Annotated in this window: 51 protein-coding genes; 36 read left to right on the forward strand and 15 right to left on the reverse strand. The window is 71.4% G+C overall.

Annotation, left to right across the window (positions count from 1 at the left end; all coding sequences use genetic code 11):
- Positions 1-203 precede the first annotated feature (203 nt).
- The 3 genes from ACIPW5_RS31300 (at position 204) to ACIPW5_RS31310 (ending at position 3004) form a co-directional block, all read left to right on the forward strand.
- Positions 204-1529, forward strand: a complete 1326-nt coding sequence (locus ACIPW5_RS31300) for a M20/M25/M40 family metallo-hydrolase (protein ID WP_401252110.1) — start codon at positions 204-206, stop codon at positions 1527-1529.
- Positions 1530-1687: 158 nt separating this feature from the next.
- Entirely contained in the window at positions 1688-1921 is a 234-nt protein-coding gene (gene chpH / locus ACIPW5_RS31305) for a chaplin ChpH (protein ID WP_383341402.1), read from the forward strand.
- Between the two features lie 150 nt (positions 1922-2071).
- The gene (locus ACIPW5_RS31310) at positions 2072-3004 is read left to right on the forward strand and encodes a chaplin (protein WP_401252113.1); all 933 of its coding nucleotides are present in this window, start codon (positions 2072-2074) and stop codon (positions 3002-3004) included.
- 39 nt (positions 3005-3043) lie between these two features.
- On the opposite strand, the gene ACIPW5_RS31315 is transcribed toward ACIPW5_RS31310, so the two are convergent.
- A complete protein-coding gene (locus ACIPW5_RS31315) occupies positions 3044-3232 on the reverse strand; it encodes a DUF5703 family protein (RefSeq protein WP_388943548.1) in 189 nt (62 codons plus the stop codon).
- 47 nt (positions 3233-3279) lie between these two features.
- Between ACIPW5_RS31315 and ACIPW5_RS31320 the strand changes: the two genes are divergently transcribed.
- Positions 3280-3942 carry a hypothetical protein gene (locus ACIPW5_RS31320; protein ID WP_401252116.1) on the forward strand — a complete coding sequence of 221 codons (663 nt, stop codon included), beginning with the start codon at positions 3280-3282 and terminating at the stop codon, positions 3940-3942.
- Between the two features lie 80 nt (positions 3943-4022).
- Here ACIPW5_RS31320 and ACIPW5_RS31325 read toward each other — a convergent pair whose 3' ends face one another.
- On the reverse strand, positions 4023-6668 hold the full coding sequence (locus ACIPW5_RS31325; protein WP_401252119.1) for a helix-hairpin-helix domain-containing protein: 2646 nt from the start codon (positions 6666-6668) through the stop codon (positions 4023-4025).
- Positions 6665-7648, reverse strand: coding sequence for an aldo/keto reductase (locus ACIPW5_RS31330; protein WP_401252122.1), 984 nt, complete (start codon positions 7646-7648; stop codon positions 6665-6667). Before ACIPW5_RS31330 ends, ACIPW5_RS31325 begins: the two co-directional genes overlap by 4 nt.
- A gap of 108 nt (positions 7649-7756) precedes the next feature.
- On the opposite strand from ACIPW5_RS31330, the gene ACIPW5_RS31335 reads away from it, so the two are divergent.
- Both ACIPW5_RS31335 and ACIPW5_RS31340 read left to right on the forward strand, forming a co-directional pair.
- The gene (locus tag ACIPW5_RS31335) at positions 7757-8806 is read left to right on the forward strand and encodes an LLM class F420-dependent oxidoreductase (RefSeq protein ID WP_401252124.1); all 1050 of its coding nucleotides are present in this window, start codon (positions 7757-7759) and stop codon (positions 8804-8806) included.
- A 248-nt stretch (positions 8807-9054) separates the two neighbouring features.
- Positions 9055-9843, forward strand: coding sequence for a ferritin-like domain-containing protein (locus ACIPW5_RS31340; RefSeq protein WP_401252127.1), 789 nt, complete (start codon positions 9055-9057; stop codon positions 9841-9843).
- Positions 9844-9855: 12 nt separating this feature from the next.
- Here the strand turns inward: ACIPW5_RS31340 and corA are convergent, their stop codons facing one another.
- Positions 9856-10848, reverse strand: a complete 993-nt coding sequence (corA, locus tag ACIPW5_RS31345) for a magnesium/cobalt transporter CorA (protein ID WP_401252130.1) — start codon at positions 10846-10848, stop codon at positions 9856-9858.
- Between the two features lie 54 nt (positions 10849-10902).
- Here corA and ACIPW5_RS31350 point away from each other — a divergent pair, with 54 nt between their 5' ends.
- The 4 genes from ACIPW5_RS31350 (at position 10903) to mshC (ending at position 14427) form a co-directional block, all read left to right on the forward strand.
- Positions 10903-11610, forward strand: coding sequence for a histidine phosphatase family protein (locus ACIPW5_RS31350; RefSeq protein ID WP_401252133.1), 708 nt, complete (start codon positions 10903-10905; stop codon positions 11608-11610).
- A 76-nt stretch (positions 11611-11686) separates the two neighbouring features.
- Entirely contained in the window at positions 11687-12277 is a 591-nt protein-coding gene (locus ACIPW5_RS31355; protein WP_401252136.1) for a DUF3090 domain-containing protein, read from the forward strand.
- Entirely contained in the window at positions 12241-13077 is an 837-nt protein-coding gene (locus ACIPW5_RS31360; RefSeq protein WP_401252232.1) for an SCO1664 family protein, read from the forward strand. The genes ACIPW5_RS31355 and ACIPW5_RS31360 overlap by 37 nt, the downstream gene beginning before the upstream one ends.
- Positions 13078-13197: 120 nt before the next feature.
- Positions 13198-14427, forward strand: a complete 1230-nt coding sequence (gene mshC / locus ACIPW5_RS31365; RefSeq protein WP_401252139.1) for a cysteine--1-D-myo-inosityl 2-amino-2-deoxy-alpha-D-glucopyranoside ligase — start codon at positions 13198-13200, stop codon at positions 14425-14427.
- Positions 14428-14590: 163 nt separating this feature from the next.
- On the opposite strand, the gene ACIPW5_RS31370 is transcribed toward mshC, so the two are convergent.
- The 5 genes from ACIPW5_RS31370 to ACIPW5_RS31390 all read right to left on the reverse strand — a co-directional run bounded on the left by ACIPW5_RS31370 (position 14591) and on the right by ACIPW5_RS31390 (position 20848).
- Positions 14591-15592, reverse strand: coding sequence for a PAC2 family protein (locus ACIPW5_RS31370; protein WP_401252142.1), 1002 nt, complete (start codon positions 15590-15592; stop codon positions 14591-14593).
- A 126-nt stretch (positions 15593-15718) separates the two neighbouring features.
- Entirely contained in the window at positions 15719-17326 is a 1608-nt protein-coding gene (locus ACIPW5_RS31375; protein ID WP_401252145.1) for an FAD-dependent oxidoreductase, read from the reverse strand.
- Positions 17327-17366: 40 nt separating this feature from the next.
- The gene (glpK, locus tag ACIPW5_RS31380) at positions 17367-18893 is read right to left on the reverse strand and encodes a glycerol kinase GlpK (protein WP_401252148.1); all 1527 of its coding nucleotides are present in this window, start codon (positions 18891-18893) and stop codon (positions 17367-17369) included.
- A gap of 79 nt (positions 18894-18972) precedes the next feature.
- The gene (locus ACIPW5_RS31385) at positions 18973-19755 is read right to left on the reverse strand and encodes an MIP/aquaporin family protein (RefSeq protein WP_401252151.1); all 783 of its coding nucleotides are present in this window, start codon (positions 19753-19755) and stop codon (positions 18973-18975) included.
- Between the two features lie 325 nt (positions 19756-20080).
- Complete coding sequence (locus ACIPW5_RS31390) at positions 20081-20848, reverse strand: IclR family transcriptional regulator (RefSeq protein ID WP_401252153.1); 768 nt, start codon at positions 20846-20848, stop codon at positions 20081-20083.
- A 250-nt stretch (positions 20849-21098) separates the two neighbouring features.
- Here ACIPW5_RS31390 and metH point away from each other — a divergent pair, with 250 nt between their 5' ends.
- The 4 genes from metH to ACIPW5_RS31410 all read left to right on the forward strand — a co-directional run bounded on the left by metH (position 21099) and on the right by ACIPW5_RS31410 (position 29166).
- Positions 21099-24611 carry a methionine synthase gene (metH, locus tag ACIPW5_RS31395; protein ID WP_401252156.1) on the forward strand — a complete coding sequence of 1171 codons (3513 nt, stop codon included), beginning with the start codon at positions 21099-21101 and terminating at the stop codon, positions 24609-24611.
- A 113-nt stretch (positions 24612-24724) separates the two neighbouring features.
- A complete protein-coding gene (locus tag ACIPW5_RS31400) occupies positions 24725-25426 on the forward strand; it encodes an HAD family hydrolase (protein ID WP_401252159.1) in 702 nt (233 codons plus the stop codon).
- Between the two features lie 480 nt (positions 25427-25906).
- A complete protein-coding gene (locus tag ACIPW5_RS31405) occupies positions 25907-27511 on the forward strand; it encodes an ABC transporter substrate-binding protein (protein ID WP_401252162.1) in 1605 nt (534 codons plus the stop codon).
- A 71-nt stretch (positions 27512-27582) separates the two neighbouring features.
- Complete coding sequence (locus tag ACIPW5_RS31410; RefSeq protein ID WP_401252165.1) at positions 27583-29166, forward strand: ABC transporter substrate-binding protein; 1584 nt, start codon at positions 27583-27585, stop codon at positions 29164-29166.
- A gap of 65 nt (positions 29167-29231) precedes the next feature.
- Here the strand turns inward: ACIPW5_RS31410 and ACIPW5_RS31415 are convergent, their stop codons facing one another.
- Positions 29232-29903 carry a response regulator gene (locus ACIPW5_RS31415; RefSeq protein WP_401252168.1) on the reverse strand — a complete coding sequence of 224 codons (672 nt, stop codon included), beginning with the start codon at positions 29901-29903 and terminating at the stop codon, positions 29232-29234.
- Between the two features lie 63 nt (positions 29904-29966).
- A complete protein-coding gene (locus ACIPW5_RS31420) occupies positions 29967-30851 on the reverse strand; it encodes a RecB family exonuclease (protein WP_401252170.1) in 885 nt (294 codons plus the stop codon).
- Between the two features lie 223 nt (positions 30852-31074).
- On the opposite strand from ACIPW5_RS31420, the gene ACIPW5_RS31425 reads away from it, so the two are divergent.
- The 3 genes from ACIPW5_RS31425 (at position 31075) to ACIPW5_RS31435 (ending at position 33881) form a co-directional block, all read left to right on the forward strand.
- Complete coding sequence (locus ACIPW5_RS31425; RefSeq protein WP_401252235.1) at positions 31075-32208, forward strand: site-2 protease family protein; 1134 nt, start codon at positions 31075-31077, stop codon at positions 32206-32208.
- Between the two features lie 18 nt (positions 32209-32226).
- Complete coding sequence (locus tag ACIPW5_RS31430; RefSeq protein ID WP_007263187.1) at positions 32227-33123, forward strand: tRNA (adenine-N1)-methyltransferase; 897 nt, start codon at positions 32227-32229, stop codon at positions 33121-33123.
- A gap of 182 nt (positions 33124-33305) precedes the next feature.
- A complete protein-coding gene (locus ACIPW5_RS31435; RefSeq protein ID WP_401252173.1) occupies positions 33306-33881 on the forward strand; it encodes a hypothetical protein in 576 nt (191 codons plus the stop codon).
- 4 nt (positions 33882-33885) lie between these two features.
- Here ACIPW5_RS31435 and ACIPW5_RS31440 read toward each other — a convergent pair whose 3' ends face one another.
- A complete protein-coding gene (locus ACIPW5_RS31440; protein WP_401252176.1) occupies positions 33886-34206 on the reverse strand; it encodes a ferredoxin in 321 nt (106 codons plus the stop codon).
- Positions 34207-34470: 264 nt separating this feature from the next.
- Between ACIPW5_RS31440 and arc the strand changes: the two genes are divergently transcribed.
- The 6 genes from arc to prcA all read left to right on the forward strand — a co-directional run bounded on the left by arc (position 34471) and on the right by prcA (position 40655).
- Positions 34471-36237: a proteasome ATPase gene (gene arc / locus ACIPW5_RS31445; protein WP_401252179.1), complete on the forward strand. Its 1767-nt coding sequence runs from the start codon at positions 34471-34473 to the stop codon at positions 36235-36237.
- Positions 36238-36510: 273 nt separating this feature from the next.
- Positions 36511-38022: a depupylase/deamidase Dop gene (dop, locus tag ACIPW5_RS31450; protein ID WP_401252182.1), complete on the forward strand. Its 1512-nt coding sequence runs from the start codon at positions 36511-36513 to the stop codon at positions 38020-38022.
- Between the two features lie 184 nt (positions 38023-38206).
- Entirely contained in the window at positions 38207-38419 is a 213-nt protein-coding gene (locus ACIPW5_RS31455; RefSeq protein WP_045947082.1) for a ubiquitin-like protein Pup, read from the forward strand.
- A 37-nt stretch (positions 38420-38456) separates the two neighbouring features.
- Positions 38457-39056 carry an endonuclease VII domain-containing protein gene (locus tag ACIPW5_RS31460; RefSeq protein ID WP_401252184.1) on the forward strand — a complete coding sequence of 200 codons (600 nt, stop codon included), beginning with the start codon at positions 38457-38459 and terminating at the stop codon, positions 39054-39056.
- Entirely contained in the window at positions 39008-39847 is an 840-nt protein-coding gene (gene prcB, locus ACIPW5_RS31465; protein ID WP_401252187.1) for a proteasome subunit beta, read from the forward strand. The genes ACIPW5_RS31460 and prcB overlap by 49 nt, the downstream gene beginning before the upstream one ends.
- A gap of 43 nt (positions 39848-39890) precedes the next feature.
- On the forward strand, positions 39891-40655 hold the full coding sequence (prcA, locus tag ACIPW5_RS31470) for a proteasome subunit alpha (RefSeq protein ID WP_362472096.1): 765 nt from the start codon (positions 39891-39893) through the stop codon (positions 40653-40655).
- Between the two features lie 66 nt (positions 40656-40721).
- Here prcA and ACIPW5_RS31475 read toward each other — a convergent pair whose 3' ends face one another.
- Positions 40722-41720: a LacI family DNA-binding transcriptional regulator gene (locus ACIPW5_RS31475; protein ID WP_401252190.1), complete on the reverse strand. Its 999-nt coding sequence runs from the start codon at positions 41718-41720 to the stop codon at positions 40722-40724.
- Positions 41721-41853: 133 nt separating this feature from the next.
- Here ACIPW5_RS31475 and ACIPW5_RS31480 point away from each other — a divergent pair, with 133 nt between their 5' ends.
- The 13 genes from ACIPW5_RS31480 (at position 41854) to ACIPW5_RS31540 (ending at position 54818) form a co-directional block, all read left to right on the forward strand.
- Complete coding sequence (locus ACIPW5_RS31480; RefSeq protein WP_401252193.1) at positions 41854-43104, forward strand: MFS transporter; 1251 nt, start codon at positions 41854-41856, stop codon at positions 43102-43104.
- A gap of 58 nt (positions 43105-43162) precedes the next feature.
- Entirely contained in the window at positions 43163-44524 is a 1362-nt protein-coding gene (gene pafA, locus ACIPW5_RS31485) for a Pup--protein ligase (protein ID WP_007263177.1), read from the forward strand.
- A 140-nt stretch (positions 44525-44664) separates the two neighbouring features.
- Complete coding sequence (locus ACIPW5_RS31490; RefSeq protein ID WP_401252196.1) at positions 44665-45672, forward strand: FKBP-type peptidyl-prolyl cis-trans isomerase; 1008 nt, start codon at positions 44665-44667, stop codon at positions 45670-45672.
- A gap of 31 nt (positions 45673-45703) precedes the next feature.
- A complete protein-coding gene (locus ACIPW5_RS31495; RefSeq protein WP_401252199.1) occupies positions 45704-46093 on the forward strand; it encodes an FKBP-type peptidyl-prolyl cis-trans isomerase in 390 nt (129 codons plus the stop codon).
- 126 nt (positions 46094-46219) lie between these two features.
- The gene (locus tag ACIPW5_RS31500) at positions 46220-47176 is read left to right on the forward strand and encodes a helix-turn-helix transcriptional regulator (protein ID WP_401252200.1); all 957 of its coding nucleotides are present in this window, start codon (positions 46220-46222) and stop codon (positions 47174-47176) included.
- A 47-nt stretch (positions 47177-47223) separates the two neighbouring features.
- Positions 47224-48192, forward strand: coding sequence for a YafY family protein (locus ACIPW5_RS31505; RefSeq protein ID WP_007263173.1), 969 nt, complete (start codon positions 47224-47226; stop codon positions 48190-48192).
- A 14-nt stretch (positions 48193-48206) separates the two neighbouring features.
- The gene (locus ACIPW5_RS31510; protein ID WP_007263172.1) at positions 48207-48440 is read left to right on the forward strand and encodes a hypothetical protein; all 234 of its coding nucleotides are present in this window, start codon (positions 48207-48209) and stop codon (positions 48438-48440) included.
- 23 nt (positions 48441-48463) lie between these two features.
- Positions 48464-48664 carry a hypothetical protein gene (locus tag ACIPW5_RS31515; RefSeq protein ID WP_362472120.1) on the forward strand — a complete coding sequence of 67 codons (201 nt, stop codon included), beginning with the start codon at positions 48464-48466 and terminating at the stop codon, positions 48662-48664.
- 210 nt (positions 48665-48874) lie between these two features.
- Complete coding sequence (gene tatA / locus ACIPW5_RS31520; protein WP_401252204.1) at positions 48875-49168, forward strand: Sec-independent protein translocase subunit TatA; 294 nt, start codon at positions 48875-48877, stop codon at positions 49166-49168.
- A 54-nt stretch (positions 49169-49222) separates the two neighbouring features.
- Entirely contained in the window at positions 49223-50188 is a 966-nt protein-coding gene (tatC, locus tag ACIPW5_RS31525) for a twin-arginine translocase subunit TatC (protein ID WP_401252207.1), read from the forward strand.
- 56 nt (positions 50189-50244) lie between these two features.
- Positions 50245-51132, forward strand: a complete 888-nt coding sequence (locus tag ACIPW5_RS31530) for a diacylglycerol kinase (RefSeq protein ID WP_401252210.1) — start codon at positions 50245-50247, stop codon at positions 51130-51132.
- Between the two features lie 46 nt (positions 51133-51178).
- Complete coding sequence (locus tag ACIPW5_RS31535) at positions 51179-54031, forward strand: DEAD/DEAH box helicase (RefSeq protein WP_401252213.1); 2853 nt, start codon at positions 51179-51181, stop codon at positions 54029-54031.
- A 91-nt stretch (positions 54032-54122) separates the two neighbouring features.
- On the forward strand, positions 54123-54818 hold the full coding sequence (locus tag ACIPW5_RS31540; RefSeq protein WP_401252216.1) for a helix-turn-helix domain-containing protein: 696 nt from the start codon (positions 54123-54125) through the stop codon (positions 54816-54818).
- On the opposite strand, the gene ACIPW5_RS31545 is transcribed toward ACIPW5_RS31540, so the two are convergent.
- Positions 54763-55731 (reverse strand): pseudouridine synthase, encoded by a 969-nt coding sequence (locus ACIPW5_RS31545; protein WP_401252218.1) that lies wholly within the window; start codon positions 55729-55731, stop codon positions 54763-54765. The two genes, ACIPW5_RS31540 and ACIPW5_RS31545, sit on opposite strands and share 56 nt — an antisense overlap.
- An 18-nt stretch (positions 55732-55749) precedes the next feature.
- A complete protein-coding gene (locus tag ACIPW5_RS31550; RefSeq protein ID WP_401252221.1) occupies positions 55750-57348 on the reverse strand; it encodes a serine hydrolase in 1599 nt (532 codons plus the stop codon).
- Positions 57349-57431 lie beyond the last annotated feature (83 nt).

Below are 57431 nucleotides of genomic sequence, written 5' to 3' on the forward strand. Positions count from 1 at the left end.
TCAAGCTAGCGCGTCTGCCATTCCGCCACCCGGACAGGGTGTGCGCCTCGCGTTCCTTGCGGCCCGCTGCGACATGGAAAACATTACCAAACGGCGGAGGGTCCCGATCACACCCCCCGGCGGGCTCGGAACGCCCTTGGGCGGACGGGCCCGGGGGGCGAGGATGGTGGGGGTAGCCGGTACTGATCAGTGGGAGGAACAGCGTGAGCGCAACGGGCGCGGGCAAGGCGGTCTCCGGCGAGGACGAGGTCGTCGACCTCTGCCGGGACCTCATCCGCATCGACACCAGCAACTACGGGGACCACTCGGGCCCCGGCGAGCGGAAGGCGGCCGAGTGGGTCGCCGAGAAGCTGGCCGAGGTCGGGCTGGAGCCGCAGATCTTCGAGTCGCACAAGGGGCGCGCCTCGACCGTGGCCCGCATCGAGGGCGAGGACCCCTCGCGGCCGGCCCTGCTGATCCACGGGCACACCGACGTCGTCCCGGCCAACGCCGCCGACTGGACCTACGACCCCTTCTCGGGCGAGGTCGCCGACGGCTGCGTCTGGGGCCGGGGCGCGGTCGACATGAAGGACATGGACGCGATGACGCTGGCCGTCGTGCGCGACCGCATGCGCAGCGGGCGCAAGCCCCCGCGGGACATCGTGCTGGCCTTCCTCGCGGACGAGGAGGCGGGCGGCACGTACGGCGCCCGGCACCTCGTCGACAAGCACCCCGGGCTCTTCGAGGGCGTCACGGAGGCCATCGGCGAGGTCGGCGGCTTCTCCTTCACGGTGAACGAGAACCTGCGGCTCTACCTCGTGGAGACGGCCCAGAAGGGCATGCACTGGATGCGGCTCACGGTCGAGGGCACCGCGGGCCACGGGTCCATGACCAACAACGACAACGCGATCACCGAGCTGTGCGAGGCCGTGGGCCGCCTCGGCCGCCACCAGTGGCCGGTGCGCGTCACGAAGACCGTCCGGCACTTCCTCGACGAGCTCTCGGACGCCCTCGGAACCCCGCTCGACCCGGACGACATGGACGCCACGCTCGCCAAGCTCGGCGGGATCGCCAAGATGGTCGGCGCGACCCTGCGCAACTCGGCCGCCCCGACGATGCTCGGCGCCGGCTACAAGGTCAACGTCATCCCCGGCCAGGCCACGGCCCACGTGGACGGACGCTTCCTGCCGGGGTACGAGGAGGAGTTCTTCGCCGACCTCGACCGGATCCTGGGCCCGCGCGTGAAGCGCGAGGACGTCCACGCGGACAAGGCCCTGGAGACCGGCTTCGACGGGCGGCTCGTGGACGCCATGCAGGGCGCCCTGCGGGCCGAGGACCCGATCGCGCGCGCGGTCCCGTACATGCTCTCCGGCGGGACGGACGCCAAGTCCTTCGACGACCTCGGCATCCGCTGCTTCGGCTTCGCGCCGCTCCAGCTGCCGCCGGAGCTGGACTTCGCCGGCATGTTCCACGGAGTGGACGAGCGGGTGCCGGTGGACGGGCTCAAGTTCGGCGTCCGGGTCCTGGACCGGTTCCTCGACGAGGCCTGACGGACGAGTTGATTCCGCATAACGCGGGAGATTCGGGAAGGTGTGCGGATTCCACTGAGAAGAGTGAATGCGCTCATACGCTCGTAGCCCCGGTGATCCCTCCTCGTTACAGGTGGTGCGGTCCGCGGCTGGGACCGCATTGCCTACTAGGAGGAACAATGCTCAAGAAGGTTGTCGCCGCTGCGGCTGCCACCGGTGGTCTGGTTCTCGCGGGTGCGGGCATGGCTGCCGCCGACGCGGGTGCGCAGGGTGCGGCCATCGGCTCCCCCGGTGTCCTGTCCGGCAACGTCGTCCAGGTTCCGGTCCACGTGCCGGTCAACGTCTGCGGCAACACCATCAACGTCATCGGCCTGCTGAACCCGGCCTTCGGCAACACCTGCGTCAACGCCTGACGCTTCTGAAGTCCTGGCCCCGGAGCGCATCCAGCGCTCCGGGGCCACCGGGCTTTAGAGGCCCGGAAGCTCATTCTCCGGCGCGGCGGGCGGGGGAGCCCGTACGGTCCGCGCGCCGGACGGAACGTACACACCAGGGGACGAGTACAGATGCGACGACCGGTTCAGGTCACGAGGAAGACGCTGATCACGATGGCGGCCGCGGGGGGTGTCCTCGCGTTCGCCGGCGGCCAGGCCCAGGCGGCCTCGGGGGCGTCCGGGCACGCCTCGAACTCTCCGGGCCTGCTGTCCGGGAACAACGTGCAGGCGCCGGTGGACGCGCCGGTGAACGCGTGCGGCAACACGGTGACGGTGGTGGGGGGCCTGAACCCGGCCTTCGGCAACCGCTGCGCCAACCAGTCGGGCAAGCCGCAGCACCCGGGCCACCCCGGCCACCCGGGACATCCGGGTCACCCCGGCCACCCGGGCGGGGGCCACGAGGAGCCGTGCGACGACGATCACCCGGGCCACCCCGGGAACCCCGGCACCCCGGGCGGGCACACCCCCGGCAACCCCGGCGGCCAGAACCCCGGGAACCCGGGCACTCCGGGCGGTCACACACCGGGGAACCCGGGCGGCCAGAACCCCGGGAACCCGGGCACTCCGGGCGGGCACACCCCGGGGAACCCGGGCGGTCACACCCCGGGGAACCCGGGCGGTCACACGCCGGGCACTCCGGGCGGTCAGACGCCGGGCACTCCGGGCGGTCAGACGCCGGGCACTCCGGGCGGTCAGACGCCGGGCAACCCGGGCGGTCAGACGCCGGGGAACCCGGGCGGTCAGACGCCGGGCAACCCGGGCGGTCAGACGCCCGGCAACCCCGGTGGTCAGACGCCCGGCACTCCCGGTGGCCAGACCCCGGGCAACCCGGGCGGCCAGACCCCGGGCAACCCCGGTGGTCAGACCCCGGGCACGCCCGGCGGCCAGACGCCCGGCCTCGCCGCCACGGGCGCGGGTGACGCCCTGACGGCAGGCGTACCGCTCGCCGGCGGGCTGCTGCTGGCCGGGGCCGTGCTCTACCGGCGCGCCCGCAACGCCGCCTGACGGGCACTCACGGCGCGGGCCCCGGCAGCGGGGCCCGCGTCACCAGGTCGCGCGGACCTGACGGATGATCCGGCGGCGCAGCCGTGCGCGGCGGCTGCCGTCCCGGTACAGGGTCAGGCGGTCCAGCTCCCAGTTCCCGTATTCCGCATGGTCGGTCAGCAGTCGGGTCGCCTCCTTGCGGGGGGTCCCGCGGGGCACGTACACGTCGACGAATTCGTATTCCGGCATCGCATCTATTGTGCGGGCACCGGCCCGCTACGGATAGCGTCTGCACTATGTCTGATGCCGCTCTGCCCACTGTTGCCGAGGTACGCGCCGCCGCCGAGGCGGTCAAGGCCGCACTCGACCGTCACCTCGCCGCGGTCGAGAGCAGGATCGGGGACGAGGACCCGGCCGTCTACGCCGCCTTCAACGAACTCGCCGCCGCCGCCGAGGAGTACGACGAACTCCTCTATGACCGCTACGACGAGGTCACCCCCTTCGAGATCCCCACGCCCGAGACCGGTGTCCCGTACACCGGCCCCGCCGAGCCCGCCGCGTTCAGCGTGCTCATCCGCCGCGACTACGCCGTCGTCGAACCGGCCCGGCTGATCGCCCAGGCCGAACGGGTCGCCGCGCACGACCGGGACGCCGAACTCCTCGACGACGGAGGCACCGCCGGAGCGCTGGGGGTGCTCTTCGGGGAGTACGAGCCCGACGAGATCGCCTCCCGCTACAAGGACTTCGGCCTGGAGGAGGGCGACTCCACCCTCTGGATCGCCGCGCTGGAGGAGGTCGCGGAACCGGGGGACTGGCTCAACTCGCCCTTCGGGCAGACCGATCCGCAGGACGTGCTGCACCGCTTCGACGTGAGCTCGGTCTTCGACGAGGAGCCGGACTTCGACGACGACGCCGACGAGGAGGAGAACGCCGCCGAGTCGGGCCTCACCCCGGCCTGATCCGCTGCGGCACCGCCCCCTCCGTGCCCCGCCCGCCGACACCGGCAGGGCGGGGCACGGCCCGTTCCCGGGCCGGTTCGCTAGGGCTGTTCCTCCTGCGCGGCGGTCAGGGCCCGCAGCAGGCCCGTGAGCCGGGTCGTGCGCGGCTTCGGGAGCCCCTGCGCCACCGCGCGCGGCAGCGCCTCCTCGACCCCGTGGACCACCGACAGGTGCCGCTCGGCCCGCCCGAACGCCGTGTACACCCAGTCCCGGGACAGGGCCTGCGCCGCGTCCCCGGGCAGCACGACGACCACCGCCGGCCAGCGCGAGCCGACCGCCTGGTGCGCCGTCACCGCCCAGCCGTGCCGGACCTGGGCCTCCACCCGGTCCTGCGGTACGACGACCCGTGCGCCCCCCGCGTCCAGGTGCAGCCCCTGGGCGTCGGCCGACACCACCCGGGCCGGCAGCGCCCGCCCGGGCGACGGCACGTGCACCACCCGGTCGCCCGGGTCGAAGCCGGCGAACCGGCCCGGGCCGGGGTTCAGCCGCTCCTTGAGGGCCGCGTTCAGCGCCCGGGTCCCCGCGGGGCCGCCGTGGCCCGGGGTGACGACCTGCACCTCCCCGGCCGGGATCCCGAAGGCGCGCGGCACCGACTCGGCCACCAGCTGCACGGTGCGGTGCACGGCCTCGCCGGCGTCCCGCACGGGCACGATGACGACCTCCTTGCCGGGGGCGTCGACGCGGTTCAGCTCCCCGACCCCGATGCCCGAGACCAGCTCGCCGATCGGGCCGGGATCCGGGGTGCGGGACACCACCTGGGGGAACGCGCGGGCCGCCAGCACGTCGGCGAACACCCGCCCGGGGCCCGCCGATCCGAGTACGCCGGGGTCGCCGGAGAGGACGAGGCGGGCCCCGTCGGGCACCGACTCCACCAGTGCGGCCGCCCGCTCCACGTCCAGCTGGGGGGCGTCCAGGACGATCAGCAGGTCCAGGTCGAAGCGGCCGTCGGCGTCCCGCCCCGGGCCCTCCGTCCCCGCGAGCAGCCCGGCCACGGTGACGGCGTCCGGCGCGGGGGCGTGCGCGGCGAGGACGGCCCGCAGCCCGAGCCGGCGGGCGGCCGCCAGCAGGGCCGCCGGTTCGGCGCGGGCGGCCTCGCCGCCGGTGTGGGTGACCAGGCCGTGGCCCGAGACGGCCCGGACCAGCTCGGCCCCGGGGCCGTCGGCCGCCTCCGACCAGTCCACCGGGCCGGCGAAGGTGCCCGCGAGCCGGGCCAGGCCGTCCGCGAGCGCCTCCTCGGCCAGGGCGTGCCCCTCCAGGCCGACGAGGATCCTGACGGGCGGCTCCTCGTCCTCGGCGGCGGGCGGGCCCAGCGGCTCGTGGAACACCAGCACCGCACCGTCGCCGATGGCCGCCTCCAGGGTCTCGGCGGGGGCCGGAACCCCGTACTGGGCCAGGGCCTTTTCCAGCACCGGGGCCTCCAGGGCGGTGTGCCCCTTGGCGGCGGCCTGGTCCAGCAGCCAGCCCAGCAGGGCGGCGCCGCGGCGCTCGTCGGCGGGACCGGCTGCGGGGCCGAGCAGGGCCTGCGCGAAGCCGTCCGCCTGGGTCGGGCGGACCCCCGGGACGGCGAGCAGCCGCCAGGGGTCCTCGGTGAGCTGTTCGGCCGCACCCTCGCCGAGTGCCTCGGCGGCCTGCCCGGCCAGGGCCTCGGGGGCGCCGCCGCGGGCGAGCACGGCGCGGACGGCACCGATGTCTCCGACGGTGGGCGCGGGGGTCGGGGCGGGGGCCGCCGGGCGCGGCTGCGGCTGCGCGGGAGCGGGGGCGGGCTTGCGGGGGGCGGTGGGGGCGTCGTCGAAGTAGACGGCGGCGGGCGGCTTGGCGCCGCTCTCCACGGCCCGTACGGCGGCCAGCAGGTCGGCGGCCTTGCCGCTGAGCTTGGCGCCGGCGTCGACGGGGCCCTCGCGCTCCGCCTTCCGCCGGGCGATCCGCTCCCGCTCGACCTTCTGCGCGGCCAGCTCGGCCTGTGCCTCGCTCACCTGCGCCGGCTCCGTCCCGGCGGTGTCCTGTCCCGCTCCGGGGGCTGCGTCGGCCCCTGCGGGGCTTTCCCCCACCCCGCCCCTTCCCGAAACCGGGGGCTCCGCCCCCGGACCCCCGCCGGCCCCCGGGCCTGCCGGCCCGTCGCCGCCCACCGAGCCGGCCTCCGGCCGGTCGGCCGCGTCCGAACCCTGCCGTGCGTCGGCCTCCGGCCGGTCGGCCGCGTCCGGGTCCTGCCGTGCGTCGGCTTCCGGGCCGTCGGCCGCGTCCGGGCCCTGCTGTGCGTCGGCTTCCGGGCCGTCGGCCGGGTCCGGGTCCTGCCCTCGGTCGGCCTCCGGCCGGTCGGTCGGGTCCGGGCCCTGCTGTGCGTCGGGTCCCGGGCCGTCGGCCGGGTCCGAGCTCTGACCTCCGTCGGCCTCCGGCCGGTCGGCCGGGTCAGGGTTCTGCTGCCCGTCGGCCTCCGGGCCGTCCGCCGGGTCCGGGCTGCCCTGCTGCCCGTCGGCGGCCTCGGCGGGGTCGGTCGCCTCGGCCTCGTCCGTCGCCGCGCTGCCCGGGCCGTCGGCCCCGTCCGGGGCCTGCCGGCCGGCGGAGTCCTCGGCTGTGCCGGGTGCGGACGGGGCCCCGGGGTCGGTTCCGGTCCGGCCCTCCGGGCCCGCGGCGGCTTCGTGCGGGTCCTGCGCGGCAGCGGGGTTGGCGGGGTCGGGGGCCGTACTCACAGCGTGCTCCAGTCCTGATCCGGGTAGCGGTGCACGGGCGCCGACACGTCGTCCAGCGCCCGGCGGATCTCCTCCGGAAGGGTAAGGGCCTCCACCGACAGCGCCGCCCCGAGCTGCGTGGACGTACGGGCGCCGACGATCGGGGCGGCCACCCCCGGCCGGTCGCGGATCCAGGCCAGCGCCACCTGGAGCGGGGTGACCGCCAGGCCCTGCGCGGCCGTGACCACGGCGTCCACGATCAGGCCCGCCGCCTCGTCCAGGTACGGCTCCACCAGCGCGGCCAGCCCCGGAGAGGCGCCCCGGGAGTCGGCCGGCGTCCCGTCGCGGTACTTGCCGGTCAGCACCCCGCGCCCGAGCGGGGAGGAGGGCAGCAGCCCGACCTCCAGGTCCAGCGCCGCCGGGAGCACCTCGCGCTCCACGCCCCGCTGGAGCAGCGAGTACTCCATCTGGGTGGAGGCCAGCCGGGTCCGCACCCCGGGCGCGGCGAGCTGCCACGTCGCGGCCTTCGCCAGCTGCCAGCCGCTGAAGTTGGACACCCCCGCGTACCGGGCCCGCCCACTGGAGACGGCCAGGTCCAGCGCCTGGAGGGTCTCCTCCAGCGGGGTCAGCGGGTCGAAGGCGTGGACCTGCCACAGGTCCACGTAGTCGGTGCCGAGGCGGTCCAGGGAGTCGTCCAGGGCGGCCAGCAGGTGCCCGCGCGAGCCGTTGAAGCGCCGGTCGGGGTCCGGGACGCTGCCCGACTTCGTTGCGATGACGACGTCCCGGCGCGGCACCAGGGAACCCACCAGCTGCCCGAGGAGGTACTCGGCCTCACCGCCCCCGTACACGTCGGCCGTGTCGACGAGCGTGCCGCCCGCCTCCCAGAACGTCTTCAACTGCTCGGCGGCGGCTTCCTCGCCGGTGTCACGGCCCCAGGTCAGGGTGCCGAGGCCGATCCGGGAGACGCGCAGTCCGGTGCGGCCGAGATGCCTCTGCTCCATGACCGCTGAGACTACTGGGGCACTGACGCGGGGCCGTTTGGCGCGCTACAGTCCCCGCAGACCCACGTTACTGATCGGTAAACCGGTACATCCGTTAGGGGACGACACATGCGGCTCGGCATCAATCTCGGCTACTGGGGTGCGGGCATGGACGCCGACAACCTCGCCGTCGCCCAGGAGGCCGACCGGCTCGGCTACGACGTCTGCTGGGCCGCCGAGGCCTACGGTTCCGACGCGGCGACCGTACTGGCCTGGGTGGCCGCCCAGACCGAGCGGATCGACGTCGGCTCGGCCATCTTCCAGATCCCGGCCCGCCAGCCCGCGATGACGGCGATGACCGCCGCCACCCTGGACTCGCTCACCAAGGGCCGCTTCCGGCTCGGCCTCGGCGTCTCCGGACCGCAGGTCTCCGAGGGCTGGTACGGCGTGAAGTTCGACAAGCCGCTCGCCCGGACCCGGGAGTACGTGGAGATCGTCCGCAAGGCCATGTCCCGCGAACGGCTGAGCTTCGAGGGCGAGCACTGGACGCTCCCGCTGCCCGGCGGCCCCGGCAAGCCGCTCAAGCTGACCGTGCACCCCGAGCGCCCGCACATCCCGCTCTACATCGCGGCCATCGGCCCCAAGAACCTGGAGCAGACCGGCGAGATCGCCGACGGCGCCCTGCTGATCTTCCCGGCCGCCGAGCACCTGGAGGAGACGGCCCTGCGGCACATCCGCGCGGGCCGCGAGAAGGCCGGCCTGACGATGGACGGCTTCGACGTCTGCCCGACCGTTCCGCTGGCCGTCGGCGAGGACGTCACCGCCCTCGCCGACATGTTCCGCCCCTACACCGCCCTGTACGTCGGCGGCATGGGCAGCCCGAAGCAGAACTTCTACAACCAGCTCGCCCAGCGCATGGGCTACGAGAAGGAGGCCGCCGAGATCCAGGCCAAGTACCTGGGCGGCGACAAGGACGGTGCGGCCGCCGCGGTCCCGCACTCGCTGATCGACTCGACCACCCTGCTCGGCTCCGTGGAGCGGATCGCGGACGGGATGCGGGCCTACGCCGAGGCCGGGGTCACCACCCTGACGCTGGCCCCGGCCGGCTTCACCCTCGACGAGCGGCTCACCGCCCTGCGCGCCGGCACCGAGGCCCTGGAGCTGGCCGGCCTCGTCTGAGGGGGACGTCGGACGGAGTCCGACGCAGCCGCCCGAAGCCTGCGGAGCAGTGCGAGGGCGGCGTCTAAAAGGAGTCAGCGGCCGTGGTGGGGGCTCGGGGGGTCTTCCCCGCCACGGCCGACACAGCGAACAACGCCCGGCCCGGCCCCGGGGTTACGCCCCGCCGGGCACCCGCCGGTTTCGTTCATTCGGCCGAGTGCCGCCACCCCTCGGTTGCCCGCCCGGTCGATCCGCATTTGACTCGTTGCATGCTCTCTGCCCGCAGCCTGTTCCAGGAGATCGTCGAGCACGACGACTCCTTCCAGCTGTTCTGCTCCATCGCCGCCAGCGGGGAGTCCCAGGGCGGCTGGGAGAACGCCCGGATCGCCGCCCTCGTACCCGAGGGCATGCGCGACCTGGCGCCCAAGATCACCCGGCACGGCGCCGACGAGGACAAGCACGGCCGGATCTTCCGGGCCCTGCTGCGCAAGCGCGGCCTGCCCGCCGTCCCCGTCCCGCCCGAGACCGACTACACGATGCTCCTGGAACGCCGCGGCATCGGCCTCGCGCACGACAAGCTGCGCCGCGACGAGACCCTCAGCGAGCAGGACATCGTCGTCTACCTCGCCCACAGCCGGGTCACCGAACAGCGCGCCGCCGACCAGATGGTCATGCTGTTGCGCCACTTCGGCGACCACCCCGAGGTCGGCAAGGCCGTCCGCGTCATCAGCAACGACGAGGACAACCACCTCGCCTACTGCCACGAGGAACTGCTGCGCCTCGCCCGCGCCGGACACGGCCGGGCCATCCAGCGGGTGCTGCGCGAGAGCGCCCTCGCCGAGATCGGCGTCTACCGGGACGTCAGCCTCGCCGTCATGGACCACATGGGCCGGCTGCTGCGCTGGCCCGCGCCCAAGGCGGCCGCCCTCGCCGCCGGCATCCGCGCGGTGTACGCGTACGAGCGCTTCAGCGGCTGGCACCGCATGACCAGTCTGCGCCAGCCCGAGCGGCGCGACCCGCTGGGCGGCGTGCCCAGGACCACCCACGGGTTCGCGTAGGGCCGGGCCGGGTCAGAGCCAGCCGCGCCGCTTGAACATCCGGTGCAGGGCCAGGCACAGGCCCACCATGAGCGCCACCACCGCCGGGTAGCCCCACGGCTGCCGGAGCTCGGGCATGTCGTCGAAGTTCATCCCGTAGATCCCCGCGATCATCGTGGGGACCGCGGCCATGGCCGCCCAGGCGGAGATCTTGCGCATGTCGTCGTTCTGCCGGACGCCCATCTGCGCCAGGTGCGCGGCCAGGGCGTCCGACAGCAGCCGGTCCAGGCCCTCGATGTACTCGCTCGCCTTCGTCAGGTGGTCGGCGACGTCCCGGAAGAAGGGCCGGGCGTGGTCGTGCACGAACGGCACGTTCCCGAAGGCGAGCCGGTCCATCGGCTGGAGCAGCGGGCTCGTCGCCCGGCGGAACTCCAGCACCTGCCGCTTGAAGCCGTAGATCCGGGCGGCGGTGTTCTTGAAGTCCTGGGGGTTCGGCGCGAACACGTCCGCCTCCAGCTCCTCCAGGTCCGCCTGGAGCTCGGCCGCCACCTCGATGTAGTGGTCCACCACCGCGTCGGACACCGCGTACAGCACCGCCGTGGGGCCGTGCCGCAGCACCTCCGGATCCTGCTCCAGCCGGTGCCGTACGGCCGCCAGCGCGGCCCCCTCGCCGTGCCGCACCGTGACCACGAAGGAGTCGCCGATGAACAGCATCAGCTCGCCCGTGGTCACCGTGTCCGCATCGTCGTCGTACAGCACCGGCTTGAGGACCACGAACAGCGAGTCGTCGTACACCTCCAGCTTCGGCCGCTGGTGCGCCGTCAGCGCGTCCTCCACCGCCAGCTTGTGCAGGCCGAACTCCCGGCTCACCCGGTCGAACTCCGCCTCCGTCGGCTCGTACATGCCGACCCAGAGGAAGGCGTCGCCGTGGGCCCGGGCCGCGGCCAGGGCGTCGGAGAAGTCCTCGGGGGCCCGGGAGCGGTGCCCGTCCCGGTACATCGCACAGTCGACAATCACGCCGGGCATTCTTCCCCCACCCGCGCCCGCCCGCACGCCGGCCCCACCGCATACCCTGCATGCATGGCCACGCTGATCCTCGTACGACACGGGCGGTCCACCGCCAACACCGCAGGCCTGCTCGCCGGATGGACCCCGGGAGTGGCCCTGGACGACCACGGCGCCGGACAGGCCGCCGCACTGCCCGCACGGCTCGACGGGATCCCCCTCGCCGCAGCCGTCACCAGCCCGCTCCAGCGCTGCCGGGAGACCCTGGCCCCGCTGCTCGCCGCCCGCCCCGGACTGCCCCTGCACACCGACGACCGGATCGGCGAGTGCCACTACGGCGACTGGTCGGGCCGCAAGCTCTCCGAACTCGCCGACGAACCCCTGATGAAGATCGTCCAGCAGCACCCGTCGGCCGCGGCCTTTCCCGGCGGTGAGTCCATGCGGGCCATGCAGGCCCGCGCCGTGGACGCCGTACGCGAATGGAACGCCCGGATCGAGGAGGAGCACGGCGCCGGGGCCGTCTTCCTCATGTGCTCCCACGGCGACATCATCAAGTCCCTCGTCGCCGACGCCCTCGGCATGCACCTCGACCTCTTCCAGCGGATCCACGTCGACCCCTGCTCGGTCACCGCGATCCGCTACACCCCCACCCGCCCCTTCCTGCTGCGCCTCGGCGACACCGGGGACCTCGCCCCGCTGATCCCGCACCCGGTGGCCTCCGCCGACTCCGAGACCGAGGGCGGCGGCAACGCCGTCGTGGGGGGCGGCGCGGGCGCGGCCTGATCGAACGGCGCAGTAGGGTGGCAGGGCCAACAGCACATGAGCAGCCCTGCCCCTGCCTCAGACTTGGAGACTGGACGTGCCCCGTCAGGTGTTCCTTTACGACCCCCCGGACCGCTTCGTGGCCGGCACGGTCGGTCTGCCTGGACGCCGCACCTTCTTCCTCCAGGCCTCCGCGGGCCCCCGCGTCACCAGCGTCTCCCTGGAGAAGACCCAGGTCGCGGCGCTGGCCGAGCGGATGGACGAGCTCCTCGACGAGGTCGTGCGGCGCACCGGCGGGAACGCTCCCGTCCCGGCCGTCGCCTCTCCCGAGGCCGCCGACACCGCACCGCTGGACGTCCCCGTCGAGGAGGAGTTCCGGGTCGGGACCATGGCCCTCGCCTGGGACGGCGAGGAGCAGCGGATGATCGTCGAGGCGCAGGCGCTCGTGGAACTCGACGCGGACTCCGAGGAGGACCTCGCCGAGGCCGAGGAGCGCCTCCTCCAGGACGAGGAGAACGGCCCGCCGATGCTGCGGGTCCGCCTCTCCGGCGCCCAGGCCCGCGCCTTCGCCAAGCGGGCCCTCGACGTGGTCAACGCGGGCCGGCCGCCGTGCCCGCTGTGCAGCCTGCCCCTCGACCCCGAGGGCCACGTCTGCCCCCGCCAGAACGGGTACCGGCGCCAGGCGTGAGCGAGGTGACCCCGATAGAGGAGCTGCTCACCCGCGGTGAGCTCACCGTCCGCGGCCGCATCGCCGAGGCGTCCAACGCGGTCCTGCTGTGCACCGTCGCCCACGAGGGGCGCAGCGCGGAGTGCGTGTACAAGCCCGTCAAGGGCGAGCGGCCGCTGTGGGACTTCCCCGACGGGAACCTCGCCCGGCGCGAGCGGGCCGCCTACCTGGTCTCCGAGGCCACCGGGTGGGGCCTGGTGCCCACCACCGTGCTGCGCGACGGCCCGTACGGCGAGGGCATGGTCCAGCACTGGATCGACGCCGGAGAATCGCCGGAGTCCGGGCTCCTGGCCCTGGTCGAGGGCGAGGAGGCGGGGGAGGGCTGGAAGCCGGTCGCCTTCGCCGAGGTCGGGGAGGGCCGCACCGCCCTCCTCGTGCACGCCGACGACCCCCGGCTGCGCCGCCTCGCCGTCCTGGACGCGGTGATCAACAACGGCGACCGCAAGGGCGGCCACCTGCTGCCCGCGCCGGACGGCCGGCTCTACGGGATCGACCACGGCGTGACCTTCCACACGGAGGACAAGCTGCGGACCCTGCTGTGGGGCTGGGCGGGGGAGCCGCTCACGGGCGAGGCCCGCGAGGTCCTGGAGTCCCTCCGGGCGCAGCTGGCCGACGGGGAGCCCCTCGCCACCCGGCTGGGCGAACTGATCACCCCGGTCGAGCTGGCCGCCGTACGGGCCCGTGTGGCGCAGTTGCTGCGGGACGGGAAGCATCCGCAGCCCTCCGGGCAGTGGCCTTCGATCCCCTGGCCGCCCGTCTGAGCAGGTACGTCTCCGGATGATCGTGGACGCATAGAACCAGCCAGACCGCAAGAGTGCCGATCAGGCCAACAGTGCTGATCCCATTCGTTTGCGGAACACTCGTCCGGTTAGGCTCGAACCATGCATGCCTGGCCCGCTTCTGAGGTCCCCGCCCTGCCCGGCAAGGGCCGCGACCTCCAGATCCACGACACCGCGACCCAGGGGACGATCACCCTCGACCCCGGTCCCGTCGCCCGCCTCTACGTCTGCGGGATCACCCCGTACGACGCGACCCACATCGGTCACGCGGCGACCTACAACGCGTTCGACCTCGTACAGCGCGTGTGGCTCGACAACAAGCGGCAGGTCCACTACGTCCAGAACGTCACGGACGTGGACGATCCGCTGCTGGAGCGGGCGCTGCGCGACGGGCACGACTGGACCGAGCTCGCCGAACGCGAGACGGCCCTCTTCCGCGAGGACATGACCGCACTGCGCATGCTGCCGCCGCAGCACTACATCGGCGCCGTCGAGGCCATACCCGGCATCGTGCCGCTGGTGGAGCGGCTGCGGGACGCGGGCGCCGCGTACGAGCTCGACGGCGACGTCTACTTCTCGGTGGAGTCCGACCCGAACTTCGGCGGGGTCTCCCACCTCGACGCCGCGGCGATGCGGGCCCTGTCCGCCGAGCGCGGCGGCGACCCGGACCGTCCGGGCAAGAAGAACCCCCTCGACCCGATGCTGTGGATGGCCGCCCGCGAGGGCGAGCCGAGCTGGGACGGCGGCTCCCTGGGCCGCGGCCGGCCCGGCTGGCACATCGAGTGCGTGGCCATCGCCCTGGAGCACCTGGGCATGGGCTTCGACATCCAGGGCGGCGGCTCCGACCTGGCGTTCCCGCACCACGAGATGGGCGCCTCGCACGCGCAGGCCCTGACGGGCGAGTTCCCGATGGCCAAGGCCTACGTCCACGCGGGCATGGTCGCGCTGCACGGCGAGAAGATGTCGAAGTCGAAGGGCAACCTGGTCTTCGTCTCGGCGCTGCGGCGGGCCGGGGTGGACCCGGCGGCGATCCGCCTGGCGCTGCTCGCGCACCACTACCGGGCGGACTGGGAGTGGACGGACGACGTCCTCGCCCAGGCGCAGGCCCGCCTGGCGCGCTGGCGCGCGGCCGTCTCCCGGCCGGACGGCCTGCCGGCCGAGGCCCTGGTGGAGGAGGTCCGCGCGGCCCTGGCCGACGACCTGAACGCGCCGGCCGCGCTGGCCGCCGTGGACGCCTGGGTGGGTGCGCAGAACGCCTCCGACGGCGACGACGAATCGGCCCCGGGCCTGGTCTCCCGCACGGTCGACGCGCTGCTGGGCGTGGCCCTGTAGCAGGTACGCCGATGCCCCCGGACTCCGTCGGAGCCGGGGGCATCGCTGTATCAGCCCCGCCGGCGTTTGAGGCGCGGGGTCTGGGGCGGAGCCCCAGGAAACGGCGAAAGGGCGGGTAGGGGAAGCTCCGCGCAGCGGCGCCCCCCCGACCCGCCCCGCAGGGCTACGCGTCCGGGGCGTCGCCCGGCTCCTCCGGCTCCGGCGGGGCCGCCGGGGGCTGGGGCTCCTCCCCGGAGGGGTCCGGCTTGCGGCGCGGCGGCCGCGTCAGCCCGCTGGAGGTGTCCCGCAGGTACGAGCCGTCACCCGGCTGCTCCGCGGCAGCGGAAGGGTCCCGCCGCCGCAGGTACCGCTCGAACTCCCGGGCGATCGCGTCCCCCGACGCCTCCGGCAGGTCCGCGGTGTCCCGCGCCTCCTCCAGCGTCTGGACGTACTCCGCGACCTCGCTGTCCTCGGCGGCCAGTTGGTCCACGCCCAGCTGCCACGCCCGCGCGTCCTCCGGCAGTTCGCCGAGCGGGATCCGGATGTCGATCAGGTCTTCCAGCCGGTTCAGCAGCGCCAGCGTCGCCTTCGGGTTCGGCGGCTGCGACACGTAGTGCGGCACCGCCGCCCACAGCGACACCGCCGGGACCCCGGCGTGCGTGCAGGCCTCCTGGAGGACGCCCACGATGCCCGTCGGGCCCTCGTACTTGGTCTCCTCCAGGTCCATCGTCCGCGCCAGGTCCGCGTCCGAGGTCACCCCGCTCACCGGCACCGGCCGCGTGTGCGGGGTGTCGCCCAGCAGGGCGCCCAGGATGACGACCATCTCGACGCCGAGCTCGTGCGCGAAGCCGAGCAGCTCGTTGCAGAACGACCGCCACCGCATGGACGGCTCGATGCCCCGCACCAGCACCAGGTCACGCGGCTTCGTGCCGCCGATCCGGACCACCGACAGCCGCGTCGTGGGCCAGGTGATCTTCCTGACCCCGTTGTCCAGCCACACCGTCGGCCGGTTGACCTGGAAGTCGTAGTAGTCCTCGGCGTCCAGCGCCGCGAAGACCTCGCCCTTCCACTCCCGGTCCAGGTGCGCCACCGCACCGGAGGCGGCGTCACCCGCGTCGTTCCAGCCCTCGAACGCGGCCACCATGACCGGGTCGATCAGCTCGGGCACGCCCTCAAGCTCGATCACCCAGGTCTCCTTCCGAAGTTCCTTGCGTACGTGGGCCAGCCTAAGCCTTCGCGGTACGTCGGCCACAGCCCACGACAGAGGGGCGGTTCCCCTCGGAACCGCCCCTCTTCCCCACCTGCGTACGAGCTATGCCTTGCGGCCCAGCATCTCCTCGACGCGGGCCCGTACGGCCTCGTCGTCCAGGCCGCGGACGGTCACCGTCGTACGGCGGCGCAGCACGTCGTCGACCGTCTCGGCCCACTCGTGGTCGCGGGCGTAGGCGACCTGCGCCCAGATCTCCGGACCGTCCGGGTGGATGCGCTCGGCCAGCGCCGGGTCCTCGTTCGCCAGGCGGGCGATGTCGAAGGCCAGCGAGCCGTAGTGCGAGGCCAGGTGGCGGGCGGTCAGCGGGTCCATGCGGGCGCCGGGCTCGCGGTCCACCAGCAGGCGGTGCGCGACCGCGTTCGGGTTGGCGACACCGGGCAGCGGGACGCGGCGCACGAGGGACTTCACCGGCTCCATGTCCTCGGTCAGCGGGCTGCCGGGGAGCTTGGCGAGCTTGTCCATGACCACGCGGCCGATGTGGCGGTACGTGGTCCACTTGCCGCCGGCCACGGACAGCATGCCGCCCGCGCCCTCGGAGACGACCGTCTCGCGCTTGGCCTTCTCGACGCCGCCGGGGCCGCCCGGGAGCACGCGCAGGCCGGCGAAGGCGTACGTCATCAGCGAGCGGTCGAGGTCGGCGTCCTTGATGGAGAACGCGGCCTCGTCCAGGATCTGCTGGATGTCGGACTCGGTGGCGCGCACGTCCGCCGGGTCGCCCTCGTACACCTCGTCGGTGGTGCCGAGCAGCAGCTGGTCCTCCCACGGGAGGGCGAAGGTGATGCGGTACTTGTCGATCGGGGTGGCCATGGCGGCCTTCCACGGCGACTTGCGCTTCATGACGATGTGCGCGCCCTTGGAGAGGCGGATCGACGGCATCGAGTGCTTGTCTTCCATGCGCCGCAGGTGGTCCACCCACGGGCCGGTGGCGTTGAGCACGACGCGCGCGTCGACTCCGAACTCGGTTCCGTCCAGGCGGTCCTTGAGCTCGGCTCCGGTGACCCGGCCCTTGGTCATGCGCAGGCCGGTGACCTCGGCGTGGTTGAGGACGACCGCGCCGGACTCGACGGCCGCGCGGACCGTCATCACGGCGACGCGGGAGTCGTTCATCTGGTGGTCGTAGTAGACCGCGACGGCCTTGAGGTTGTCCGTCTTGAGACCGGGGTTGTCGGCGGCGGCACGGGCCGGGGATATGACCTTGCCCATGCCGTCGCCGAAGGCCGAGAGGGCGGAGTAGGCGAAGACGCCCGCGCCCAGCTTGGCCGCACCCACCGGACCGCCCTTGTAGACCGGCAGGTAGAACGTGAGCGGGTTGACCAGGTGCGGGGCCACGTCCTTGGCCAGCACCCGACGCTCGTGGTGGTTCTCCGCCACCAGCTTGACCGCGCCGGTCTGCAGGTAGCGCAGACCGCCGTGGACGAGCTTCGAGGAGGCCGAGGAGGTGGCGCCGGCGAAGTCGCCGGCGTCCACCATGGCAACCCGCAGACCCGACTGCGCGGCGTGCCAGGCCACCGAGGTGCCCAGGATCCCACCGCCGATGACCAGCAGGTCGTACGTGGCCTTCGAAAGCTGCTCGCGGGTCTGCGCGCGGCTCGCGTTGGCACCGGAAGTCGGGTGCGTACCCAGGGCGGGGACGCTCTGCAGGGTGCTCATATCTCTTTCAGCTCCTCGTCGATTGACTCAGCTGGTGCAGTCAGCTGGCGTCTTCGTCGTCGATCCAGCCCATGGACCGCTCGACGGCCTTGAGCCAGTTCTTGTACTCGCGGTCCCGCTGGTCGGCGGGCATCCGCGGGGTCCACTCCGCCGCGCGGCGCCAGTTGGCGCGCAGGGCGTCGGTGTCGGGCCAGAAGCCGACGGCCAGGCCGGCGGCGTAGGCGGCGCCGAGGCAGGTGGTCTCGGCGACCATCGGGCGCACCACGGGGGCGTCCAGGAAGTCCGAGAGCGTCTGCATCAGCAGGTTGTTGGAGGTCATACCACCGTCGACCTTGAGGGCCGCCAGCTCGACGCCGGAGTCCTTGGTCATGGCGTCGGTGATCTCGCGGGTCTGCCAGGCGGTGGCCTCCAGGACGGCACGGGCGATGTGCGCCTTGGTGACGTACCGGGTGAGGCCGGCGATCACACCGCGGGCGTCGGAGCGCCAGTACGGGGCGAACAGGCCGGAGAAGGCCGGCACGAAGTAGGCGCCGCCGTTGTCCTCGACCGAGAGCGCGAGGGTCTCGATCTCGGCAGCGGTCTTGATCATGCCCATCTGGTCGCGCATCCACTGGACGAGCGAGCCGGTGACGGCGATCGAGCCCTCCAGGGCGTAGACCGGCTTCTGGTCGCCGATCTGGTAGCCGACCGTGGTCAGCAGGCCGCTGTAGGAGTTGATGATCTTGTCGCCGGTGTTCATCAGCATGAACGTGCCGGTGCCGTACGTGGACTTCGCCTCGCCCTCGGCGAAACAGGTCTGGCCGAAGAGCGCGGCCTGCTGGTCACCGAGCGCCGAGGCGACCGGGACGCCGGCGAGGACGCCCTCCTTGACGTGGCCGTAGACCTCGGCGGAGGACTTGATCTCGGGGAGCACGTTGAGCGGGACGCCCATCGACTCCGCGATCTTCTCGTCCCAGGCCAGGGTGTGCAGGTTCATCAGCATGGTGCGCGAGGCGTTGGTGACGTCCGTGACGTGCGTACCGCCCTCGGCGCCACCGGTGAGGTTCCAGATGACCCAGGAGTCCATGGTGCCGAAGAGGATGTCGCCGGCCTCGGCGCGCTCGCGCAGGCCCTCGACGTTGTCGAGCAGCCAGCGGACCTTCGGGCCGGCGAAGTAGCTCGCCAGCGGCAGGCCGGTCTCGCGGCGGAAGCGGTCCTGTCCGACGTTGCGGCCGAGCTCCTTGCACAGGGCGTCGGTGCGGGTGTCCTGCCAGACCAGCGCGTTGTGCACCGGCTCGCCGGTGTTCTTGTCCCACAGGACGGTGGTCTCGCGCTGGTTGGTGATGCCGACCGCCTTGACGTCGGCGGCGGTGATCTCGGCCTTGGCGATGGCGCCGGCGACGACCTCCTGGACGTTGGTCCAGATCTCGACGGCGTCGTGCTCGACCCAGCCCGGCTTCGGGAAGATCTGCTCGTGCTCCTTCTGGTCGACGGCGACGATGCGGCCGTCGCGGTCGAACACGATGCAGCGGGAGGAGGTGGTGCCCTGGTCGATCGCGGCGATGAAGGGGCCGGTGCTGCTGGTCATGATGGCTGCTCCTGGCAGGTCTGTTGAGTAGGCGGAATCAGGAGGGCGGTGCGGATCTTACGAACGCGGCCGAAGCTGATCAGGCGAACGCGATGTTGTACAGACCGCCGGCGAGCACGGCACCGACGAGCGGGCCGACGACCGGGATCCAGGAGTACCCCCAGTCCGAGCCGCCCTTGTTGGGCAGCGGGAGCAGGGCGTGGACGATGCGGGGTCCGAGGTCGCGGACCGGGTTGATGGCGTAGCCGGTCGGGCCGCCGAGGGAGAGGCCGATGCCGACGACGACGAAGGAGGTGATCAGGACGCCGATGACGCCGAGGCCCTTGCCGCCGTCCTGGAGGCCCTGGGTCAGGATCGCGAGGATCAGGACGAAGGTGCCGATGATCTCCGTGGCGAGGTTCTGGACCACGTTGCGGATCTCGGGGCCGGTCGAGAAGATGCCGAGGACCGGGCCGGCCTGGTCGTGCGGGTGCGGGTCCTCCGGACCGAGCTTGGCGTCCTTGATGTTCTCGGGGTCCGCCAGGTGCACGCGGAACTGGCCGTAGTAGGTGATCCACATCAGGACCGCACCGAGCATGGCGCCGAGCAGCTGGCCCGCGAAGTAGACGGGGACGTCACCCCACTCGCCGGTCTTCACGGCGATGCCGACGGTGACCGCCGGGTTGAGGTGCGCGCCGGAGAGCGGCGCGGAGACGTAGGCGGCGATCAGGACCGCGAAGCCCCACCCGAAGGTGATCGCGAGCCAGCCCGCGCCGCGGGCCTTGGAGCTCTTGAGCGTGAGGGCGGCGCACACGCCGCCGCCGAGCAGTGTGAGCAGGGCGGTACCGATGGTCTCGCCGATGAAGATGTCGGAGCTGGACACCCGCGACTCCTTTGTCTTACGTCCAGGGGTGGGCGGACACCGGGTCCCTCCGGTGGTCCACACACTCGGTGAGTGCTTCACCGGTCCATGGCCTCGCCACAGCCTAACGCGTATTGCCGGTAGGTGTTCGACAATGCCGACCGATGAACGGCAGTTTTCCGCCTGGGTGAAGAACGCGTCAAGGCCTGACCAGGTCAAAGAACCGGATCGTTACCACTCGGTACGATCGACCAAATCAGGCCAATGGCTGGTCGTAAAACGCCAAAGTCCACCCGAACGGCACACGGTGTGGGCCGTCGGGTGGACCGAATGGATCAGGTCAAGCTCAGAACCGGCCCGCGCCGAGATCGCGCGAAACCGACCGCGCGCAGTCCCGCACGGACGCCACCAGGGCCGGCCGGGGCTCCCCGGACTCCCCGCAGACCCGCTCCACGGCGCCCGCGACGGCCACCGCGCCGACGGGCATCCGCCGCCGGTCGTGGATGGGCGCGGCCACCGAGGCGATGCCCTCCCAGGTCTCCTCGACGTCCGAGGCCCAGCCGCGCGCCCGGGTCAGGTCCAGGAGCTCCTCGAAACCCGCCGCGCCGGTCACCGTGCGGGGCGTGAAGGCCTCCCGCTCCGCGTCCAGGGCCTCCGTGTGCGCCACCGGGTCGTAGGCCGACAGCACCTTGCCCAGGGCCGTGGAGTGCAGCGGCTGCATCGCCCCCACCTCCAGCACTTGACGGCTGTCGTCCGGGCGGAACACGTGGTGCATGATCAGCACCCCGCTCTGGTGCAGCACCCCCACGTACACGCTCTCGCCGCTGGCCCGGGCCAGGTCGTCCGTCCACACCAGCGCACGGGCCCGCAGCTCGTGCACGTCCAGGTAGCTGTTGCCCAGCCGCAGCAGCTCCGCGCCCAGCTGGTAGCGCCCGGAGGCCGGGTCCTGCTCCACGAAGCCCTCGGCCTGCAGCGTGCGCAGGATCCCGTGCGCCGTGCCCTTGGCCAGGCCCAGGGAGGACGCCACGTCCGAGAGACCCAGCCGGCGTTCCCCGCCGGCCAGGAGCCGCAGCATCGCAGCGGCTCGTTCGAGCGACTGGATGTTCCGTGCCATCGCGCAGCCTCCTGCTGACGTAGTTCGACAATGCTGAACACTATCGGTCGATGCCGACCTCGTGCATGGTTGGGGCTTTCATGGTGCGGCGCGCACGGGGCACCCTCCCACGCAGCTCCCGGGCACAGGATGCAGTCCGCCACGTGGGACACCCTCACCGGGTCCGCCACCGCGCGGTTACCCTGACCGCGTGCACCCTTGACACAGAGGGTGCAAAGCCGACAGCCGTCGCAGCCCAGGGAGCTCAACCATGGCCTCGTTGCCGAACCCGCCCGCAGACACCCAGACACGGGCCGATGCCCTCCGAGAGGCGCTCGCGACCCGCGTGGTCGTCGCCGACGGAGCCATGGGAACCATGCTCCAGGCGCAGGACCCCAGCCTGGACGACTTCCAGCAGCTCGAAGGCTGCAACGAGGTCCTCAACGTCACCCGCCCCGACATCGTCCGGTCGGTCCACGAGGAGTACTTCGCGGTCGGCGTGGACTGCGTGGAGACCAACACCTTCGGCGCGAACTACGCGGCCCTCGCCGAGTACGACATCCCCGAACGCAACTTCGAGCTGTCCGAGGCCGGCGCCCGGATCGCCCGCGAGGTCGCCGACGAGTTCACCGCCTCCACCGGACAGCAGCGCTGGGTGCTCGGCTCCATCGGCCCCGGCACCAAGCTGCCCACCCTGGGCCACATCACCTACGCCCAGATCCGCGACGCCTACCAGATCAACGCCGAAGGCCTGATCTCCGGCGGCGCCGACGCGCTGCTCGTCGAGACCACCCAGGACCTCCTGCAGACCAAGTCCTCCATCATCGGCGCCCGCCGCGCCATGGAGGCCCTCGGCGTCAGCGTCCCGCTCATCTGCTCCGTCACCGTCGAGACCACCGGCACGATGCTGCTCGGTTCCGAGATCGGTGCGGCGCTGACGGCGCTGGAGCCGCTCGGGATCGACATGATCGGCCTGAACTGCGCGACCGGCCCCGCGGAGATGAGCGAGCACCTGCGCTACCTCGCCCGCAACGCCCGCATCCCGCTCTCCTGCATGCCGAACGCGGGCCTGCCGGTGCTGACCAAGCAGGGCGCGCACTACCCGCTGTCCGCGGCCGAGCTGGCGGACGCGCAGGAGACCTTCGTCCGCGAGTACGGCCTCTCCCTCGTCGGCGGCTGCTGCGGCACCACCCCCGAGCACCTGCGCCAGGTCGTGGAGCGGGTCCGGGGCACCGCGATCACCCAGCGCACCCCGCAGCCGGAGCCGGGTGCGGCGTCGTTGTACCAGACGGTGCCGTTCCGGCAGGACACCTCGTACATGGCGATCGGTGAGCGGACGAACGCGAACGGGTCGAAGAAGTTCCGTGAGGCGATGCTGGATGCCCGCTGGGACGACTGTGTGGAGATGGCACGGGACCAGATCCGTGAGGGCGCGCACATGCTCGACCTGTGCGTGGACTACGTGGGCCGTGACGGTGTCGCGGACATGCAGGAGCTGGCCGGCCGGTTCGCGACGGCGTCCACCCTTCCGATCGTGCTGGACTCGACCGAGGTTCCGGTGATCCAGGCGGGTCTGGAGAAGCTGGGCGGGCGTGCGGTCATCAACTCCGTCAACTACGAGGACGGTGACGGGCCGGAGTCGCGGTTCGCGAAGGTGACGCGGCTGGCGCAGGAGCACGGTGCGGCGCTGATCGCGCTGACCATCGACGAGGAGGGCCAGGCCCGCACCGTCGAGCACAAGGTCGCGATCGCCGAGCGTCTGATCGAGGACCTGACCTCCAACTGGGGGATCCGGGAGTCGGACATCCTGATCGACACCCTGACGTTCACGATCTGCACGGGTCAGGAGGAGTCCCGCAAGGACGGGATCGCGACGATCGAGTCGATCCGCGAGCTCAAGCGCCGCCACCCGGACGTGCAGACCACCCTGGGCCTGTCGAACATCTCCTTCGGTCTGAACCCGGCCGCCCGCGTCCTGCTGAACTCGGTCTTCCTCGACGAGTGCGTGAAGGCGGGCCTGGACTCCGCCATCGTCCACGCGAGCAAGATCCTGCCGATCGCCCGCTTCGACGACGAGCAGGTCAACACCGCCCTCGACCTGATCTACGACCGCCGCGAGGGCGACTACGACCCCCTGCAGAAGCTGATGGCCCTCTTCGAGGGCGTCAACACCAAGTCCCTCAAGGCCGGCCGAGCCGAGGAACTCCTCGCCCTGCCCCTGGAGGAGCGCCTCCAGCGCCGCATCATCGACGGGGAGAAGAACGGCCTGGAGGCCGACCTCGACGAGGCCCTCCAGGACCGCCCCGCCCTCGACATCGTCAACGACACCCTCCTGGAGGGCATGAAGGTCGTCGGTGAGCTCTTCGGCTCCGGCCAGATGCAGCTCCCCTTCGTCCTCCAGTCCGCCGAGGTCATGAAGACGGCCGTCGCCTACCTCGAACCGCACATGGACAAGAGCGACGACGAGGGCAAGGGCACGATCGTGCTGGCCACCGTCCGCGGCGACGTCCACGACATCGGCAAGAACCTGGTCGACATCATCCTGACCAACAACGGCTACAACGTCGTCAACATCGGCATCAAGCAGCCGGTCTCCGCGATTCTCGAAGCCGCCCAGGAGCACAAGGCCGACGTCATCGGCATGTCGGGCCTCCTCGTGAAGTCGACGGTGATCATGAAGGAGAACCTGGAGGAGCTGAACCAGCGCAAGCTGGCGGCCGACTATCCGGTGATCCTCGGCGGTGCCGCGCTGACCCGCGCCTACGTGGAGCAGGACCTCCACGAGATCTACGAGGGAGAGGTCCGCTACGCGCGGGACGCGTTCGAGGGCCTGCGGCTGATGGACGCCCTCATCGCCGTCAAGCGCGGAGTCCCCGGCGCCACCCTTCCCGAGCTCAAGCAGCGCCGCGTCGCCAAGCGCGACACCGCCGCGCTCCAGGTGGAGGAGCCCGAGGAGAGCGGCGGCCGCTCCGACGTCTCCGTCGACAACCCCGTCCCCACCCCGCCCTTCTGGGGCACCCGCGTCGTCAAGGGCATCCCGCTCAAGGACTACGCCTCCTGGCTGGACGAGGGAGCCCTCTTCAAGGGTCAGTGGGGCCTCAAGCAGGCCCGCGCCGGCGGAGCCACCTACGAGGAGCTCGTCGAGAGCGAGGGCCGCCCGCGCCTGCGCGGCCTCCTGGAGAAGCTGCACACCGAGAACCTGCTCGAAGCCGCCGTCGTCTACGGCTACTTCCCCTGCGTCTCCAAGGGCGACGACCTGATCATCCTCGACGAGCAGGGCAACGAGCGCACCCGCTTCACCTTCCCCCGCCAGCGCCGCGGCCGCCGCCTGTGCCTCGCCGACTTCTTCCGTCCGGAGGAGTCCGGGGAGACCGACGTCGTCGGCCTCCAGGTCGTCACCGTCGGCTCCAAGATCGGCGAGGCCACCGCCAAGCTGTTCGCCGCCGACGCCTACCGCGAGTACATGGAGCTGCACGGACTCTCCGTCCAGCTGGCCGAGGCCATGGCCGAGTACTGGCACGCCCGCGTCCGCGCCGAGCTCGGCTTCGGCGGCGAGGACCCGGCCGCCGTCGCCGACATGTTCGACCTCAAGTACCGGGGAGCCCGCTTCTCCCTGGGCTACGGCGCCTGCCCCGACCTGGAGGACCGCGCCAAGATCGCCGACCTCCTCCAGCCGGAGCGCATCGGCGTCCACCTCTCGGAGGAGTTCCAGCTCCATCCCGAGCAGTCCACCGACGCGATCGTCATCCACCATCCCGAAGCGAAGTATTTCAACGCACGCTGACGTAGATCGGCGTACACTGGTCGGTCCCATACAGGCCGGTCACCTGTTCCCGAGGGGGGTTCCCCACGGGTCCGAGGTGACCGGCCTCGTCGTCCCCGGAGAGAGGCGTACGCATGACCAGCACCGTTCCCGCACCCGTCGCCCGCACGGCCGACGGGCACGCCCTGCAGGCGGTGCTGCTGGACATGGACGGCACCCTCGTCGACACCGAGGGCTTCTGGTGGGAGATCGAGGAACAGATCTTCCTGGAGCTCGGCCACCGCCTGGAGGAGTCCTGGCGGGACGTGGTCGTCGGCGGCCCCATGAGCCGCAGCGCCGCCTTCCTCATCGAGCGGACCGGAGCCGACATCGGCCTCGCCGAGCTGAGCGTCCTGCTCAACGAGCGGTTCGAGGCCCGCATCGCCGACCGGGTCCCCCTGATGCCCGGCGCCGAGCGCCTGCTGAGCGAGCTGGCCCGGCACAACGTGCCCACCGCCCTGGTCTCCGCCTCCCACCGCCGGGTCATCGACCAGGTGCTGCTGACCCTCGGCCGCGACCGGTTCACGCTGACGGTCGCAGGGGACGAGGTGCCGCGCACCAAGCCGCACCCCGACCCCTACCTGCTCGCCGCCGGCACCCTCGGCGCGCACCCCTCGCGCTGCGCCGTGATCGAGGACACCGCCACCGGCGTCGCCGCCGCCGAGGCGGCCGGCTGCCGGGTCGTGGCCGTCCCCTCCGTCGGCACCATCGAACCCGCGCCCGGCCGGACCATCGTCCGCTCGCTGGAGGACGTCGACCTTCCGTTCCTGCGCTCCCTCATCACTCCGCTGAACTGAGCGCGCACACTCCGTACCGTATGCAACGGGGCGATCCTCTGGCCTGGCAGGAGGATCTTCCGCCTCTAACCCCGGAGGCCGAAATTCCACCCCGTCCGTGCGAGAAATGTCAGGTGACCTTGGTCACCCGGGAAGCCCCCGCCGAGCCCTCCCGCAGGCTCCGGGGGCTTCCTTTGTGTCCGGATTGATCATCTCCTGACCGCATCTGCGAGGACTCCGGCATAAGCGGTAAGTCCGCACCCATCACGGTGCGATTACACCCCAACTCCTGCCAGTTCCAGCCATCCCGCCCCAGCCCACTAATGTCGACGCGGGCACTCCGCACGCACCCTTGCCGCACCGGCCGCACACCCTTGCGCCGGTACGCGCGTGGACCGATCGTCAAACACCGGCCCGATCGTTCCGCCCTGAACGGGCGACCGCCGCGAAGTGCCCTCTACGCCGCTTTGAACAAGTGCCGGGTGAGGGAGTACTTCCAGCATGAACCGCAAGACCATGGTGCTGACGGCCGCGATCGGCCTGCTCACCCCCGCGCTGTCCGCATGCGGCAGCGCGAGCGGCGGAGGAGCAGCGTCCGGAGCGATCGTCGTCGGTACCACCGACCGGTTCGAGGCAGCCGACTACGCCCCCGCCCCCTTCGACCCCGCCTACGCCTACGACGCCGGCGCCTGGAACATCCTGCGCCAGACCGTCCAGACCCTCGTGCGCACCCCGCGCGGCGGCGGCCAGCCCGTCCCCGAAGCCGCCTCCGACTGCCGCTTCACCGACACCGGCAACGAGAGCTACCGCTGCACCCTGCGGCCCGGCCTGAAGTTCGCCAGCGGCGACCCGCTCACCGCCAAGGACGTCAAGTTCTCCATCGACCGCGTCCGCGCGATCAAGGACGAGAACGGGCCCTCCGCCCTCCTCTCCACCCTCGACACCGTCGAGACCAAGGGAACCGACACCGTCGTCTTCCACCTGAAGACCGCCGACGCGACCTTCCCGTACAAGCTCGCCACCCCCGCCGCCGGCATCGTCAGCGAGAAGAGCTACGAGGCCAAGAAGCTCCGCCCCGGCTTCACCGTCGACGGCTCCGGCCCGTACACGATGAAGGCCGAGGTCAAGGACAACCACCTGGTCCGGGCCGTCTTCACCAAGAACCCGAACTACAAGGGCGACATCAAGCTGCAGAACGACAAGGTCGAACTGCGCACCTTCGACGACTCCGCCACCATGGGCAAGGCGCTCACCGACGGGAAGGTCCACGTGGTCTCCCGCACCCTGTCGCCCGCGCAGATCACCGAGTTCGCCAAGACGCCCCCCAAGGGCGTCAAGCTCACCCCGATGCCCGGCCTGGAGATCCGCTACATCGGCTTCAACACCGACGCGCCGACCGTCAACAACAAGGCCGTGCGCCAGGCCCTCGCCGCGGCCGTCGACCGCAACAACGTGATCTCCAAGGTCTACGGGAAGTCCGCGCAGCCCCTCTACTCGCTCGTCCCCACCGCCGTGCCCGGCCACGTCAACTCGTTCTACAACAAGTACGGCGAGGCCAACACCGGCAAGGCCGCCGAGCTGCTGAAGGCCGCCGGGGTGAAGACCCCCGTCAAGCTGACCCTGAACTACACCACGGACCACTACGGCGACGGCACCGCCGCCGAGTTCGAGGCCCTCAAGACCCAGCTGAACTCCACCCAGCTGTTCGACATCACCGTCCAGGGCAACGAGTGGGGCACCTTCCGCCCCGCCCAGAAGAAGGGCGACTACGCCGCCTACGGGCTCGGCTGGTTCCCCGACTACCCGGACCCCGACAACTTCCTCGCCCCGTTCCTGGAGCAGGACAACTTCCTGGGCACGCCGTACGCCAACACCGCGGTGCGCACCAGGCTCATCCCCGAATCCCGCCGCGCGGCCGACCGCAACGTCGCCGTGCCCGCGATCACGGAGATGCAGGACATCGTCGCCGACGACGTCCCCGTCCTGCCCCTGTGGCAGGGCAAGCAGTACGTCGCCTCCCGCGACGGGATCACCGGGGTGGAATGGTCGGTCAACGCCATCTCCGACCTCCAGCTGTGGGAACTCGGCCGAGGTGTCAGCGGCTGAGACCGGCAGGAACCGGCGGCGGACGTCGCAGGCCGGCGCAACGACCAGACAAGACTGTGAAGGACATCAGCGTGAAGAGACGTAACCAGTGGTTGGCAGCCCCGCTCGGCGCGGCCACTGCCGCAGCGCTGCTCAGCGGTTGCGGTTCGCAGGACGGCTCCGCCGCCGGCAGCGGCAAGGGCGTGGTCATGGGCATATCCGACAAGGTGAAGTCCGTCGACCCCGCCTCGGGCTACGACCCGGGCTCCTGGCTGCTCTTCAACAACGTCTTCCAGTCCCTGCTGACGTTCCCGAAGGGCGGCACCACCCCCGAGCCCGACGCCGCCCAGGCCTGCAACTTCGAGGGCGGCGACAGCAAGGTGTACAAGTGCACCCTGCGCAGCGGCCTGAAGTTCAGCAACGGCAACAGCCTGACCTCGAAGGACGTCAAGTTCTCCTTCGAGCGCACCCTGAAGATCAACGACGCCAACGGCCCCGCCGTGATGCTCTCGTCGATCGCGAGCATCGACGCCCCCGACGAGAAGACCGTCGTCTTCAAGCTGAAGTCCTCCGACGCCACCTTCCCCAGCAAGATCGCGTCGGGCGCGGGCGCCATCGTCGACCGCAAGGAATACCCGGCCGACAAGCTCCGCACCGACAACAAGGCGATCGGCTCCGGCGTCTACAAGCTCGACGCCTTCAGCGAGAAGAGCGCCAACTTCTCGGTCAACGAGTCCTACAGCGGCAAGGCCAAGGCCAAGAACACCGGCGTCACGCTGAAGTTCTTCAACGGTGACCAGGCCGGCCTCAAGACCGTCCTGGAGAGCGGCGACGTCGACTTCGCCTTCCGCGGCCTCGCCGCCAAGGACATCGCCGGCCTCGCCGCCACCAAGACCGGCGACAACAAGGTCGACGTCGTCACGGGCACCGGCGCCGAAGTCGAGCACCTGGTCTTCAACGTCAACGACCCCGTCGTCGGCAAGCTCCCCGTCCGCAAGGCGATCGCCTACCTCGTCGACCGCGAAGCGCTCGTCAAGGACGTGTACGCGGGCACCGCCGCCCCGCTGTACTCGATCGTCCCGGCCGGCATCGCCGGACACACCACCCCGTACTTCGACCGCTACGGCGGCTCGCCGCAGCTGGAGAAGGCCAAGGCGGTCCTCAAGGCCGCCAACATCACCGGCAAGGTCAAGCTGACCCTGTGGTCCACGCCGTCCCGCTACGGCCCGTCCACCGACCACCAGTTCCAGGTCATCGCCAAGCAGCTCAACGAGAGCGGCCTCTTCGACGCCGACGTCAAGTCCGTCGAGTTCGAGCAGTACGAGAAGGACATCGAGGCCGGCAAGTACGGCATCTACGTCAAGGGCTGGGTCCCCGACTACCCCGACGCCGACAACTTCACCCAGCCGTTCTTCGGCCCGGACAACGTCCTGCACAACAACTACGACAACAAGGAGATCAGCGGGACCATCATCCCCGCGACCTCCACCAAGTCCGACCGCACCGCGGCCAACACGGACTACACCCGCCTCCAGGACATCGTCGCCGACGAGCTCCCGCTCCTCCCGCTCTGGCAGAGCAAGCAGTACGCCGTCGCCCGCCAGAACGTGACCGGCCTCCAGTGGTCCCTGGACGCCTCCACGGTCTTCCGCTTCTGGGAGATCAGCAAGGGCTGACCCGCCCCGGACACACCTCCGCCCCGGCACCCGAGAAGGGAGCCGGGGCGGAGCCGTACCCGGGACTACTGCGCGCCCGGACGCACCAGACCGCTCTCGTACGCGTACACCGCCGCCTGCACCCGGTCCCGCAGACCCAGCTTCGTCAGCACATGGCCCACGTGCGTCTTCACCGTCGTCTCGCTCACGAACAGGTCCGCCGCGATCTCCGCGTTCGACAGGCCCCGGGCCACCAGCTTCAGCACCTCCACCTCGCGCTCGGTCAGCGTCCCCAGCGTGTCCGGCAGGCTCTCCTCACCCGACGGCAGGTGCCCCGCGTACTTGTCCAGCAGCCGCCGCGTGATGCTCGGCGCGAGCATCGCCTCACCCGCCGCGACCACCCGGATCGCCTGCACCAGCTCGTTCGCCGGGGCGTCCTTCAGCAGGAACCCGCTCGCCCCCGCCCGCAGCGCCTCCACCACGTACTCGTCCAGATCGAACGTGGTCAGCACCAGCACCTTCGCCGGCCCGTTCCGGTCCGGCCCGGTGATCTGCCGGGTCGCCTCCACCCCGTCCATCCGCGGCATCCGGATGTCCATCAGCACCACGTCCGGCTGCAGCGCCCGAACCTGCTCCAGCGCCTGCAGCCCGTCCCCGGCCTCACCCACCACGACCAGGTCACCCTCCGCCTCCAGGATCATCCGGAAGCCGGTGCGCAGCAGTGGCTGGTCGTCGACCAGCAGGACGCGGATCGCCACGGGGTACCTCGTATTCGTCGGGCATGAACGGCGTACGCGGCCCATTCTGCCCTGGCCGGACGATCAGGAACCGGCCGGGCGATCCGCCCCGTCCCGGGGCCGCACCACCAGCGGATACACCGGGGGAGTACCCCCGAACTCCGGACACACCGCCTGATGATCACACCAGCCGCACAGCTTCGTCGGCCGCGGACGCCAGTCACCCGTCTCCGTCGCCTCCCGGATCGCCTCCCACAGCGCGTGCAGCTTCCGCTCCACCCGCTCCAGATCCGCCGGCACCGGGTCGTACGTCAGCACGTCCCCGCTCCCCAGGTACACCAGCTGCAGCCGCCGCGGCACCACCTGCCGCAGCCGCCACACCACCAGCGCGTAGAACTTCATCTGGAACAGCGCGCCCTCCGCGTACTGCGGCTTCGGCGCCTTGCCCGTCTTGTAGTCGACGATCCGCACCTCACCCGTCGGCGCCACGTCCACCCGGTCGATGATCCCGCGCAGCCGCAGCCCCGACTCCAGCTCCGTCTCCACGAAGAACTCCCGCTCCACGGGCTCCAGCCGCGTCGGGTCCTCCAGCGTGAACCAGCGCTCCACCAGCGCCTCCGCCTCCGCCAGCCAGCCCGCCAGAGAAGCCCCGCCGTCCCCCTCCGGGAACAGCTCCGCCAGCTCCGGCTTCGCCTCCAGCAGCCGCTCCCACTGCCCCGGCAGCAGCTCCTTCGCCCGCGGAACCGTCCGCTCCTGCGCCGGATGATCGAACAGCCGCTCCAGCACCGCGTGCACCAGCGTCCCCCGCGTCGCCGCCGCACTCGGCTTCTCCGGCAGCCGGTCGATCACCCGGAACCGGTACAGCAACGGGCACTGCATGAAGTCACCGGCCCGCGAGGGAGACAGCGAGGTCGGCCGGGAAGCACCCGAAGGAACGTCTGCGGAACCGGCACCGGGGGTCGTCGTCATGCCTGAAACCCTACGACCCGGGACGGACAGGACGCGCATACCATCGACTCCTGGCCCCTCGCACTGCATGATCGGAGCATCACACCGCGCAACAGCGCACCACGCCACCCACGCGACGTGGACCACACTGGAAGCACCGCACGAACGAAGGAAGACCGTGGCAGACACCGACGAAACCGGCGAGCGCAGGTCCAAGCGCTCCGACCCGGGCGGCGGCATCCTCATGGGCCGCCCCTTCGGCGTGCCCGTCTACGTCTCGCCCAGCTGGTTCCTCGTCGCCGCCCTCATCACCTGGGTCTTCGGAGACCAGCTCGACCGGGTCCTGCCCGACCTCGGCCCCGCCCGCTACCTCGTCTCCCTCTTCTTCGCCGTCGCCTTCTACGCCTCCGTCCTCGTCCACGAACTGGCGCACACCATCGCCGCGCTCCGCTACAAGCTCCCCGTGCGCCGCATCCAGCTCCAGTTCTTCGGCGGAGTCTCCGAGATCGAGAAGGAGTCCGAGACCCCCGGCCGCGAATTCGTCCTCGCCTTCGTCGGCCCCCTCCTCTCCCTCGCCCTCGCCGGAGCCTTCTACCTCGGCATGAAGGCCGTCCACCCCGCCAGCGTCCCCGGCGTCCTCCTCGCCGGCCTGATGATCTCCAACCTCCTCGTCGCCGCCTTCAACCTCCTGCCCGGCCTCCCCCTCGACGGCGGCCGCATGCTCCGCGCCGTCATCTGGGGCATCACCGGCAAACCCATGACCGGCACCGTCGCCGCCGCCTGGGTCGGCCGCGCCCTCGCCGTCGCCGTCCTCATCGGACTGCCCCTCCTCACCCAGACCGGAGTCCTCGGCAACCCCACCCGGGAAATCGGCGGCATGGACACCGTCATGGACGCCCTCCTCGCCGCGATCCTCGCCGCGATCATCTGGACCGGCGCCGGCAACAGCCTCCGCATGGCCCGCCTGCGCGAACACCTCCCCGAACTCCGCGCCCGCACCCTCACCCGCCGCGCCATCCCGGTCCAGACCGCCACCCCGCTCTCCGAAGCCCTCCGCCGCGCCAACGAGGCCGGAGCCCGCGCCCTCGTCGTCGTCGACGGCCAGGGCGACCCCACCGCCATCGTCCGCGAGACCGCCATCGCCTCCGTCCCCGAACACCGCCGGCCCTGGGTCGCCGTCAGCACCCTCGCCCAGGACCTCACCGACGGGATGAAGGTTTCCGCGGACCTCACCGGCGAAGAACTCCTCGACCACCTCCGCGCCACCCCCGCCACCGAGTACCTCGTCCTCGAACCCACCGGCGAGATCTACGGCGTCCTGTCCACCCTCGACGTCGAGAAGGCCTTCGTGAAGGCCATGGCGCGGCCCCAGTCCTGAAGCCAATACACTGGTCACATGTCCGAACCGACCGGTGCCGCCCGCCGACGCGGGCCCTTCGAGGTCGGGGACCAGGTTCAGCTCACCGACCCCAAGGGCCGCCACTACACGTTCACGCTCGAAGCAGGGAAGAATTTCCACACCCACAAGGGTTCCTTCCCGCACGACGAGCTGATCGGTGCTCCCGAGGGCAGTGTTGTCCGTACCACGGGGAACGTCGCGTACCTCGCGCTGCGCCCCCTGCTCCCCGACTATGTCCTGTCCATGCCCCGCGGTGCCGCCGTGGTCTACCCCAAGGACGCGGGCCAGATCCTGGCCTTCGCCGACATCTTCCCCGGCGCCCGCGTCGTGGAAGCAGGAGTGGGCTCCGGCTCCCTGAGCAGCTTCCTGCTGCGCGCCATCGGCGACCAGGGCATGCTCCACAGCTACGAGCGCCGCGCGGACTTCGCCGAGATCGCCACGGCCAACGTCGAGCGCTACTTCGGCGGCCCGCACCCCGCGTGGCAGCTGACCGTCGGCGACCTCCAGGACAACCTGTCCGACACCGACGTCGACCGCGTCATCCTCGACATGCTCGCCCCCTGGGAGTGCCTGGAGGCCGTCTCCAAGGCCCTCGTCCCCGGCGGCATCCTCTGCTGCTACGTGGCCACCACCACCCAGCTCTCGCGCACCGTCGAGTCCATCCGCGAGTTCGGCTGCTACGCCGAACCGCAGCCGTGGGAGTCGATGATCCGCAACTGGCACGTCGAAGGCCTCGCGGTCCGCCCCGACCACCGGATGATCGGCCACACCGGCTTCCTGGTCACCGCCCGACGCCTCGCCGACGGCGTCGAGCCCCCCATGCGCCGCCGCCGCCCCTCCAAGGGCGCCTACGGCGAGGACTACGAGGGCCCCGGCAGCGACCGCTCCGCGTAGCGCACCCCGCCAACACGAAAGCGCTGTGGCGCAGTTCCCCGGACGAACCGGGAACTGCGCCACAGCGCCTTTTCGTTGCCGGGGTGCCGTGTCGTACGGGTACGGACCCGCCCGTTCCACCGCAGTGTGAGGTGTGGCACGATGCTGGCTCCCCGTCACCCTTCGCACAGGAGACACCCGGCGTGCTGCACAGCCCCACCGACCTGGCGCACCGTCGCACCAGGCCCGTCCACTGGCTCGCCACGGCCACCGCCCTCGGCGCCCTCATAGCCGGCGCCGGCCTGCTCCAGCCCGGCCCGGCCACCGGAGCCGCCCCCGCGCCCGGCCAGGACGCCGCCCCGGCCCCCACGGCCCCCGACGCGCACGCGGCCGCGTACCCCCTGGACTGCAAGGGCGCCCCGCACACCGTCACCGAAACCGCCCAGGGCGACCTCGACGGCGACGGCCGCCCCGAGACCGTGGCGGCCGTCCGCTGCGACGCCGGCTCCGGTACCCCGCCGCACGCGCTCTACGTACTGTCCCGGGACCCGCAGGAGGGCTCCGCCCCCCGGGTCGTCGCCACCCTCCTCGACGCCGGGCGCCGCCGGACCGTGACCGACCTCACCGTGCGGGACGGGAACGTCACCGCACGCCTGCTCGGCTACTCGTCACCCTCCGTGCCGCGCTACGAGCCCGATGTGAAGCAGCTCGCCAAGTGGCGCTGGACCGGCGGGAAATTCCGCCAGGAGCTGACGGACCCGGCCGCCGGAAGTGTTTGAACCGTCACTCCGCGTCCGGGCCGTACACCTCGACCCCGTCCGAAACGCGCCTCACGTGGATGCAGTCGCCCGGACATTCCTTGGCCGAATCGACCACGTCCTGGAGCAGCACCAGAGGAACCGGAGTGGTCGCCCCCGCCTCCTGGAGCAGCTCGTCCTCGGCGCTCTTCACGTACGCCAGACCATCGATGTCCAGCTCGAACACCTCCGGGGCGTACTGCACGCAGATGCCGTCCCCGGTGCACAGGTCCTGGTCGATCCAGACCTCCAGCGGCTCCCCGGCCCCGTCGGAACCACCCGTCGGGGCCTCCTGCTGCACGGTCATATCTCCTGCCGTTTCCTGCTCTGAGTGATCCGCCGGAGCCACGACTCGCGGCAAGTCGCGCGGGCCCTGACGGGTGTTGAACGCTTCGACCTTACAACCGGCTGCTTTCCGATGTTGAAGGGTGGGTATTTCCCTGGCGTGAGGGAGTACGCAAGGGTGAAGATCGGACACACCTCTACCGTCTTTGTGATCTAGGGGTTTCAATCACCACCAGCCCAGGTAGGGTCAGGAAGCGTCCAGCTCCCCTTGGAGGAGGTGAGGACCGTGGCAGCCCACGACGACGACATCAACCGCGGCATCCGGCCCGGGCGAGGGTCTGAGGACCCCGCTGGCCAGGTTGCCTTTCTCGAGCAGGAAATCGCCGTCCTGCGACGCAAGCTCGCCGACTCTCCGCGACACACGAGGATTCTCGAAGAGCGGATCGTCGAGCTCCAGACGAATCTGGCAGGCGTCTCCGCGCAGAACGAACGACTGGCGAACACCCTCCGTGAGGCCCGCGACCAGATCGTGGCCCTCAAGGAAGAGGTCGACCGCCTCGCACAGCCGCCCGCCGGCTTCGGTGTCTTCCTCCAGGCGAACGAGGACGGCACCGTCGACATCTTCACCGGCGGCCGCAAGCTCCGCGTGAACGTGAGCCCCAGCGTCGACCCGGAAGACCTCCGGCGCGGCCAGGAGGTCATGCTCAACGAAGCGCTCAACGTGGTCGAGGCCATGGAGTTCGAGCGCGCCGGGGACATCGTCACCCTCAAGGAGATCCTCGAGGACGGCGAGCGCGCCCTGGTGGTCGGGCACACCGACGAGGAAAGGGTGGTGAGGCTCGCCGAGCCGCTCCTGGACATCACCATCCGCCCCGGCGACGCCCTCCTGCTCGAGCCCCGCTCCGGCTACGTCTACGAGGTCGTCCCGAAGAGCGAGGTCGAGGACCTGGTCCTCGAAGAGGTCCCGGACATCGACTACGAGAAGATCGGCGGCCTGGGCGACCAGATCGAGCTGATCCGCGACGCCGTCGAGCTCCCCTACCTCTACCCCGACCTGTTCAAGGAGCACGAACTGCGGCCCCCGAAGGGCATCCTGCTCTACGGTCCGCCCGGCTGCGGCAAGACGCTCATCGCCAAGGCCGTCGCCAACTCCCTTGCCAAGAAGGTCGCGGAAGTGACCGGGCAGGCGGCCGGCAAGTCGTACTTCCTGAACATCAAGGGCCCCGAGCTCCTCAACAAGTACGTCGGCGAGACCGAGCGGCACATCCGCCTCGTCTTCCAGCGTGCGAGGGAGAAGGCGAGCGAGGGCACCCCCGTCATCGTCTTCTTCGACGAGATGGAATCCCTCTTCCGCACCCGCGGATCCGGAGTCAGCTCGGACGTGGAGAACACCATCGTCCCCCAGCTGCTCGCCGAGATCGACGGCGTGGAAGGCCTGGAGAACGTCATCGTCATCGGCGCCTCCAACCGCGAGGACATGATCGACCCGGCCATCCTGCGGCCCGGCCGGCTCGACGTGAAGATCAAGATCGAGCGCCCGGACGCCGAGGCGGCGAAGGACATCTTCGCCAAGTACCTCAAGGCCTCGCTCCCGCTCCACGCGGACGACCTCGGCGAGCACTCGGGCTCGCCCCAGGTGGCCGTCCACAGCATGATCCAGACCGTCGTCGAGCAGATGTACGCCGAAACCGAGGAGAACCGCTTCCTCGAGGTCACGTACGCCAACGGCGACAAGGAAGTCCTCTACTTCAAGGACTTCAACTCCGGCGCCATGATCCAGAACATCGTGGACCGGGCCAAGAAGATGGCCATCAAGGCCTTCCTCGAACACAACCAGAAGGGCCTGAGGGTCTCCCACCTCCTCCAGGCCTGCGTGGACGAGTTCAAGGAGAACGAGGACCTGCCCAACACCACCAACCCGGACGACTGGGCCCGCATCTCCGGAAAGAAGGGCGAGCGGATCGTATTCATCCGCACCCTCGTCACCGGAAAGCAGGGCGCGGACACCGGACGCTCCATCGACACGGTGGCGAACACGGGTCAGTACCTCTGACGGAGCGAGGCGGCCGCGGGTGCCTCACACGGCACCCGCGGCCGACTGCTTTACCGCCCGTATTACCGCCGGCCTCGATCCGTCTTTTTCAGCCGGTGACGAGGCGGAATTCAATGACTGAAATGATCTCCCCACCAGCGCGGAGTGGTTCTAGGCTCTTCCGTACCGCCGGTCGCGCAGTGCGGGGACGGGCACCGCACACGACGCACCGGAGCACCAGCGGTACTTGAGCGCCGCTCCCGAACGGGAGCGCCGCCGGGCAAGGAGGGCCGCATGACCGTACGGCGAGTAATGGGGATCGAAACGGAGTACGGGATCTCCGTTCCGGGGCACCCGAACGCCAATGCCATGCTCACCTCGTCCCAGATCGTCAACGCCTACGCGGCGGCGATGCACCGGGCGCGACGCGCCCGCTGGGATTTCGAGGAGGAGAATCCGCTGCGGGACGCCCGCGGCTTCGACCTCGCCCGCGAGGCCGCCGACAGCAGCCAGCTCACCGACGAGGACATCGGCCTCGCCAACGTCATCCTCACGAACGGCGCGCGCCTCTACGTCGACCACGCCCACCCCGAGTACAGCTCGCCCGAGGTCACCAACCCCCTCGACGCCGTGCTCTGGGACAAGGCCGGCGAGCGGATCATGGCCGAGGCCGCCGAGCGGGCCGCCCAGCTGCCCGGCGCCCAGCCGATCCACCTCTACAAGAACAACACCGACAACAAGGGCGCCTCCTACGGCACGCACGAGAACTACCTGATGAAGCGGGAGACCCCCTTCTCGGACATCGTGCGCCACCTGACCCCCTTCTTCGTCTCCCGCCAGGTCGTCACCGGGGCCGGCCGCATCGGCATCGGCCAGGACGGCCGCGAGCACGGCTTCCAGATCAGCCAGCGGGCGGACTACTTCGAGGTCGAGGTCGGGCTGGAGACCACCCTCAAGCGCCCCATCATCAACACCCGCGACGAACCCCACTCGGACGCCGAGAAGTACCGCCGCCTCCACGTGATCATCGGCGACGCGAACCTCTCCGAGATCTCCACGTACCTCAAGCTGGGCACGACCGCGCTCGTCCTGTCCATGATCGAGGACGGCTTCATCAACGTCGACCTCGCCGTGGACCAGCCCGTCCGCACCCTCCACCAGGTCTCCCACGACCCCGACCTCCAGCACCTCATCACGCTGCGCAGCGGGCGCACCCTGACCGCCGTACAGCTCCAGATGGAGTACTTCGAGCTGGCCAGGAAGTACGTGGACGAGCGGTTCGGGACGGACGCGGACGAGCAGACCAAGGACGTCCTCGGGCGCTGGGAGGACGTACTGGGCCGGCTGGAGACGGACCCGATGAGCCTGTCGGGGGAGCTCGACTGGATCGCCAAGCGGGAGATCCTGGAGGGCTACCGGCGCCGCGACGGCCTGGGCTGGGACGCGGCGCGCCTCCACCTCGTGGACCTCCAGTACTCGGACGTACGGCCCGAGAAGGGCCTGTACAACCGGCTGGTGGCCCGGGGCAAGATGAAGCGGCTGCTGGAGGAGCCGGCGGTCGAGCGGGCGGAGAGCAAGCCCCCGGAGGACACCCGGGCGTACTTCCGCGGCCGCTGTCTGGAGCAGTACGCGGACGACGTGGCGGCGGCCTCCTGGGACTCGGTGATCTTCGACCTCCCGGGCCGCGACTCCCTCCAGCGCGTCCCCACCCTGGAGCCCCTCCGGGGCACCCGGAACCACGTCAAGGAGCTCCTGGACCGCTGCCGCACGGCGGAGGACCTGGTCCGGGTGCTTTCCGGTCAGTGAGTGGCGCTTCCGGGGCCTGAAAGGGCCCCGGTCCGGGAATCATGAAGGCACCCGGACGTTGTGAAAGTACGGGGACGAACACCGGACCCTCCTTGTAGGGTCCGACGTAGGGTCTGATCTTGAGAGGTCCCGAATCCCGGGGTCTCTCTGTGTGAGCGTGCGAACCGAGCGGGGTGAGGTAGACATGGCGACCAAGGACACCGGCGGCGGACAGCAGAAGGCCACTCGCTCGACCGAAGAGGTCGAGGAGCAGGCCGCGGAAGCGCAGTCCGACCTCAAGGAGCGGCAGGAGAAGCTCTCCGACGATGTCGACTCGGTTCTTGACGAGATTGACGATGTACTCGAGGAAAATGCCGAGGACTTCGTTCGGAGTTTCGTACAAAAAGGCGGCGAATAGCCTTCGAATCTAAGGTGGATTCGCAAGTATTCGTTCCATGTCCAACGGAACGAAGTGGTGTCGCGGCTGTGGCCGGGACGTACCACTGAGGGGGTTCGCCCTAGACCGAAATCGCGGCGACGGCCTTCAGCCGAGATGCCGGGAGTGTGTGGCGGAGTACGGCGCCGCACACTCCCGGCGCCGACAGGCAGAGAGAGGCAAGGTTGTCAAGGAGAAGGTGGACGCCCCACCGGGCCACAAGCTCTGTCGGCAGTGCGGGGAGATCAAACCGCACAGCGAGTGGCACAAGAACGCTACTGCGTCGGACGGCTTGTCGACTCGGTGCAAGGCGTGCCGGGCCATCCAGGGGCGCGCGGGCCATCTCAAGCGTTCCTACGGCATGACCGAGGCCGAGCGGGACGAGATGATCGCCGCCCAGGGCGGGGTCTGTCTCATCTGTTTGAAGGCTCCGGCCGTACATGTGGATCATTGCCACACCACGGGTAAGGTCCGAGGCGTACTTTGCTTCAACTGCAACACGGCCATCGGCAAGTTGGGTGATGATCCCGACGCAGCCCGTCGGGTCGTCTCATATCTGGAGGGACACGCGTGGAAGCCAACAATCGTGGCACAGGGCGTCTACCGGCAGCCTTCCTGACGCCGGGGTCGTCGTCCTTCATGGACTTCCTGGGCGCGCACGCGCCCGAGATGCTGCCGGGGAACCGGAAGCTCCCCGAGGGGATCGTCGAGGCCCCGCACGGGACGACCATCGTCGCCGCCACCTTCCCCGGCGGGGTCGTGCTCGCCGGTGACCGGCGGGCGACCATGGGGAACATGATCGCGCAGCGGGACATCGAGAAGGTGTTCCCGGCCGACGAGTACTCCGCGGTCGGCATCGCCGGTACGGCGGGCCTGGCCGTGGAGATGGTGAAGCTGTTCCAGCTGGAGCTGGAGCACTTCGAGAAGGTGGAGGGGGCGACCCTCTCCCTGGAGGGCAAGGCGAACCGGCTCTCCACCATGATCCGGAGCAATCTGGGCATGGCCATGCAGGGGCTCGCGGTCGTGCCGCTCTTCGCGGGGTACGACGAGGCCAAGGAGAAGGGCCGGATCTTCTCCTACGACGTGACCGGCGGCCGCTCCGAGGAGCACGGCTACGCCGCCACCGGCTCCGGTTCGATCTTCGCCCGGGGCTCGATGAAGAAGCTCTACCGTCCCGACCTGTCGGAGGACCAGGCCACCACGCTGGTCGTGCAGGCGCTGTACGACGCCGCCGACGACGACTCGGCGACCGGCGGGCCGGACCTGTACCGCCACATCTACCCCATCGTCACCGTCATCACCGACGAGGGCTTCCGCAGGCTGGACGAGGACGAGTCGCAGGCGCTCGCCCGCAAGGTGACGGACCGCCGGCTCCAGGAGCCCGACGGACCGCGCGCCGCCCTGCTCTGACCAGTCCTCGTCTCGTCGCCCAGAAGAAAGGGACGGATAACCGGTGTCGACTCCGTTCTATGTGTCACCCCAGCAGGCCATGGCCGACCGGGCGGAATACGCCCGGAAGGGCATCGCCCGCGGCCGCAGCCTCGTCGTGCTGCAGTACGCCGACGGCATCGTGTTCGTCGGCGAGAACCCGTCCCGTGCGCTGCACAAGTTCAGCGAGATCTACGACCGGATCGGCTTCGCGGCCGCCGGCAAGTACAACGAGTACGAGAACCTGCGGATCGGCGGCGTGCGCTACGCCGATCTGCGCGGGTACACCTACGACCGTGACGACGTGACGGCGCGCGGTCTGGCGAACGTGTACGCGCAGACGCTCGGCACCATCTTCTCCTCGGCCGGCGAGAAGCCGTACGAGGTGGAGCTGGTGGTGGCCGAGGTCGGCGCGACGGCGGCCGGGGACCAGATCTACCGGCTGCCGCACGACGGCTCGATCGTGGACGAGCACGGCTCGGTCGCGGTCGGCGGCAACGCCGAGCAGATCAGTACCTACCTCGACCAGCGCCACCAGGACGGGATGACCCTGCCCGACGCGCTGAAGCTGGCGGTGCAGGCGCTGTCGAGCCAGGCGAACGGTGCGGACAAGACCATTCCGGCGGAGCGGCTGGAGGTCGCGGTGCTGGACCGGACGCGGTCGCAGCAGCGCAAGTTCAAGCGGATCCGGGGCCGGCAGCTGGCGCGGCTGCTGGAGGCGGACGTTCCGGCGGCGGCCCAGGCGGATGCCGTCTCGAACGACGAGGTGTCGGAGGACGACGCCGAGTAGGCCGCGTGGTGCACGGGCCCCGGTCCGATCCCCCGTGTGGGGGTCGGGCCGGGGCCCTCGTGCGTTTCAGGGCGCCGGGGCGGGGCCGGTGGAGTCGCGGACGGTGAGTTCGACGGGGATCTCGGGGGCGGTCCAGGGGGTGCCGTCGAGGACGGCGAGGAGGGCGGTCATGCCCTGTTCGCCGACGCGCTCGGCGGGCAGGGCGACGGTGGTGAGCTCGGGTTCGACGGCGGTGGCGAGGGCGAGGTCGTCGACGCCGGTGACGGAGAGGTCCTCGGGGACGCGCAGGCCCAGGCGGCGGGCGGCCTTGCAGACGCCGGCGGCGAGGATGTCGTCGTCGCAGACGACGGCGGTGGGCCGGTCGCGGGCGTCGGCGAGGGCGGTTCCGGCGACGGCGCGGGCGGCGTCGACGGTGAGTGCGGCCCGGGTGGTGCGCAGGGTGGCGTGGGGGCGCAGGAGGGCGGCGAGGGCGTCGGCGCGGATGTCGAAGGTCCAGGAGTCGACGTCGGCGGCGAGGTGGAGGAAGCGGCGGTGGCCGAGGCCGAGGAGGTGTTCGGTGACCTGGCGCATGCCGTCGGTGATGGCGAGGTTGACGTGGGCGGCGGCGCGGCCGGAGGCGGGGTCGCTGTCGAGCATGACGAGGGGGAGGCCGTCGCCGCCGAGGGCGTCGAGGGCGCCGGTGGCCATGGAGGAGGCGATGACTCCGTCGAGGGCGGCGCGGGCGGAGGCGAAGGGGTCGCGGGCGGGGCCGGTGCCGTCGGGGGAGGGGTAGAGGACGACGCCGAAGCCGTGTTCGGCGGCGATGCGGGCGGCGCCGGTGTAGACGCGGGCGAAGAACTCGTTGGTGAGGGCGGGGACGACGAGGAGGGCGGTGCGGGTGCTGCCGAGGCGGAGGTTGCGGGCGGCGAGGTTGGGGCGGTAGCCGAGGGTGGTGGCGGCTTCGCGGACGAGGCCGGCGGTGCGTTCGGAAACACGGCCGCGCCATTTCTCGCCGAGGACGAGGGAGACGGTGGCCTGGGAGACCCCGGCGGCGGTGGCGACGTCGCGGCTGGTGGGTCTCGTCACAGGGGGCTCCTGAAATGCGAGGTGGGACGGGTGCGGGCGGTTCGCCGGGTGGACCCGTGGTCTGTCGCCATGGTACGTATGACGTGTCTCGTTATACGTATTACCCCGGTGATCCGGGCAGAAGGGGGCGGTCATGGCCGCGGGTTACGCGGAGCTGCTCAGGACCAGGTACGCCGCGAGGCTGCTGGCGGGCACGCTGATAGGCCGGCTGCCGAACGCCACGGCGGCGATCGCGATCGTCCTCTTCGTCCGGGACCAGGGCGGCAGCTACAGCCTGGCGGGCGCGCTGGCGGCCGTGTACGGGCTCGCCAACGCCGTGGGCCAGCCGCTGCTGGGCCGGGCGGTGGACCTGTACGGGCAGCCGCGCGTGCAGCTGCCGGCGGCGCTGGTGTCCGCGGCGGGCATGGTCTGGCTGGCCGTGGCCGGCACGGACTCGGTGGCGGCCGCGTACGCGGCGATGGTGGTCTCCGGCCTTTTCACCCCGCCGCTGGAGGGCGGTCTGCGGGCCCTGTGGCCGGGGGTGCTCGGCGGCCGCGAGGAGCGGGTGCACGCGGCGTACGCGATGGACGCGGTGGCCCAGGAGATCATGTACACGGTCGGGCCGCTGCTGGTCACCCTGTGCGTGTCCCTGTGGTCCCCGGCCGTGGCGCTGCTGGTCCTGAACGGCGTGGGTCTGCTCGGTGTGCTGATGGTGGTGCTCTCGGAGCCCTCGCGGACCTGGCGCTCCGCGCCGCGCGAGGCGCACTGGCTGGGCGCGCTGCGCTCGCGCGGGCTGCTGGCGCTGCTGGGCGCGTTCTTCTTCATCGGCATGGCGCTCGGTTCGATCGCTGTGGCGGCGGTGGCCTACGCCGACGAGAACGGCGGCCAGGCCGTGTACGGCTGGCTGATGGCGGCGCTGGGCCTGGGCGCCCTGGTCGGCGGCGTGGTCTACGGCGCGCGCCAGTGGGCCGGGGCTCCGGAGCGGCGGCTGCGGCTGCTGGTCGCGCTGCTGGCGGTCTGCTACCTGCCGCTGCTGCTGGACGTGGGCCCGGTGGCGATGACGGCGCTGGCGGCGCTGGCGGGCGTGTTCCTGGCGCCCTCGCTGGCCTGTGCGTTCATCGTGGTGGACCGGCACGCCCCGGCGGGCACGGTGACGGAGGCCTTCTCCTGGCTGGTGACCTTCTTCGGGGTCGGCGCCGCGATCGGTACGGCGGCGGCGGGTCCGGCGCTGGAACGGGGCGGTGTGGCGGCCGGTTTCGCGGTGGCCTGCGGTGGTGGCGCGGCGGCGCTGGTGGTGCTGATGCTGACTCAGGGGGCACTGGCGGGCGCGGGCCGCAGCCGGGCCGTCGCGGGGTCGGCGGAGGGTGCGCCGGAGCCCGTCCGGGAGCCCTTGATCAAAAACTGACCGGAACGCCGTTCTCGAACTCGGTTTCAGAAGAGTGCAGAAGGCGTAATGTTCAGTCATGGACCGCCGCATTTTCGGGCTGGAGAACGAGTACGGCGTCACGTGCACGTTCAGGGGACAGCGCCGACTGTCTCCTGACGAAGTGGCGCGCTACCTCTTCCGCCGTGTCGTGTCATGGGGCCGCAGCAGCAATGTCTTCCTGCGGAACGGCGCCCGCCTGTACCTCGATGTGGGTTCGCATCCGGAATATGCAACACCCGAATGCGACAACCTGACCGAACTGGTCACTCACGACAAGGCCGGCGAGCGCATTCTCGAAGGCCTGCTCGTCGACGCCGAACGCCGCCTGCACGAGGAGGGAATCGCGGGCGACGTCTACCTCTTCAAGAACAACACCGACTCGGCGGGCAATTCGTACGGATGCCACGAGAACTATCTCGTGGCCCGGCACGGCGAATTCTCCCGCCTCGCGGACATCCTGATCCCGTTCCTCGTCACGCGCCAGTTGATCTGCGGCGCGGGCAAGGTGCTGCAGACGCCCAGGGGCGCGGTCTACTGCGTCAGCCAGCGGGCCGAGCACATCTGGGAGGGCGTCAGCTCCGCCACCACCCGCTCCCGGCCGATCATCAACACCCGCGACGAGCCGCACGCCGACGCGGAGCGCTACCGCAGGCTCCACGTCATCGTCGGCGACTCGAACATGTCCGAGACGACGATGCTGCTCAAGGTCGGCGCCACCGACCTCGTGCTGCGCATGATCGAGGCGGGCACCGTGATGCGGGACCTGACCCTGGAGAACCCGATCCGGGCGATCCGCGAGGTCAGCCACGACATCACGGGCCAGCGCAAGGTGCGCCTGGCCAGCGGCCGGGAGGCCTCGGCGCTGGAGATCCAGCGGGAGTACTTCGACAAGGCCCTCGACTTCGCCGACCGGCGGGGCATCAACACGGGGGTGGTGGCGCAGGTCCTGGAGCTGTGGGGCCGCACCCTGGAGGCCGTCGAGGCGCAGGACCTGGACCGGATCGGCACCGAGATCGACTGGGTGATGAAGTACCAGCTGATCGAGCGGTACCGGGCCAAGCACAACATGACGATGTCCAACCCGCGGGTCGCCCAGATAGACCTCGCGTACCACGACATCCACCGCCGCCGGGGCCTGTACTACCTGCTGGAGCGCAAGGGGCAGGCGGCGCGGGTGTGCAACGACCTGAAGATCTTCGAGGGCAAGTCGGTGCCCCCGCAGACCACCCGGGCCAGGCTGCGCGGCGACTTCATCCGCCGGGCGCAGGAGCAGCGACGGGACTTCACGGTCGACTGGGTGCACCTGAAGCTCAATGACCAGGCGCAGCGCACGGTGCTGTGCAAGGACCCGTTCCGGTCGGTGGACGACCGGGTGGAGAAGCTGATCGCCGGCATGTGATCCGGCGTGTGATGCGGAGCGGCCGGGACCCCGTGCGCGGTGGCGTGCGGGGTCCCCGCACGCCACCGCCTTGTCGCGCAGGGGTCAGCCCGTAGAGTGGGCCGCTACGACGGACCATTCCAGCAACCCTGAGGACCATTGTGCGACGCCGACTTGCTGCCGCGCTCATCGTGCCGGCTCTGATGCTCACCGCGGCCTGCGGAGGGGGCGACGAGGAGAAGAAGAAGGACCCCTCGGCGTCCCCGTCGGCCAGCACCGCGAAGACCGAGGTGCCGAAGGCGGTGGCGTCGGCCGACCCGATGCCGACGGTCGCCGGCGAGGCCGGCAAGAAGGCGGAGATCACCGTTCCCAAGGGCGAGCCGAGCGGCAAGTTCGTGGTGAACACCGTCAAGGAGGGCACCGGGCCGGAGATCAAGAAGGACGATCTCGTGGTCACGAAGTACACGGGCAAGGTCTGGAAGAGCGGCAAGGAGCTGAGCGGCTCCTACGACCAGGACGGTCAGCCGCTGGTCGTCCCGGCGGGTTCGCCGCAGATCCTGCCGCTGTTCAGCGACGCGGTGCTGGGCAAGAAGGTCGGCAGCCGTCTCCTGGTCGTGGCCCCGCCGGCGGCGGCCTTCGGTGAGCAGGGCCAGCCCCAGCTGGGCGTCGGCCCGAAGGACAACCTGGTGTTCGTCCTCGACGTGGACTCCGTGCTGCCGAAGAAGGCCGAGGGCACCCAGGCGGCGATCCCGTCCGAGCTGCCGCAGGTGAAGGCGGACGAGGACAAGGCCGCGACGATCACGGTCCCGAAGAGCGACCCGCCGAAGGAGCTGGTCGACCGGGTCCTGATCGAGGGCAAGGGCCCGGAGGTCAAGAACGGCCAGACCGTGTACATGCAGTACAGCGGTGCGGCGTGGGCCCCGAACCAGGGCAAGGACGCGGCGAAGCTCTTCGACACCTCGTGGAAGACCGGGCAGCCCTTCTCGACGAAGATCGGCGAGGGTCAGGTCATCGAGGGCTGGGACAAGGGCCTGGTGGGCAAGAAGGTCGGCAGCCGCGTGCTGCTGGTGATCCCGCCGGAGATGGCGTACAAGGACCAGGCCAAGGGTGAGGACCTGCCGGCCAACTCGACCCTGGTCTTCGTCGTGGACATCGTCGGAGCAGTGTAAGACTGTTCCGGTTGTACATCGTTTCGTACGTATGAGGAGCAGTTCCGTGCGCGAGCTCGAGAAGCCCGAGATCGACTTCCCCGAGGGTCCGGTCCCGACCGACCTGGTCATCGAGGACATCTGGGAGGGCGACGGCCCGGTGGCCGAGGCCGGCAAGAAGGTCTCCGTCCACTACGTGGGCGTGGCCTTCTCCTCCGGTGAGGAGTTCGACGCCTCCTGGAACCGCGGCGCCCCGCTGCAGTTCATCCTGGGCATCGGCCAGGTCATCCCGGGCTGGGACCAGGGCGTCCAGGGCATGAAGGTCGGCGGCCGTCGCAAGCTGACGATCCCGGCCCACCTCGCCTACGGCGACCGCGGCGCCGGCGGCGCCATCAAGCCGGGCGAGACGCTGATCTTCGTCTGCGACCTGATGGGCGTCTGATCTCACCCGCTGTGATCACCGAGGGCCCCCGCCGTGAGGCGGGGGCCCTCGCTTTTGCCGGGGACCGCGGGGGCGGTACGGTCAACGGTCACGAGTGTGTGCCGAAGAGTGGGGGGAAGGGCGTCGATGGCGATCGCCAAGGCCGAGCGGCTGATGAACCTGGCGCTGTGCCTGTTGGGGACGCGTCGTCCCCTCAGCAAGCGTGAGCTGCGCGGTTCCATCGAGGCCTACCTCGAAGCAGGGAACGACGAGTCCTTCAACCGGATGTTCGAGCGGGACAAGGACGACCTGCGCGAGCTCGGTCTGGTGATCGAGACCGTGGAGAACCTGGAGGGCGAGACCGGCTACCTGGCGCGCCGGGACAGCAACCGGCTGCCGCCCGTCTCCCTGGACGCCGAGGAGGCCGCGGCCCTGGGGCTGGCCGCCAAGGTGTGGCAGCAGGCCCGGCTGGCCGGGGCGGCCAGCGGTGCGCTGCAGAAGCTCCGCGCGGGCGGGATGCCGGAGGCCGGCGATCCGTACGAGGGCCAGCACAGCGCCATCGAGCCGCGGATCCCCGTCCACGAGGCGGCCTTCGAGCCCCTGATGCTGGCCTGCCGCGACCGGCGGCCGGTGGTCTTCGAGTACCGCAAGTCCAACGCCGCCCGCCCCGAGCCGCGGCAGGTGGAGCCGTGGGCCCTGGAGTGCTGGCGGGGCCACTGGTACCTGGCCGGGTACGACCGCGACCGCGGGGCGGAGCGCGTCTTCCGCCTCTCCCGGATCACCGGGAAGGTCCGCTCCCGGGCCGGGAAGTACACCGCCGACGTCCCGGACGTGGTGACGGTGCGCGAGACGGTGGCGGCCTGGGCCGGCGAGGGCGCCGAGCGCTCGGCGCTGATCCGGCTGCGCTCCGGGGCGGGCTACCCGCTGCGGGCCAAGGCCACCGCGGTGCGCGGGGGCGGCGACGGCTGGGACGAGCTGGAGATCCCCTACGGGCACGGGCTGGACGCCTGGCTCGTGGAGTTCGGCCCGGACGTGGTCGTGGTCGGGCCGGCCGACCTGCGGGCCGACGTGGTGGACCGGCTGCGCGCCGTCGCCCAGGGCTGAACCCGAACAACAACCGCAGCAACGCCCTGAGGGGGAGACGTAGCAGCATGGCCGCCAACGCCATCGACCAGACCCGCCGGATGCTGTCCCTGGTGACCTACCTGCGCGAGCGCCCGGGCGCGCACGTCGCGGACGTCGCCCGCGCCTTCGGGATCACCGAGGACGAGCTGATCTCGGACCTCGACGTGCTGCCCATGTGCGGCACCAGCTTCCGCGGCGGGGACCTGCTCGACATCGACACCGACGGCGACCGCATCTGGTGGCACAACGCCGACGCCTCGGGGGAGTCCACCGCCGAGCCGCTGCGGCTCGCCGCCGACGAGGCCACCTCCCTGCTGGTGGCCGCCCGCGCCGTCGCGACCCTGCCGGGGCTCCGCGAGAGCGACCGGGACGCGCTGCTGCGGGCCACCGCCAAGCTGGAGGCCGCCGCCGGCGAGGCCGCCGGGGCCAGCTCCCGGCTGTCGGTGACCTTCGAGTCCGAGGGCGGGGTCTTCGCCGACGTCGACCGGGCCATCTCCGAGCGGCGCCGGCTCTGGCTGCGCTACTACTCGCCCGCCCGCGACGAGCTCACCGAGCGCACCGTCGACCCGATCCGGCTCTTCGCGGTCGGCCACACCTACCTGGAGGGGTGGTGCCACCTCTCCGAGGCCCGCCGCACCTTCCGGCTGGACCGGGTCGCCGAGATCCGGCTGCTCGACGAGCGGGCCGAGCCGCCCGCCATCGAGCCCCGGGACCTGTCGGTGGGCCTGGTGCAGCCGGCCGCGGAGGACCCGGAGGTGGTGGTCGAGGTCGGCCCCGGCGGGCGCTGGGTCGCCGAGTACTACCCGCACGACAGCGCCGAGGAGCTGGCCGACGGGGGCCTGCGGATCACGCTGCGCAGCCCCGACCCGGCCTCGCTGCGCCGCCTCGCGCTGCGCCTGGGCCGCGACGGGCGGATCGTGTCGCCGCCGGAGCTGGCGGACAGCGCCCGGAAGGCCGCTGGAGAAGCACTCGCGGGGTACGGGGAACAGGTCTAGAGGAGCGGGGAGAGATGTCGCGATCAGCAGGTCTCGTACCGGTCACGTTCAAGGCGGCCTGTCCCGAGTGCCGGGCGCGCTTCGAGCTCGCGGCGGACGCGCTGCGCCTGGCGATCGGCGGCAGCCGCCGCGCCACCTTCTACTCCTTCACCTGCCCCGAGTGCGCGGCGGCCGTTCGCAAACCGGCCGGTGAGCGGATCGTGGAGCTGCTGACGGGCGGGGGAGTGAGCACCCTGCGCAGTGTCTGAGGACGGGACGATAGGCTCTTGGCATGCTGTGGCCGATGCTCGCGATCGCCCTTGGATTCCTCGGGCTCGCCGTCCTGTCCGTCCTCGCCCTGCGGGTCTTCCTGGAGGTGCGGCGGCTGTCCGGGCAGGTGGCGCTGGCCAGCCGCCGGATCACGGAGGCCTCGGGCGACCTGGAACGGGCCGCCGCCGACCTCGCCCGGGCCGGGCGGGCGGCGGCTCCGTAGCGGGGGCGCCACGAGCATGTAGTCCTCTGGATATGGAAACCGCGGAGCCGGACCCGTACCGTCGGTGCGGCAGGCAGTCGTGGAGACCCCCGGTGATTGCCGGGCGTTAACCCGCGGGGGTTACGATCCATGTCAGAGCGGTACCGGATCTTTGTCCGTTATCGCCAGGCCACCACACATCAGCCGTTTCGGTGAGTAAGGAAGACACACATGATCGGCAATCTGAAGCCCCTTGAGATCCTTCTGATCATCGCTGTCATCGTCCTGCTGTTCGGCGCCAAGAAGCTCCCCGAGATGGCCCGCTCGCTCGGCAAGTCGGCCCGCATCCTCAAGAGCGAGGCCAAGGCGATGAAGAAGGACGGCGAGGCCGAGAACACCGCCGCCCCCGTCGCCGACCAGGCCCCGCAGCAGCCTGCCGCCGCCCCGCGCACCATCCAGGCCGCACCCGGTGACGTCACCAGCGCCCGGCCCGTGAACGAGACGAACCGCACCACCCAGGGCTGACGCTCGGCGGTCGCCCGTCACGACAGCCATCTGCAACGAGACAAGGGACGTGGGTTGCTCAAGTCTGCCCGCAAGCAGGAGAAACGAGACCGGCAGGCGAAGGACGCCGAAGGGCGGATGCCGCTGGTCGAGCACCTGCGTGAGCTGCGGAACCGGCTGCTGAAGTCGGTTCTGGCGATCATCGTGGTCACGGTCGTCGCGGCCTACTTCTACCGGCCGATCATCGACTTCCTGCTGGAACCGATGCTGTCGTCCGTGGGCTGCACCAACGGTGCCACGCACCAGCGCAACGGTGCCCCCTGCGCCGAGATGACCACCAACGGCCTGACCGCGCCCTTCTCCATCGCGCTGAAGGTCGGCCTCTCGGCGGGCATCGTGCTGTCCGCCCCGGTCTGGCTGTACCAGCTGTGGGCGTTCGCCGCCCCCGGCCTGCACCGCAGCGAGAAGAAGTACGCACTCAGCTTCGTCGCCGTCGGCGCCCCGCTCTTCATCGCCGGCGCGGTCCTCGCGTACAAGATCCTGCCGCAGACCGCGGAGATCCTCCTCGGCTTCACGCCCGACCACGTCAAGAACCTGCTGCCGGTCGACGACTACCTCGACCTGGTCACGCGCATGGTCGTGGTCTTCGGCCTCGCCTTCGAGCTGCCGCTGATGCTGGTGCTGCTGAACTTCACCGGGGTGCTCACCGCGAAGCGGCTGGGCAGCTGGTGGCGCGCCATGGTGCTCGGCATCACGGTCTTCGCCGCGTTCGCGACGCCCACCGGCGACCCGATCACCATGCTGACGCTGGCCTCCCCGATCGTCGCCCTGTACTTCGTCGCCCTCGGCATCTGCCTGCTGAACGACCGCAGGCGCAGGCGCAACAACCCCGACGCCGGGCTCGACGACGACGAGGCCTCCGAGCTGGACCTGACGCCGGCCCCGATCGGTGCCACGGAAGCGGCCCCGTCCGCCTCCGCGCTGCCCGGTCAGGACGACGGCGGACGCCGCCAGATCAACGGCTACGACGACGCCACCTGACGGGCGGCACCCCAAGGGGGTGATCACCGCGCGCATCCTCCGGTAGGTTCCGGCGGGTGAGCGCTGAGATCACCCTCTTCGTCAATCCCACCGCGGGACGCGGCCGGGGCGCGCACGCCGCGCAGCCGGCCGCTTCCGCGCTCCGGGAAGCCGGATTCTCCGTACGGACCGTCGTCGGCACCGACGCCCCCGACGCCCTCGCCCGGCTGCGGGCCGCCGTCCGCGAAGGCACCGGCGCGGTGATCGCGGTCGGCGGCGACGGGGTGGTCTCCCTCGCCCTCCAGGCCCTGGCCGGGACGCTGGTCCCGCTCGGGGTGGTCGCCGTCGGCACCGGCAACGACTTCGCCCGCTCGCTCGGGCTGCCCGTGCGGGACCCCGCCGGGGCCGGGCGGCTGGCCGCCGAGGCCCTCAAGGAGAGCCGGATCCGGGAGATCGACCTCGGCCGGACGGCCGGCACCTGGTACGGCACCGTGCTGTGCTCCGGCTTCGACTCGCGGGTCAACGACCGCGGCAACCGGATCCGGCTGCCGCTGGGCCGCTTCAGGTACGACCTGGCCATCGCCCTGGAGCTGGCCGCCTTCCGGCCCTTCCCGTACCGGATCACCCTCGACGACGGCCCGGCCATCGAGACGGAGGCCACCCTCGTCGCCGTCGGCAACGGAACCTCGTACGGGGGCGGGATGCGCATATGCGCCGACGCGCTGCCCGACGACGGGCTCTTCGACGTCACCGTGGTCGGCGACTGCGGCCGGGGCACCCTGCTGAAGGTGTTCCCGCAGGTCTACCGCGGGACGCACCTGTCCCACCCCAAGGTCACCGTGCACCGCGCCGCCAAGGTCACCCTCGAAGCGCCGCACCTGACCGCCTACGCCGACGGGGAGCCGCTCGGCCCCCTCCCGGTGACCGCCGAGTGCGTTCCCGGAGCGCTCCGGCTCCTCACATAAATGATCGCGACTGTTGTCGGAGGCGGCGGGTAGGCTCGAAGACAAGATGACCGAAGAACTCTCACCCGCCGAGCGGTACGCCGCTGCCCGGATCCGCGCCGCCGAAGAGGCCTCCGCCCTGGCCCCCTTCCGCGAGATGTACGAATTCGACCTGGACCCGTACCAGATCGAGGCCTGTAAGGCACTGGAGGCCGGCAAGGGCGTCCTGGTGGCCGCCCCGACCGGCTCGGGCAAGACCATCGTGGGCGAGTTCGCCGTGCACCTCGCCCTCCAGCAGGGCCGCAAGTGCTTCTACACGACGCCCATCAAGGCCCTGTCGAACCAGAAGTTCGCCGACCTCGTCAAGCGCTACGGCGCCGACAAGGTGGGCCTGCTGACCGGCGACAACAGCGTCAACGGCGACGCCCCCGTGGTCGTGATGACCACCGAGGTGCTCCGCAACATGCTCTACGCGGGCTCCCAGGCGCTCGGCGGCCTCGGCTACGTGGTGATGGACGAGGTGCACTACCTCTCCGACCGGTTCCGCGGAGCCGTCTGGGAGGAAGTGATCATCCACCTCCCCGAGTCGGTGACCCTCGTCTCCCTGTCCGCGACCGTCTCCAACGCCGAGGAGTTCGGCGACTGGCTCGACACCGTCCGCGGCGACACCGAGGTCATCGTCTCCGAGGAGCGGCCCGTACCGCTGTGGCAGCACGTGATGGCCGGCCGGCGGATCTACGACCTCTTCGAGGAGGAGTCCGACCACGGGGGCCGCGGCTCCGCCCGCCGCGAGGTCAACCCCGACCTGCTGCGCATGGCCCGCGAGGAGAACAGCCGCGGCTACAGCCCCAAGGACCGGCGGCGCGGCAAGATGGTCCGCGAGGCCGACCGCGAGCGCGAGCGCCGCTCCCGCAGCCGGATCTGGACCCCGGGCCGCCCCGAGGTCATCGCCCGGCTGGACGGCGACGACCTGCTGCCCGCCATCAACTTCATCTTCAGCCGGGCCGGCTGCGAGGCCGCCGTCCAGCAGTGCCTGTACGCGGGCCTGCGGCTCAACGACGACACCGCGCGCCTGAAGGTCCGCGAGATCGTCGAGGAGCGCACCGCCTCCATCCCGGCCGAGGACCTGCACGTCCTCGGCTACTACGAGTGGCTCGAAGGCCTGGAGCGGGGCATCGCCGCGCACCACGCGGGCATGCTGCCCACCTTCAAGGAGGTCGTCGAGGAGCTGTTCGTACGCGGCCTCGTCAAGGCCGTCTTCGCCACCGAGACCCTCGCGCTCGGCATCAACATGCCCGCGCGCACGGTCATCCTGGAGAAGCTCGTCAAGTGGAACGGCGAGCAGCACGCCGACATCACCCCCGGCGAGTACACGCAGCTCACCGGCCGGGCCGGCCGGCGCGGCATCGACGTCGAGGGCCACGCGGTGGTGCTGTGGCAGCGCGGCATGGACCCGGTGCAGCTCGCCGGGCTCGCCGGCACCCGCACCTATCCGCTGCGCTCCAGCTTCAAGCCCTCCTACAACATGGCCGTCAACCTGGTCTCCCAGTTCGGCCGGCACCGCTCCCGCGAACTCCTGGAGACCTCCTTCGCGCAGTTCCAGGCCGACCGCTCGGTCGTCGGGATCTCCCGGCAGGTCCAGCGCAACGAGGAGGGCCTGGAGGGCTACCGCGAGGGCATGACCTGCCACCTCGGGAACTTCGAGGAGTACGCGCGGCTGCGCCGCGACCTCAAGGACCGCGAGACCGATCTCGCCAAGCAGGGCGCGGCCCAGCGCCGGGCCCAGGCGGCGAGTTCGCTGGAGAAGCTCAAGCCGGGCGACGTCATCCACGTGCCGACGGGCAAGTTCGCCGGGCTCGCGCTGGTCCTGGACCCGGGCGTGCCGGGCGGGCGGAGCAACGGGCACCGCGGGTACGAGTACCACGAGGGCCCGCGCCCGCTGGTGCTCACCGCCGAACGGCAGGTCAAGCGGCTCGCCGCGATCGACTTCCCGGTGCCGGTCGAGGCCATCGACCGGATGCGGATCCCCAAGACCTTCAACGCGCGCTCCCCGCAGTCCCGCAGGGACCTGGCGACGGCGCTGCGCAACAAGGCCGGCCACATCGACCCGCAGCGGCACCGGCCCGGCCGGGCCGCCGCGGCCGACGACCGCGAGATCGCCCGGCTGCGCGCCGAGCTGCGGGCCCACCCCTGCCACGGCTGCGACGAGCGCGAGGACCACGCCCGCTGGGCGGAGCGCTTCCACCGGCTCAAGCGGGACACGCAGCAGCTGGAGCGGCGCATCGAGGGCCGGACGAACACCATCGCCCGCACCTTCGACCGGATCCACGCGCTGCTCACCGAGCTGGACTACCTGCGCGAGGACGAGGTCACCGTGCACGGCAAGCGCCTGGCCCGGCTCTACGGCGAGCTGGACCTGCTGGCCTCGGAGTGCCTGCGCGAGGGCGTCTGGGAGGGCCTGAGCCCCGCCGAACTGGCGGCCTGCGTCTCGGCGCTGGTCTTCGAGGCGCGGCAGTCCGACGACGCGGCCCCGCCCAAGGTGCCGAACGGCCCGGCGAAGGCGGCGCTCGGCGAGATGGTCCGCATCTGGGGCCGGCTCGACGCGCTGGAGGAGGAGCACCGCATCAACCAGGCGGAGGGCGTGGGCCAGCGCGAGCCGGACCTCGGCTTCGCGTGGGCGGCCTACCAGTGGGCCTCCGACAAGAGCCTGGACGAGGTGCTGCGCGAGGCGGAGATGCCGGCCGGCGACTTCGTGCGCTGGTGCAAGCAGGTCATCGACGTGCTCGGGCAGATCGCGCAGGCGGCCCCCGCCTCGACCGCCCCGCCCTCCTCGGCGGGCGGGAGCACGGTGGCGCGCAACGCCCGCAAGGCCGTCGACGCCCTGTTGCGGGGCGTAGTGGCCTACAGCTCGGTCGGCTAGGCCCTTTTGGGGCTTCCTCCGAAGTCCCTGATGACCGGATCTCACCTCTTGCCATGATCGTCCGCCGGTGTCCTGTGCGACGATCGGGCGTATGAGCGGGGGAACGGGCGAGGGTCCGAGACGGGTCGGTCGGCCGCGCGCCGACCGGCTGAGACCGGACAGCGGCAGGCCGCCGCGCGAGGAACTCCTCGGTGCGGCGGCCGAACTGTTCACCGTCCGGGGGTACGCGGCCACCACCACCCGGGCCGTGGCCGAACGGGCCGGAATGCGCCAGGCCACGATGTACCACTACTTCGGCGGCAAGGAGGAACTCCTCGCCGAACTCATGGAGTCCACGGTCGCACCCTCGCTGGCGCTCGCCCGCCGGCTGATCAACGACACCGCCCGGCCCGCCGCCCTGAGGCTGTGGGAGCTGTGCCGCTCGGACGTACTGCTGCTGTGCGGGGGCCCGCACGACCTGGGCGCCCTCTACCTGCTGCCCGAACTGCGGGGGCCCCGGCTGGAGCGGTTCCGGGGGATGCGCGACGAACTGCGCGACGGCTACCGGGCGTTGCTCGCCGACACCCCGGCCGCCGCCGAACTCGCCCGGGAGCGGGGCGGACTGGCCCTGCGCAACGACCTGCTCTTCGGCCTCATCGAGGGCGTCATGCTGGTCCGCCGCTCCGATCCGGAGCGGCCGGTCGCGGCCTTCGCGGAGGCCGCCGCCGACGCGGCCCTGCGGATCGCGGGACTCACGCCGCCGGGCCCGCCTCCCAGCCCGCCCGGTCCTCCCACGCCCGGAGGGTGAGCCCGGTCTCCAGCCGGTGCTCGACCCCGGTGACCGGATCGGTGAAGGCCAGGATCCGGGCCAGCAGCTGGAGCGGGCGCCGGTAGTCCGCCGGATCGGCCGCTTCGGCCACCACCGGGTAGACGGGATCGCCCAGGATGGGCAGGCCCAGGGAGTTCATGTGCACCCGCAGCTGGTGGGTGCGGCCGGTGTGCGGGGTGAGCCGGTAGCGGCCCAGCCCGCCGCGGACCGCGGTGAGTTCGACCAGGCTCTCGGCGTTCGGCTCGGCGCCGGGCACCTCGACCGCCGCCATCACCCCGCGGGTCTTCTCGATGTGGCTGCGGACCAGCCGGGGCAGCTCCAGGGCGGGGTCGTGGGGCGCGAGGGCCTCGTACTCCTTGTGCACCCGGCGCTGCTGGAACAGCAGCTGGTAGGCGCCGCGGTCCTCGGGCCGGATGCTGAACATCACCAGCCCGGCCGTCATCCGGTCCAGGCGGTGCGCGGGGCTCAGCTGCGGCAGGTCCAGCTCCCGGCGCAGCCGGGCCAGGGCGGTCTCGGTGACGTGGGTGCCGCGCGGGGTGGTGGCCAGGAAGTGCGGCTTGTCCACCACCAGGAGGTGCCGGTCGCGGTGGACCACGCCGATCGGGAAGGGCACGCGCGGCTCGGGCGGCATGTCCCGGTGGAACCAGAGCCAGCCGCCCGGCTCGTACGGGTCCTCGTGCCGCAGGACCCGCCCGCCCTCGCCCAGCACCCGGCCTCCGGCGAGCAGCCGGGCCATGGACTCGGAGCCGCGGGTGCCGGCGTACCGCTCGGTCAGGTAGGCGCCGAGGGTGGGCCAGCGGCCCTCGTGGTCGGGGGGCAGGCGCATCCGGACCGGGTCGATACCGGCCTGCTGGGGGAGGGGCGCGGGCGGGATGTGGGATCTGCGGGTCATCGGGACCAGGGTAGGCGGCTACTTCTGCGTGAAGGTGCCGAGGTGGTTCTGGTCGAGGTACTCGATGCGGAGCGTGCCGTCGGAGAAGAACACCCCGGTGCGGCCGACGGCGTTCTCGCCTCTGGTCTCGAAGCTGAAGGTGTCGCCGTCGTAGTGGGTCAGGGGGAAGCGCATCGGCTTGGGCCCGAGGGAGAGGACCAGGCCCTTGCCCGAGGGGTCGGCGGTGACGGTGGCGGGGCCGTAGTACGGGTTCTCGTACGTACCGGTGTAGGCGCTGTCGTCGCGGGCGGGCTTCGCGCCGGCCGGCGGGCGGTCGTAGTCGGTGTCGGACCGGACCGCGTCGTTCAGCTGCTCGTACGTGGCGGCGAGGAGCGGCAGCCAGTCGGCGGTCGGCTTGCCGTGCTCGGCGATGTCGAAGAAGTCCAGGGCGATGGAGTCGGCGAGCCCGACGGGGGAGCCGTTGGTCAGGACGACGATGCCGAGGCGTTCCAGGGGGAGCATGGTGACGTTGGTGTTGGCGCCGAGCTCGAAGCCCCCGGAGTGGCTCAGGCGCAGCCGGCCGGCGTCGTCGTAGCTGACGTTCCAGCCGAGCCCGTAGAACTGCGGGACGCCGCGGGGGGTCTGGGCCTGGGAGACGATCTCGGGGATCCGGGTGCGGGTGAGGGTGTCGGCGGGGATGATGCGCTTGCCGTCGAGGGTGCCGGTGTTCAGCTGGAGCCGAAGCCAGCGGGACATGTCCCGGGCGGTGGAGCTGGCCCCACCGGCCGGGCTCTGGGCGTCGGCGTCGCGGACGTAGCGGGGGCTCCAGGTGCCGTCGGGGTTCTTCGCGTGGCCGGAGGCGCGGTCCGGGGCCTCGGCGTAGGCGGAGAACTCGGTACTGGTGCGGGTCATCCCCGCGGGCTTGAAGAGGGTGTCCTCGCTGAGCTTCTGCCAGCTCACTCCGTGGTCGCGGGCGACGGCCTCGGCGGCCGCCGTGAACCCGAAGTTGGTGTACGCGTAGCTCGCACGGAAGGGGGTCAGCGGCTCCTCGCGCAGGTGGCCGAGGATGTACGCCTGGTCGTAGCCGAGGTCCTCCAGGAGGTCCCCGGCGTGGTCGGGGAGGCCGCTGCGGTGCGAGAGCAGGTCGGCGGGGGTGACGTGCGAGGTGACCCACGGATCCTTGAGGGCGAAGCCGGGGAGGGTGCCGCCGAGGGGCTTGTCCCAGGCGTCGGGGGAGGTCAGGGCGCCGGCGATGACGGTGGAGGTGACCGGCTTGGAGACGGAGGCCAGCTGGAAGACGGTGTCGGGGTCCACCTTGGCGCTCTCGCCGGTGCGGCGGAGGCCGAACCCCTTGAGGTAGACCACCTCGTCGTCGTGGACGACGGCCACGGAGACGCCGGGGACGCCGGTGCGGCGCATGCCGTCGGTGATGGTCGCGTCCAGGCGGGCCACCGCGGTGGCGACGGCGGCGTCGGTGATGCGGGGCTTGGGGGGCGGGGGCGGGGAGGGGCCCGCCGCCGCTCCGGCGGGGGTGGTGGCGGCGGTTGCGGCAGCCAGGAGCAGCGCGGCTCCGAGGAGGCCGGCTGCGCGGGGGGTGGGCGGGTGTGGGTGGGGGTGTGGGTGGGGGTGCGGGCGCATGTGTTCAGTGTGCGCCTGGGGTTTTCGGGGCGCTGGTTGTGTGTGGGGGCCCGCTATCTCCCCCTCGACCCCCGGCCGCCGGG

The sequence above is a fragment of the Streptomyces sp. NPDC090077 genome (assembly GCF_044747545.1).
In the GTDB taxonomy this organism is placed as follows: domain Bacteria; phylum Actinomycetota; class Actinomycetes; order Streptomycetales; family Streptomycetaceae; genus Streptomyces.

Bases quoted from the DNA above. Each gene is read 5' to 3' on its own strand.
- ACIPW5_RS31350 (WP_401252133.1), top strand. From the start codon at position 10,903: ATGGCCACGCTGATCCTCGTACGACACGGGCGGTCCACCGCCAACACC.
- ACIPW5_RS31535 (WP_401252213.1), top strand. From the start codon at position 51,179: ATGACCGAAGAACTCTCACCCGCCGAGCGGTACGCCGCTGCCCGGATC.
- ACIPW5_RS31455 (WP_045947082.1), top strand. From the start codon at position 38,207: ATGGCGACCAAGGACACCGGCGGCGGACAGCAGAAGGCCACTCGCTCG.
- tatA (WP_401252204.1), top strand. From the start codon at position 48,875: ATGATCGGCAATCTGAAGCCCCTTGAGATCCTTCTGATCATCGCTGTC.
- ACIPW5_RS31505 (WP_007263173.1), top strand. From the start codon at position 47,224: ATGGCCGCCAACGCCATCGACCAGACCCGCCGGATGCTGTCCCTGGTG.
- ACIPW5_RS31375 (WP_401252145.1), bottom strand. From the start codon at position 17,326: ATGAGCACCCTGCAGAGCGTCCCCGCCCTGGGTACGCACCCGACTTCC.
- corA (WP_401252130.1), bottom strand. From the start codon at position 10,848: ATGCCCGGCGTGATTGTCGACTGTGCGATGTACCGGGACGGGCACCGC.
- ACIPW5_RS31550 (WP_401252221.1), bottom strand. From the start codon at position 57,348: ATGCGCCCGCACCCCCACCCACACCCCCACCCACACCCGCCCACCCCC.
- ACIPW5_RS31315 (WP_388943548.1), bottom strand. From the start codon at position 3,232: ATGCCGGAATACGAATTCGTCGACGTGTACGTGCCCCGCGGGACCCCC.
- ACIPW5_RS31320 (WP_401252116.1), top strand. From the start codon at position 3,280: ATGTCTGATGCCGCTCTGCCCACTGTTGCCGAGGTACGCGCCGCCGCC.
- pafA (WP_007263177.1), top strand. From the start codon at position 43,163: ATGGACCGCCGCATTTTCGGGCTGGAGAACGAGTACGGCGTCACGTGC.
- mshC (WP_401252139.1), top strand. From the start codon at position 13,198: ATGCATGCCTGGCCCGCTTCTGAGGTCCCCGCCCTGCCCGGCAAGGGC.
- ACIPW5_RS31425 (WP_401252235.1), top strand. From the start codon at position 31,075: ATGGGCCGCCCCTTCGGCGTGCCCGTCTACGTCTCGCCCAGCTGGTTC.
- chpH (WP_383341402.1), top strand. From the start codon at position 1,688: ATGCTCAAGAAGGTTGTCGCCGCTGCGGCTGCCACCGGTGGTCTGGTT.
- ACIPW5_RS31340 (WP_401252127.1), top strand. From the start codon at position 9,055: ATGCTCTCTGCCCGCAGCCTGTTCCAGGAGATCGTCGAGCACGACGAC.
- ACIPW5_RS31510 (WP_007263172.1), top strand. From the start codon at position 48,207: ATGTCGCGATCAGCAGGTCTCGTACCGGTCACGTTCAAGGCGGCCTGT.
- ACIPW5_RS31335 (WP_401252124.1), top strand. From the start codon at position 7,757: ATGCGGCTCGGCATCAATCTCGGCTACTGGGGTGCGGGCATGGACGCC.
- ACIPW5_RS31330 (WP_401252122.1), bottom strand. From the start codon at position 7,648: ATGGAGCAGAGGCATCTCGGCCGCACCGGACTGCGCGTCTCCCGGATC.
- ACIPW5_RS31440 (WP_401252176.1), bottom strand. From the start codon at position 34,206: ATGACCGTGCAGCAGGAGGCCCCGACGGGTGGTTCCGACGGGGCCGGG.
- ACIPW5_RS31480 (WP_401252193.1), top strand. From the start codon at position 41,854: ATGGCCGCGGGTTACGCGGAGCTGCTCAGGACCAGGTACGCCGCGAGG.
- ACIPW5_RS31500 (WP_401252200.1), top strand. From the start codon at position 46,220: ATGGCGATCGCCAAGGCCGAGCGGCTGATGAACCTGGCGCTGTGCCTG.
- dop (WP_401252182.1), top strand. From the start codon at position 36,511: ATGACCGTACGGCGAGTAATGGGGATCGAAACGGAGTACGGGATCTCC.
- ACIPW5_RS31460 (WP_401252184.1), top strand. From the start codon at position 38,457: ATGTCCAACGGAACGAAGTGGTGTCGCGGCTGTGGCCGGGACGTACCA.
- ACIPW5_RS31405 (WP_401252162.1), top strand. From the start codon at position 25,907: ATGAACCGCAAGACCATGGTGCTGACGGCCGCGATCGGCCTGCTCACC.
- metH (WP_401252156.1), top strand. From the start codon at position 21,099: ATGGCCTCGTTGCCGAACCCGCCCGCAGACACCCAGACACGGGCCGAT.
- ACIPW5_RS31540 (WP_401252216.1), top strand. From the start codon at position 54,123: ATGAGCGGGGGAACGGGCGAGGGTCCGAGACGGGTCGGTCGGCCGCGC.
- ACIPW5_RS31420 (WP_401252170.1), bottom strand. From the start codon at position 30,851: ATGACGACGACCCCCGGTGCCGGTTCCGCAGACGTTCCTTCGGGTGCT.
- glpK (WP_401252148.1), bottom strand. From the start codon at position 18,893: ATGACCAGCAGCACCGGCCCCTTCATCGCCGCGATCGACCAGGGCACC.
- ACIPW5_RS31390 (WP_401252153.1), bottom strand. From the start codon at position 20,848: ATGGCACGGAACATCCAGTCGCTCGAACGAGCCGCTGCGATGCTGCGG.
- ACIPW5_RS31495 (WP_401252199.1), top strand. From the start codon at position 45,704: ATGAGGAGCAGTTCCGTGCGCGAGCTCGAGAAGCCCGAGATCGACTTC.
- ACIPW5_RS31430 (WP_007263187.1), top strand. From the start codon at position 32,227: ATGTCCGAACCGACCGGTGCCGCCCGCCGACGCGGGCCCTTCGAGGTC.
- ACIPW5_RS31400 (WP_401252159.1), top strand. From the start codon at position 24,725: ATGACCAGCACCGTTCCCGCACCCGTCGCCCGCACGGCCGACGGGCAC.
- ACIPW5_RS31515 (WP_362472120.1), top strand. From the start codon at position 48,464: ATGCTGTGGCCGATGCTCGCGATCGCCCTTGGATTCCTCGGGCTCGCC.
- ACIPW5_RS31310 (WP_401252113.1), top strand. From the start codon at position 2,072: ATGCGACGACCGGTTCAGGTCACGAGGAAGACGCTGATCACGATGGCG.
- ACIPW5_RS31545 (WP_401252218.1), bottom strand. From the start codon at position 55,731: ATGACCCGCAGATCCCACATCCCGCCCGCGCCCCTCCCCCAGCAGGCC.